Raw genomic sequence first — 55,944 nt, 5'->3', positions numbered from 1 at the left:
CTTATCAAAGTCATGCTTTTCCATGGTCCGGGCTTGGACTGGTGAAGTCTGACTCCGCAGCAGGTGGTCAGCGTCAACGTAGAAAGTAGCCTGCATGTCCCGGGCCGGGTGGTCCTTAGGCAGGTTCAGCATTTCGAAGTTGTAGTGTTCGCTTTCGATTTCCGGGCCTTGGACAACTTGGTAGCCCATGCCGATGAAGAAGCGTTCCAGGTCGTCTTGAATAATTCTGATCGGGTGCTTGGAGCCGACATGCTTTCTGCGCCCTGGCAGGGTCACGTCGATCTTTTCAGCTTCCAGGCGGGCCTCAATGGCCTTTTCGATCAGCTTATCCTTGGCAGAAGCCAGGTTTTCATTAAAGAGGTCGCGGAGTTCGTTGACCTTCTGGCCGACTTCCCGCCGCTTTTCCGGAGCAATGTCCTTCATCTGGTGCAGAATTTGCGTCAGTTCCCCCTTCTTGCCGACCAGCTTGACCCGGACGTCATTCAGGCTCTTTTCGCTTTCTGCTTCCTTGATTTCAGCAAGCCCCTGCTCCCGCAGGTCCTTCAATCGATCAAATAAATCCATTTACTTACTCCTTTCAACAAAAAAAGCTCCGCCCCCCAAAAGGGACGAAGCTTCGCGGTACCACCCTAGTTTAGGCCCAAAAAGGCCTACGCTCTATACCGATAACGGTGGCAGCCGGAATTGATTAGATCCTACTCGCAAGATGAAATTCGCAAGCTGCTCTTTGGTTTCCTTTCAGTTGCCAAGAAACCTCCCTGTCAAAGACCGGACTTGCTACTAGTCTTGTTCTTAGTAATTAATTAAAATCATAGGCTAAAACTTGCTTAAATGCAAGTCGTTTTTACGCCCACTTGTCAGCCCAGATATGAACCTGGTTGAAGACTGGCTTTAATTCGGCCCCTTTTGGCGTCAAAGTGTAAAGGACGATCTTCTTTTCCTCATCCTTGGACCGCTTGACGATCCCGTCAGCTTCCAGCTCCCGCAGGCGTTCGACCAGAACCCGGTCAGAGCAGGCACCGACCGTGTGGGCCAGGTCCCGGAAACGCATGGCCTTGGTGTCGCACAAGGAGCTGATAATCAAACCGTTCCACTTCTTGCCGATGATCTCAAAGGCCTTGACGAAGCGGGCGCACATTTCGTAGTTTTCAGCGTTTTTACAGCATGGTGCGTCCTGTTCGGCTAATTCTGTCATAGAGAAATCCTCCTCAAATTAGTTTCCATGTTATCTATTTAAGCATACTTTACTTACGAAATACAAGCGAAATACTTTTTAGCTGAAGTGGTAGATCATGATCCCGGCGGCAACAGCGGCGTTCAAAGACTCAGCCCGGCCCTTAATCGGGATGTAGAGCTTCTCATCAGCCAAAGCCGCGATTTCCGGGCTTACCCCATGGGCTTCATTGCCGATGATTAGGGCGACCTGGGCTACTGGGGCAAAGTCGCCCAATTGTTTAGCGGCAGGGTCCAAGAGGCTGGCATAAACCGGAATGTCCGCGGCCTTCAAGCTGGCAATGGCTTCGGACAGGTCAGCCTTGATCAAGTTCAAGTGGAACTGGCTCCCCTGCATGGACCGCTGCACCTTTGGGTTGTAGAGGTCAACCGTCTTGTTCGACAGGATCACCCCGTCAAAGCCGGCCGCGTCGGCGGTCCGGATAATGGTACCGACATTGCCCGGGTCAGCCAGGTCGTCTAAGAGGACCCACTTGCCGTAGCTAAAGGCAAAATGCTCTGGCTGGTTGATCTTGACGGTCATGAAGATGTCCTGGGAATTTTTGGTGCTGCTAAGGTGGCTGGCCACGCTTTGGCTAATCTTGATCAGCTTGCCTTCATCATAAACCAGGCCCAGTTGCTCCAAGCGGCTGAACGCTTCTTCAGTCGCCAGGATTTCCCGGTACTTGACTCTTACTTTTAAGGCTTCTTCAACCAGGTGGAAGCCTTCGATCAAGTAATAGCCGCTTTCTTCGCGGTATTTCTTCTGATTCAGCTTGCCGATGGCCTTAATTTGCGGATTATTGACAGATGTTCTTTCTTGCATGATAAAATACTCCTTAGAAATACTATTTTAATGATTTTTTGCAAAAAATAAAGAAGGTAAGCAAAATGCAAACATGGGAACTATTAGCGCATGGGGTCGTGCAAGGCGTGGGCTTCCGCTGGAGCGTGCAGATGCTGGCCCAGAAGATGAAGCTGCCGGGCAGCGTGAGAAACAACCCTGACGGAACGGTCACCATTGTCATTCAAGGAACGCCAACTGACCTGGTCAAGTTTAAAGCTGAGTTGCCAAACGCGGCGCCATATGCCCAAATTTCACGTTTAGACACAAAAGTTCTGCCTGAAATGGAACAAATGCATTCTTTTCATGTATTATATTAGACAGATCCTATAAATTTGGAGAGAAAGTACTCAATGAAAAAAATCAAAAAACGTTTATTACCTGTCAGCCTGCTGGCCCTTTTGCCGCTTTTCCTTACGGCCTGCGCCAGCCAGACCAGCAAAAACGGCAGCTTAAAGGCCCCGACCAGTGGCCCTTACTACTGGATCTATGAATGGATCGGCCTGCCTTTGCAGCACATTACCGTCAACATCGCCCACGCTATCGGCGGGGCCAGCGGGGCCGGCTGGGCTATCGTCATCATCACTTTGGTCGTCAGAGTGATCTTGATGCCGCTCATGCTGAACCAGCAGCACAAGGCCACCCTGCAGCAGGAAAAGATGCACCGCCTGCAGCCGCAAATGCAGCTTTTGCAAAAAGCCATGAAGACACCAGGCATGACTCCTGACCAGCAGCTGGCCTTGAGTGGTCTGCAAAGAGAGATCTATTCCAAGAACAATGTCTCTATGACTGGCGGGATGGGCTGCCTACCCCTCTTGATCCAAATGCCGATCATGATCGGGATCTACCAGGCTGTGGCTTACTCAAACGCCCTGGCTAAGTCCACCTTCTTCGGCATTTCCCTGTCCAGCCAGTCCATGGTCCTGGCCATCATCGCCACTGTTTTTGCCTTGATTCAAAGCTACGTGGCCATGATCGGCATCCCTGAAGAGCAGAAGAAGACCATGCAGGCCACCATGCTGATGAACCCAATCATGACCTTCTTCTTCTCCATATCCTTCTCCGGCGCCCTGGCCCTTTACTGGGCAGTCGGCAACCTGGTCATGGTCATCCAGCAGCTGATCACCACCTTCATCGTACAGCCGCGGGCCAAGAAGCGGGTTTCCAAGGAACTGGAAGACAGCCCGATCGTGGAAGTCGTTACCCAAGCCAAGCTTGACCAGATCTTAAAGCCAGCCCCTGAACAAAAGCCTACCAGCCAGCCGAAGTCCGGTGACCTGCGCAAGCGCAACCAGGGCAAGCAAAAGCGGAAGTAAGCTTCCAAAGAAAAAACACAAAAATAAACAAGACAAAACAAAAAAGTAAAAGCCGCTGGAAAGCGGCTTTTACTTTGCTCTAAATTCTGTTAAATTGTCGGATCTTTCTTAGGACTCTCAGTTCCAGCTTGCTTTTGCTCTTCCCGGCTTTCCAATTCTTTGACTTCTTCTTCAGTCAAGACCGGGAAGGTGATTCTGAACTGGCTCCCCTGGCCTAAGACAGATTCAACGTCAATGGTCCCGTGGTAGGATTCCACCAGCTTCTGGGCAATTGACAGGCCCAGGCCGTTGCCGCCCTTTTCCCGGGTTCTGGCCTTGTCGACCCGGTAGAAGCGGTTGAAGATCTTCTTCTTGTCCTCGTCAGAAATCCCTTCCCCGTAGTCTTGGACAACGATCTGCATTTCCTGGCCGGACTGGCCGGCAGCCACGGCAATTTCCTTGCGGTCGGTTGAGTACTTGATCCCGTTGTCAATCAAGATGATCAAAATCTGTTCCAGGTGGCCCTGGTAGATCTGAATCTTGGTATCCGGGTCCAGGTCCTCAACTTCCAAGGAGATCTTGAAGTCCGGGTGAACCATGCCCATGTCCCCGACTACCCGGGTCAAAACTTCCATCGGCTCAGCAATGGCGTTCGGGTAGTGGACGCTGATCTGCTCAGCCCGGGTCAGGTCCAGCATTTCCTGGATCAAGTGCTTCATCCGCTCAGCCTCTGAAACCGAGGCGTCAATGGATTCTTCCAGGACCTGCGGGTCATCCTTGCCCCAGCGCTTAAGCATGCTCAGATGGCCCTCAATGACCGCTACAGGCGTCCTTAATTCGTGGGAGACGTCAGAGACGAACTGCTTCTGCTGCTCGATGTACTTCTGCATCCGGTCCAGCATCATGTTGAAGGACAGGGCCAGTTCTTCCAGTTCGTCTTTTCTGTGCAGCTCGGGAATTCTGGCCGTACTGTTCGGGTCGGCGTTGACTTCCCTGGCCACCTTAGACATCTTGTTGATCGGTCTGACGACGCTGCGGACAACCAGGTAGGAAATTACAATCGCCAGGCTGACCCCCAGGATTGAAAGCCAGAGCATGGCCTTCAAAGTCCGAGAAATCAAGCGGTTGTAGCCAGTCATCTGGTTCTTGACGACGATATAGCCGGTCAATTTGTGAGTCGTCCGGTTTCTGACCTTCCGGTAGACATAAAGTGAACTTTTCCCCTTCTTGTCTTCCTTGACTACGCTCTTGCTTTCGCTGGTGAACTTGACCAGTTTAGGGGCGCTGTCGCCGTTATGGAAGACGATCTCATTGCGGAGGTTGTAGATCGCCACGGTCACGTCAGGGTTGGTCACGGTACTTAAGACCGTGTCGCCAAAAACGCTGATGTTGTCATTGTTGTTTTCTGACAGAGCCGGCCCGCCCTTCAAGATCCGTCTGGTGTTTGGAGATAATTGCTGGACCACGTTAGTGATTTCCAGCTCATCATCGATGCCGACCAGGCGCTTGCGGAGGACGTTGACGACTTCATTGGAAGTGTCTTTCTGCTGGCTCAAGGCTTCCTGTTTGACCGTATTGTAGACGACAGCTGAGAAAACAAGAAAGGAGACCGTGATCGTCATCGCGACGATGCTGACCCATCTCACGATCAGTGAAACGTGTCTGGTCCCCTTCTTGCCGCTGGCGGCGTTTTGCTTAGGCATTGTCGTCCTCGTCTCTTACCATGTAGCCGGTTCCGCGCACCGTCTTGATGTAAGATGGCTGGCCAGGGATGTCGATCTTGTTGCGGAGGTAACGTACGTAAACTTCGACAACGTTAGTTTCGATGTTTGATTCCGGTCCCCAGATCTTGTTCAAGAGCTGGTCACGGCCAACGACATTGTTCTTATTTTCGATCAAGGTCATGAGCAGGTTGTATTCCCGCTTGGTCAAGTCAACGGTCTTGCCGTCACCCCGGTGAACGATCCGGTTGGCGGTTTCAATGGTCAGGTCTTTGAACTTGACCACCTTTTGCCGCGGCAGCTTGTCCTTTGAAGCATCCTTTTCGATCTTGACCCGGCGCAAGACAGCGCGCAGGCGGGCCAGCAATTCTTCAATGGCAAATGGCTTGACGATGTAGTCGTCTGCCCCGTGGTCCAGGCCTGATACCCGGTCAATCACGGAGTCGCGGGCCGTCATCATGATGATCGGCGTGGTCTTGCTCTGCCGTACACGGCGGGCAATTTCCAAACCGTTCAAGTCTGGCAGCATCAAGTCCAGCAAGATCGCGTCGAAGTCTTCGCTCAAAGCGCGGTCCAAAGCCTTGCGGCCGTTGTTTTCCACTACGGTCTCATAGCCTTCGTGCTGGAGTTCGAGTTCGACGAAACGAGCCAGGTTCTTTTCGTCTTCAACAATTAAAATTTTCGGCATGTTTTTATCCCCTCATATCCTGTCGATTTAATTTGGGTCTGCTGAATCCAAGTATAATCTTAAAGTATATTTTAATAATTCTAGGATAGCCCAAAATTAGCTTTTTAACAAGCCCCATAGAAAAACAAGTGCTATAAGAAATGTGGAAGAATGTGCGCTTGATACCGGCTGGTTCACATTATGGTCAAGATATTCAACTTTGCGACTATCACATCATCGATATCTCTACTTCCAGCACCGACATGCCTGGCTGGAACATACCCAGCACATAACATAGGACTCTGCCGGCTTCCATTTCTCTCACGAGCGTTCACTGCCAAGCTTTCGCATTGACAGCGTGGGCGATCTCTGCACTCGATATGCTCACATCACCTGTACGGCCGAAGCCGCAAGCAATGCCTTTATCCGAAGATGAGCAACCGAACTGTCTCACGAGTTCTGAACTCGCTTCTCGCATGTTCTTCCATTTGAGGAATTGCATGCGTGGTCGCAGAAACCGATTCGCTGCCAAAGCAACTTATCGGCTTCCCGTCCGGTGAGCCATCTGCACCGAAACAGCCACTTACGCAACTGCTCAAGTAACAGATGGCATTCCGGCCATTAGCCTGCCCGTAGGGATCTTTGCGGATCCCTTTTTTTACAATGCTTTATTGTATCTTGGATGATCAATCAAAAAAGCAAGATTCATCATCGCGTTCATGTCCCGATCTACAACCTTGTTGTAGTTCGGACATTTTTTGTTGTAGCACACATAGTCATTGTGCTTGGTGCCATGCTTTTTATTGCCAGAAAGAGTGATCTTTTCGTCATTTTTCTTGATATTGCCACAAACTGCACAGCGCTGGGTGCTTGGATAAAAGCGATTGGCAATCACCAATTTGACCCCGGCTGACTTGCACTTGTATTCGAGATAGCGGCGAAAGCGTCCAAACAGTGCACGGTGCACGCCTTTTGAAGCGACATGGCTCATTAGCATGCCCTTGACGTTCAGATCCTCAATGCAGATTGCATCATATTCTCTGACAAGATGAGTCGTGTACTTGTGCATCGCGTCATCTTGCATTCGGTGAGCACGCTCGTAAAGCTTCTGAAGCTTGATTCTCGCTTTTTGATAGCTTTTTGAGCGCTTCCCGGCAATCTGGCCATTTTCTTCCAGCTTTCTTGCCAGAATCCGCTGCTGGTGCTTGATGTTCTCATAGACTCTCTCAAGATTGACGGCGCCATTGTTTCCTTTGTGCAGAAAATAGTGTTCTCCTTCTGCATCGTTGAAATGACTGACATTGACGTCAATCCCTGTCTTCTTACCCGTATGCTTGTGAATGTATGGTGGCGTCTCATACTTGTAAGGAACCGCCATGTAGTAATGGCCGTGTTCACGGTAAAAGCTTACCGTTCCAAATTCGGCATTTTTGGGGATTTCAGAAAATCTTATGCTATGCCACTCACCCTTATAAGGTGCTGGGACGGGCAAGGTCAGCTTCCCGTGATTGCCTTCCTTTGCGAGCACCACGCCTTGAGTCAACTTAAAGCCTTGGCGTTTGGCTTTCTTGGATTGAAAAACGGGATGTCCGGCACCCCTTTTAACTTTGAGCGCCTTATCTTTGGCAAACTTCTTGAACGCTTTGCCCAAGTCAGCACATGCTTGCTGCAGGATACGAGAAGAGACCTGCTTTTCCCATGACTGTTTGCTTGACGTAAGCTTTTTCTGAATCAGTGCTGCGGTTGGGTAGTATCTAGATATAAATAACTTCTGCTCTTCAGTAAATTGCCGTTCTTCTTTTGGCTTCTTAAATTCCGTCAGAATCTCTGGACTGACTAGCATACGATATTCCGAATAGGTCGCATTCCACAGTTCTAGGGCCTTATTGTAGCAATAACGGCGATAGTCACACCACTGATCCAAGACATGAGCCATAGTAGCATCTGGATATAAACGATATACGTGAGTCCTTTTGATTGCCATTTTTCTTCACCTCTTTTCGACAAGCATATTTTAGCACGTATTTCAGTTTATTTACAAACATACGTTTGAAGAAGAACCAAAAAATGCGTTGCATCTTTTAACTAAAATCATAGGTGCAACACACTTATTTTCTATCTTAAATAGAATTCGTTTTCGTTCACAAGAACATTATGCTATATTTTTCGATATAGTTTTATATTACTTGATACTAATTAGTAGCTCCCCTGCCAGATTAATTTTCTCTGGAAAAAGACTTGTTTTTAAGGGAAGATTATTTTTCTTCGTCTTCGGCTTTATCTTTGTCTTCTTCAGCCTGCATCTTATCCAAAAGACCCTGCAGCTGGGCGAAGGCCGGGTTGACCTGGTCCTTCTTCTGGCCGGCGAAGTCTTGTTCAGACATGACTTCCCAGCCCTGCCCTTCTGGGTACAGATCTTCTTCAGCTTCTTCCTTGGTCAAAACCGTGCTTGGAATATTCAAGAGCATGTTGTCTTCCACGGCCGTCTGCACGTCAATGCGGTCATCGTCCAGCGGAATGATCATCAAGCCCAGTTCCTTTTCTTCCTGGGTCGGTTCATGGTCAGAATAATTTTCCACGAAGCTGAATTTCTGCTTTAATGGCACTGCTTCCAAGCTACGGGAGGACGGAACCAGAAGATCGGCTTCCACTTGGAAATTGCCAGTCACAAATGGTTCGTCATAAAAGAGCTGACCTTCCACGTGGGCGCTTTTCACCTCGTAGACCAGGTCCTTGGCCCGCTGGTAAAAGCCGTCAGCAAAAGTCAAATCAGCTGAGATCTGGGTCAAAGGCTCCCGGCTGTTCTTGATTTGGAAAAATGAAAGTTCTAGCATTAATTTACCTCGAGTGGCCGCCGGCCAAAGTTCTGGTCAGCGCCAACAATCTGTTCAAATAAGCGGTCAACCCTGACCTGTAGGCCCAGGGTCCCTTCTTGGGCATTCTTGCGGTCCACCTTGGAAACGATGTCAACCGCGAATTCTTTCCGCTGCTGCTTTAAATATTTCCGCCCCCGCTTGCTGTAAGCCAGAAGCATGGTGGAAACATGGTCATAGCTTTTTAAGACATCGGCTTCAGTCACGTTCAAAAGAGTATAAAGACTCAGTCTTCTTAACCTTGAATAGGTGTAGCGCTTGGACTTGACCCGGCGGAGGAAGTCAGCAAAGTTTTCAGCCAAGTGAATTTCTGCCTTGAACTTGTATTCCAGGCCCTCACTCATCTGGTAAATCTGCTGCAATTCCTTGATTGAAGCTGATTCCAGCCGATATTTCAGAAATGGAAAGAGCATTTCCCAGTTGGGCAGGACCTTTTCCTGGTCAAAAGCGGCAATTTCCCCTTTTGGCAGCCACTGCTCCAGTTCTGCCCACTCGGCCCCGTTTAAAAGGAGGTTGCGGATAGCGCTGGCGCTTTGGACAGCTGCTTCTCTTTGCAGGATGTCATCATGGCCGGCCCCAACCCGGTTGACCGGGCTGAGCTTTAAAGGCGAGCCTAGATTGGCATTAGCCACGGCATAAGCCAGGCCCAAAATCGCGTTAGGCTCGCTGACTTCATGGCCGACTTCCCGGGCCACCATTTGGTTGTACTGGGTGGAATAAGTCTGGCTGTAGTCAGCAAATTCCTGCCTTTGCCGGGGGATCTTGGAGATCCGGTCGCCGAAATATTCAAAATTCAAGTTAGCGTCTTCAACCCCAAAGACCAGGTTCCTGGCTCCCAAGCGGGTCAAAAGGTCAACCCCACCGGTAGCGAACATGTCGGCAGCTTGGACAGCATAGGAAAAAGGCAGCTCAAAGACCAGGTCAGCCCCGGCCTCAATGGCGCTGCGGGCCCTGGACCACTTGTCCAGGATGGCCATTTCCCCTCTTTGCACGTAATTGCCGGACATGACCGCGATAATGGGATCATCGCCAGCGATCAAGCGGGCCTGGTTCATCAGGAATTCATGGCCACTGTGGAAAGGGTTATATTCAGCTACAATCCCGACAACGCTCATTGCCTAGTCTTCCTCAATTTCCACGCGCTTGCCGTCAGCCCAGAGCTTTTCCAGGTTGTAGAAGGCCCGGGCATCTTCTGAGAAGATGTTGACAACAACGTCGCCCAGGTCAACCAGGAGCCATTCTGAGTCATGGTTGCCTTCAACCCGGTAGTCGTAGAAGCCAGCTTCGTGGCAGGCTTCGATGATGCTGTTGGCAATGGCGTGCAGCTGGCGGCTGGAAGTGGCGCTGGTGGCCACGAAGTAGTCAGCCAGAATGCTGATGCCGCGCATGTCGTAGGCTTCGGTGTCTTCCCCGTGCCGTTCGCTGATTGCGTTTAAAACTAAGTCAAGTAATTCTTCGCTCTTCAAATTTTTCTCCTAATGTTTAGTTACTTTTCAATTAATCTATTTTTACTCAGCTGCCCAGACATTGTAAGCAGCCAAAGTCCTTGGGTAGATCTTGCTTCTCTTTTGGGCTAAAAAGGCCAGAGTGTGGGCCAGTTCATAGCCAACCCCGGAAGCTAAATCCGCGTAGCTGGTCTTTCTGGCCTCTTCAACGCCGGCAAAGGTCCGGCCAGGCTCGATATAGTCAGCCACGAAGACGATCTGATCCAGGGTGGTCATTTCCACGTCCCCAGTGGTGTGCCGGTAGACAGCGGTCAAAATTTCCGGGTCAGTGATGCCGAGGTCGCGCTTGATGAACCAGCTGCCCACGATCCCGTGCCAGATCGCCCGGTTCCAGTTTAAAAGGTCTGGGTCAAATCCTTCTTCCTTAATGACCTTGATGTATTCTTCAACTGGAATCTGCTTGGCATAGTCGTGAACAAAACCGGCTAAAGCCGCCTTGTCTTCATCATAGCCGTTCAATTTGGCCAGAGTCCGGGCAGTTTCACTGACGCGGACGCAGTGGGCAAAGCGCTTTTCATCCATCATGCTCTTTTCCTTGGCCACCAATTCACTGCTGGACAGGGGGGAATATGTTTCCTTAAAAACTGGATCAGTCACGGTAAAGCCCCTTTTCTTCAATATATTCGCGGACCTTGTCCGGTACCAGATAGCGGATTGAGGTCCCAGTTGAAACGGCCCGGCGGATGGCGGTTGAGCTGAGCCGGATATCCGGAGCATCAACCCAGATCATGGAATACTGGGGATCTTGCGGGTAGCCCGGCCGGCGGATACCGACCAAGGTAGCTAATTTGGCCAGTTCGTCAGCGTTCTTCCACTTGTGGAAGCTGTTGACCTGGTCGCTGCCCATGATCAAGTAGTAGGTATTTTCCGGCGCCTTCTTGGTTAAGTAGCGCATGGTATCAATCGTGTAAGAAACGCCGCCTCTGAAGAGTTCCAGCAGCTTGACCCGAAAACGGGGGTTGTCCCGGGTAGCCAAATCCAGCATGGTGGCCCGGTCGCGGGCAGACACGTTTAAGGGAGCGTCCTTATGCGGAGGAATATTGTCCGGAATGAACCAGACTTCATCCAGGTGCAGCTTAGTCATGGCCTGTTCAGCGGCAACCAAATGGGCCATGTGCACCGGGTTGAAGGTGCCGCCCATGATGCCGATCTGCTTGCCTTTCCGCTGGCTCTCAGCCGTCTGCACTTTTACTTGCGTTTCTTTACTGAAATCTACCAATGAATCCATGTTACAACCTCTAAATCAAAGCTCTTCTGGTCCCCAAGCCGATTCCGCCCGGCGTGTAGGCCTTGATCACGCAGCCTTCCGGCACGGTGATAAAGCCCACCCCGGCAAACAATACGTCACTGCGGTACTTGATGGAGTACTCCTGCCCTTTAAGCGGCGGCAGGTCGCTATTTGTCCCGGGCGGAGAGAGCAATTCGCCCACGTGCTTTTGGTAAAATTCGTCAGCCTTCTCCGTCTTGGTCCGGTGGATGTACATGCCCCGGGCAGCGTAGATGGTAAAGCTGGTTGACGGCCCCTTCAGGTAGTCGATTCTGCCCAGGCCGGCCAAGAAGATGGTATTGCCTGGCAAAAGCTGGTAAGTAGCCGGTTTAAGCGGCTTCTTTGGGGAAGCCAGGTCCAAATCTTTCGGGTCCAGCCGGCTGGCCAGCTGCTTGTCAGTCAAAATCCCTGGGGTGTCGACCAAGAAGTGGCCGTTGTCCAAAGGAATTTCGATCTGGTCCAAAGTGGTTCCCGGGAAACGGGAAGTAGTGATCAGGTCCTGGACATCCCCCATTTCATCGATGATGGCGTTAATCAAAGTCGACTTGCCGACATTGGTCGTGCCGACGAAGTAGACGTCCTGGTCCTGGCTATGCTTGTTCAAGTAGTTGATCAAAGTATCCAGGTTCTTCTTCTTGGCCGCGGAGATCAAGAAGATATCCTTAGGGTACAGGCCCATCCGGTTGGCTTCCTGCCGCATCCAGTCCTTGATCTTGCTTTCCTTGGAGTTCTTCGGGAAGAGGTCCAACTTGTTGCCGACCAGGATAAAGTCATTATTGCCGACAAAACGCTTCAAAGAAGAAATCAGCGAGTTGGAGAAGTCAAACAGGTCCACCACGTTGACGATCAAGGCCTTCTTTTCCGCCATGGTGTTCAGAAGTGCCAAAAAGTCATCATTGTCCAAGGAGACCGGCATGATCTCGTTGTAGTGGCGCAAGCGGAAGCAGCGCTGGCAGTAAACTTCTTCTCTTTCACCATTTTCCACCTTGGCCAGGGCACTGGCCGGCAGGTAGCCTGGCAGCTGCTTGTCCTGGCTCTGCAGAGCCGCGCCACAGCCGATGCAGCGAATTTCTTCACTCATGTCTGAGTTTTCCTCCTTAAATTTCATCTTCCTTAATTATATCTGAAAGCCGGCATTTAACAAAGAAAAAGCGCACCTAGCCAAGCTAGATGCGTTTCTTCCAAAGAATTAAGCCAAAGCCTTCTTAGCAGTTTCTGCTAAAGCGGCAAAAGTCTTTTCGTCGTTGTAGGCGATGTCAGCCAACATCTTACGGTTCATGTCAACACCAGCCAGCTTCAAGCCGTGCATCATCTTTGAGTATGACAAGCCGTTTTGACGAGCAGCTGCGTTGATCCGGGCGATCCACAGTCTTCTGAATTCGCTCTTGCGCTTCTTACGGTCGCGGAATGCGTACTTGTATGAAACGAACAATTGGGTGCTTGCAGCCTTAAATTGAACGTGCTTTGAACCACGGTAACCCTTGGCAAGCTTCAAAACCTTCTTACGACGTGCGCGTGTAACGGTACCACCTTTAACTCTTGGCATCTGAAAATCCTCCTAATATCGTTAGTGTATTAAAAAATAGTAAATTAACGCATTTGGGAAAGCATTTGCTTGATGCGCTTCAAGTCGCTGCGTGAAACCATAGCGGCTTTTCTCAAATGACGACGTTGCTTCTTGGTCTTACCGTGGAAACGGTGGCCAGTGAAGGCGTGGTGGCGCTTCAAACCGCCGTTACCAGTTCTCTTAAAACGCTTAGCTGAAGCGCGGTGGGTTTTCATCTTTGGCATGGTAAAATTCCTCCAATTAACTATTTTTTGTTCTTGTCTTTATCGCTCTTAGGACTGAGCATTAAAAACATTTGACGGCCTTCCATCTTTGGCCGGCTGGTTACAACAGCAATATCCGAAGTTTCTTCGGCCATCTTTTCCAGCACTTGTTGTCCTAATTCCTTGTGCGTAATTGCCCGGCCTCTGAAACGAATCGAAACACGAACCTTGGCGCCTTCTTTTTCTAAGAACTTGCGTGCATGCTTCAACTTGGTTTCGAAGTCATTGCCTTCAATCGTCGGACTCAAACGGATTTCCTTAACGCTGACCTGCTTGGAATTCTTGCGTGATTCCTTCAGCTTCTTCTGCTGTTCGAACCGGTACTTACCATAATCAAGAATCTTTGCTACAGGCGGCTTGGCGTTTGGTGAAATCAAAGCCAGATCGAGGCCAGCATCGCTCGCTTGGCGCAGAGCTTCATTTCTTGACACGACCCCAACTTGTTCACCTTCAGCGTTGATCAGCCGAACTTCACGAACGCGGATGCTTTCGTTAAGGATCATGTTGTTTTGTTTCTGTGGTATAACTGTTCACCTCCATGTTAATTTCGAGGACAAGAAAAAAGCGGGCATATTGCACCCGCCTTTAAAATCAACAGAAAATATCGATTTGCCCAGAGGTTAAATAACTTAGGCGAGAAGCGGGGGCTTCTTCTTGTTCTCAACTTCTACTATTGTACTAGGTCTATGATTGCCCGTCAAGGGCTAATTTCACTTTCAGCCTGATTGCTTAAAGCTTAATTTTGCCAATCGCAACAGGAAAGTATTCCTTGTATGCTTGGAGCATTTCTTTAACGACTTTCTCTGCCAAAGACAGGCTCAATCTTTCATACAGCTTCTCTTGGAAGTCGGCAAAACTAATCACTTCATCCTTGAGTGATATCTCTGCAAACAGTTTATCGATCTCATGAGCATCATCAGCGCTGATCTCGTAATAGAGCAAAAATGCTGCACGATTTTTAGGCATGTCAAGCTTGTCAATGCAGTCTGCTAAAACTGATTTGATCAAATACAGTTGATAGTCCAATTCATTTTCTTCTGACATTTTATACCACGAACTCCAATGCTTGTCTAATCCAAAAGGCTAATGTTCTAGCAGTAGGTATATGTTAGATATTATTCCATCAAGCTGATGTATATAAGAATTGCCGTCAAGATAACTCCAGCTGCAAATGTGATCCAATTGATAATCTTTTTGACTCTGTCAGAGACTGAATCACTCCGCAAAAGCTCATAACTGCCTAAGCCTGCCAATGATATCGGAATAATGTTCCAATAGTTGCCATTGTGGTGAGTCAAATGATCAACAACATAAGCCAAAATGAACATAATCAACGTATTCGCAAGAACTTTCACAACAATCTGCTTCATATTTCCTTCTTCCCCCTCTTTTCTCATCTCTTTTAACTTACTTTCTTTTGAAACTATCATATTTAACCATACTAATCAAGGAAACCTTCCATTCGCTTTTGTCAATCTTTCATCTGAAATATTTCCTTGTATACACAAAAACATCCCGCCTCGGAGTTGAGACGAGATGTTTTTTATGTCAGAAAGGGTTCAATTTTATAGGGAAGGAATTAGTCTTCGCGGGAGTAGTTGGCCACGTCCTTGCTCAGCTTGTCCATGAATTCAGCCAAGCTTTCGGAGTTTTGTTCTTCAGTCCCGTAAGGACGAACGTTAACCGTGCCGGCGTTCATTTCTTCATCCCCAAGAACCAAAGTATAAGGTACCTTTTGGGTTTGTGATTCACGGATCTTGTAGCCCAGTTTTTCATTTCTGAAGTCGATTTCAGCTCTGAAGCCCTTGGCTACCAGTTCGTCGCGAACCTTCTTAGCGTAGTCTGAGTGAGCGTCCAGGTTAACTGGAATGATTTCAGCTTGAACAGGAGCCAGCCAAGTTGGGAAGGCACCCTTGTAGATTTCAGTCAGGTAAGCGATGAAGCGTTCCATAGTGCCGACGATCCCGCGGTGGATCATAACTGGACGGTGTTCTTCGCCGTCAGCACCGATGTATGACAGTTCAAAGCGTTCTGGCAGCATGAAGTCCAGTTGGATAGTTGACATGGTTTCGTCGTTGCCCAAAGCAGTCTTGGTTTGGATGTCCAGCTTTGGACCGTAGAAGGCAGCTTCACCTTCAGCTTCAACGTAGTCCAGGCCCATGTCGTCCATGGCCGCCTTCAGCATGCTTTGGCTTCTTTCCCACATTTCATCGTTGGCAAAGTACTTGTCAGTGTTCTTTGGATCCCGGTATGAAAGACGGAAGTAGTAGTCATTGATGTCGAAGTCGTGGTAAACGTCCATGATGATTTGCAAAGTTCTGGCAAATTCTTCTTGAACTTGGTCCAGAGCTACAAAAGTGTGACCGTCGTTCAGAGTCATTTCCCGGACACGTTGCAGACCTGACAAGGCACCAGACTTTTCGTAGCGGTGCATCATCCCCAGTTCAGCAATCCGGATTGGCAGTTCCCGGTAGGACCGGATGTGGTGCTTGTAGATTTGGATGTGGGATGGGCAGTTCATTGGCCGCAATTCCAGCATTTCGCCTTCACCCATGTCCATTGGCGGGAACATGTCTTCCCGGTAGTGAGCCCAGTGGCCAGAAGTCTTGTAGGCATCCAGGTTCATCAAAACTGGAGTGTAAACGTGTTGGTAGCCGGCGGCAACTTCCTTGTCCACGATGTAGCGTTCAATGATCCGGCGGATAGTGGCACCCTTTGGCATCCAGTATGGCAAACCCGCCCCAACCTTAGGGTCAACGAAGAAGAGGTCCAGGTCCCGGCCAATAGTCCGGTGGTCTCTTTCCTTGATTTCTTCCCGCCGCTTAAGGTCAGCTTCCAGGTCAGCTTCCTTGAAGAAGGCCGTCCCGAAGATTCTTTGCAGCATTGGGTTTGAGCTCTTGCCCTTCCAGTAGGCACCAGCTACTGACAAAAGCTTGAACTTCTTGATCTTGCCAGTGTTTGGCAAAAGGGCGCTAAAGCCAAAGTCAACGAAGTCACCCAGCTTGTAGGCGTCAACTACGTCGCCTTCCTTAGCCAAAAGTTCGCTCTTGTATGGGTCGTCCTTGAAGGCTTCAGCCAGTTCGCTCTTAGCTACTTGTACATGTTCAATGGCTTCGCCGTTCTTGATAGCCTTTTGCAGGGCCTTTTCCAGGTCCGGCAATTCAGTAACCTTGATTTGGTCTTCCTTGTCAGTTTCGATGAAGAAGCCGTCTTCTGAAACTTCAGCCTGGCCCAGCTTGATTTCCGGGTACTTGTCCTTAACCAAGGCTTCCAAAACGAAGGCAACAGTTGCCCGTAAGACGCTCAAGCCTTCAGCATCCTTGTTGGTCAAAATGGCTACTTCATGGTCAGCGTCCAGCTGGAAGTCAAGGGGCTTGATTTCCCCGTCAACCTTGCCGGCAACGGCGTTCTTAGCCAGGGAAGTTGAGATGCTGGAAGCAAGGTCAGCAACGGAAACAGCTGCGTCAAATTCTTTCTTTGAGCCATCTGGCAGAGTCAAAGCAAAACTCATTGGTTTAAATCCTCCAAAAACAAAAAAGTCCCGAGCACAAATACACGTGCTCGGGACGATTAATCATCGTGGTTCCACCCAAAATTCAAGCCTAAAAGGCCTCTCTTATTGGACTGATAACGGCGTCCAACCTTGTCATTTATCTTTTGGGGTCATAGAAGGTGGGGTTCCTCCCAAATGGGAGCTTTCAGAACTGGGCCCCTCTCTCTGAAGCGGAAGGAATCATGTCTTCTATTTACTTTTCGATTATACCCCCTTGTCCAAATAAGACAAGGCTTTTTTGCCACTTTTTTATTTTTATTTGCAATCAGTCATTTTAAAACTAAGTTTCATTTTTACAATTCCTATTGTATCAAGTTTCTTTGGTTTCTTATGATGTTTTATAAACTAACTTTTCCATCTGAAAATCACTTGATCTTTTAGAAATTGTATCTCAGATAATGCTTAATAATCTTTCTTGCTAAAAATTTCCATCTTAACCACCCACTATTGTGTTATCAGCAAGTTAAACTGATAAAAAGATTTACAAAGATCAATACCGTTTATACTAAAAATAAACATAATTATTCGACCTTCTAATATGTGTACCTATCCCACATCACATAAATAATGATCATTACTATAGAGGACGTCATACTATGCATGTTTTTTCTATAAATTATAGTAAAACCATTCTGGTTCTTGTTCTTTGAATCCCATTCTAGTGAACATCTTTCTACTCTGAATATTAAAGCTGTAAATGTGAGCTTTCACCTGCATCATTTTCTGTTCTCTTGCGAGTTGCAGCAATTTGTCGACACATTCTCCACCAAGATGTAGGTTTTGATAATCTTTGCAAATCACGATTGATATTTCACCGTCTTTTAACAAAGTACAATCACCAATTAGTTTCCTCTGATATTGAATGTAGTAGCACCATCCATGTACTGACAAATATTCGTACATTCGACGTAATTTAGCTAAATCATAAACGGTATCAACATTATCTACCTGTTTACAAATTTTAGGATCTTGGTACCATTTAAGAGCCTGTTCTTCATTTGGAAAATATGGTATTAGTAAAAGTCCATCAGAATTTTTGCTCATCTAAATAATCCTCTTTTTCTAAGTGTTTGATGTCCAAAATCTAACATGTAATATTGAATGTTACCAGAGACAGCAAACTTGATTTAAAATTGTAACCTTATATCTCACTAAATATCAAGACTGCAATTTAAAACATTTTGTGGAGCTGCTGGATCGATTCGAGAACATCTCCGTGTCCTACTCTAAAGTCTATGGCCTGCTTAAAGCACAAGACATTCTATCTCCCAAGCCATGGAAGAAAAACAAGCGTTCTTTAGCTAAAAAGAAGTGGCATCTATCCCACCCTAAGCAAAGCAAGAAAGACATTGAAGCTCCGCTAGCCACCAGCTGGCCTTAGAAGACGCTCATCCTCGCCATGAAAGATGCAAGTACTTCTCAAATAGATGCTTCAGATATCGTCTGGTTTGGAAGCAAAAAGGCTTGGCAATCGACAACGCTACCGGCCTAATCGTTGGCGCCTACTTTGACTGGCAGGAAACGCTCAATGGCTATTATCACGTTTTTGAACAGATTCTCAAGCACTACGGCATTCCCTTGTGCTTTAGAACGGACAATCGGACGGTATTCAATTATGAAACAGCCAAGACCAAAGCTGAACACAAAGACGTCTTGACTCAATTCGGCTATGCCTGCAGGATTCTAGGCGTAGGGCTTAAAACTACCAGCGTCTCTCAAGCCAAGGGCATGGTTGACGGAGCCAATCAAACGGTTCAAAGCAGGCTTAAGCCCGAATTGAAACTGGCAGGAATCGACACCATTGAAGAGGCCAATCAATATCTGCGAGAGACGTTCGTGCCCGATTTCAACCGGAAATTTGGGCAGGAGCCGCGCAAGGCCTGGTCTGCCTTTGAAAAGGTACCGAGTGACCGCGAAATCAATTATACTTTAGCCTTTTTGTCTAGCCGAGTATTCGACAGCGGCTCGGCCATTTCGTTTAAGAACCAGCTCTATCAGGCTGCAGATGAATATGGCAGGCTAGTCTGCTTTATGAAAGGCACTAAATGTCTAGTAATCGAAGCTTTGGATAGGCAGCTATTAGTCACCGTAGACGAGCGCGTCTATCAGCTCAAAGAAATCCATAAGCATGCCCCAACGTCGCCAGAGCTAGATAAGCAGCCTAAGAAGAAAAGGGCTAAAAAGAAATACATTCCACCGATGTCGCATCCATGGAAGCGCGAATCGTTCTTGAAACAACAAGAAAGAAGACACAAATATCATCAATATGCATAAAAATAGCGGAGCGAAATCTCCGCTAATAATTAACAAATTTTAGGACATTATCCTAAGTTATTGACAGGCTTTTTTGCCACTTTTTTCAAAAAATCTAAGGCAGGCGGCGGTTGTTCCCGTAAACCACAACTTCTTTAGCCAAATAGCGGACTCTTTGCATCAGCCGGGCCGCCTTAACCGGGTCATCCGCGTTCTTGGTCGCGCTGAAGTGGCTCTCCAGTGTCTTCATGTCAAAGTTGGAACTGAAGAAGGTCGGCAGGTCATTGTCCATCCGGGCCTGGAGAATTACGCCTAAAACGTCGTCTCTTGACCAGGGACTGAGGGTCTCAGCCCCGATATCGTCCAAAATCAAGACATCGCAAGCTGCCAGGCGCTGGATTTCCGCCTGCAGGCTGTTGTCGCCAAAATGACTGGACAACCCCGCGATAAAGGTGGGCATATGCAAAAAGATCACCCTGCCGCCCATTTCCGCTACCCGGTTGGCCAGGCCTGCCAAAATGTAGGTCTTCCCAACCCCAAAGTCACCGCTTAAATAGAGGCCCTTGGCATGTGGATTGCTCTGGTAAGCCTGCAAAAAGGCCCCCACTTCAAACAGGGCCTGCTTGCGGTCATCGGCCATGTCCAAGTCATCCAGCTTAACCCGGCGCAATTTCTCCGGCAGGTCAATCAACTCAATCCGCCGCTTGGCTGCTGCTTCTTTGTCCCGGCGCTGCTTGTCCTGGCTAGCCTGGTAACGGATCCCGATTAAAGGGCCCTCTATGAAAAGCTGGGGCAAGTAGCCGCTGATCACCTTGTCATGGCCATCTTTTTGCTGGTAGTATTCATAGAGGCTGGCAAAACTGGCGTCCACGCTCTCCTTGGTCAGATGGTCCTGGTGGGCCGTCAGAAAGGCCTGGACGTCAGGGTCAGCGAAAACCTGCTTTTTTATCTTTTCAAATGATTCCGCTGAAAAATCCTGCCTGTTCTTGGCTGCCGCGGCCTTAGCCGCGTCACTCAACATGTCGCCAATTGCTCTCATCTAATCACCCTTACTTGTCTTTCTTGTCCGGCCCCTGCAGCATCTTCCGCAGGTCCTCATCAGAAATGTTGACCGGCTGGACAAACTGCTTCTTGTTCCAGTCAGTCCCCTTTTCAAGCCGCCGGCTGCCTGAATATGCCGGATAGTTCTTCTTTTGCCCTGACTGGGCCTGCTTCTTCCCGTCGCGCAGGTGCTTGATGGCAGCTTCCGGGGTCGTGATCCCCTTTTGCAGCCAGTCGTTGGCGATCCGGTAGGCCAAATCCTGGGTCAAAACCGGCTGGTAGTTGAGGCAGGTGTAGACCAGAACATTGATCAAGTCCATTTCCAGGCCAACATTTTCCCGCAAATCGTAGACGATCTGCCGCTCTCTGGCCGTGGTAAAGCCACCCTTTTCCCGCTTCATGTCATCCAGGAAGTTGACCGGGGACTTGCTCTTCACCAGGTCTAAAAGCTGCTGGTCTTGCTGGTCCACGCTCGGCCGGTCCTGCTTTTCTTCCTGGCGCTTGATTACCTGCTTGCGGCGGTGGTCAGCCTTATAGTTATAGTTGAGGCTCTTTCTAATTGCCGCGGCGTCCAGCTGGTAGCTGCCATGCAGGGTTGGCAGGGTTTCGTTGATAAACTCTTCCTCGCTTAAGCCGTAAAGCTCCATGATGGACCGGATTTCGTCTTTTTGCCGGTCGATCTCGCTTTCCGGGATCTGGTAAGTTGCGAAGCGGTCTTTCAAATACTGCCAGTCGATCTGCTTTAAGTTGACCTGGGCTTCTTCCGTCTTCTGGCTGGCATTTTCTTCAGCCGCCTTTTGGACGTCTTCCGAAGGATTGATGGCCTCATTTTCCGGCAGGCGGAAGACTTCAAAAAAGGAAGCGGAAACTTCTTCTAAGTTGTCCAGCTGCCGCTCCTTGACCTGGGCCTGCTTGGAAAATTCCCGGGAAAGCTGGCTAAAGCGGACCCCGCCAACTTTTTCTTTTAAGAGGCTGGCCAGAAGCGAAGTGTTAAAAAATTCACTGGCATCTGGCACAGCATGCAGTTTAAAAGCCAAGATATCTCCCAAGCGGAGATTGTGACTGACATAGGTCTTGAGCAGCCCCACGGCTTCCAGTTTATGCAAGGCCTGCCAGAGCTGGCGGAGGCTGCAGTCCAGGTCCTCTTGCAGGCTGTACAGGGCACTTGAAGCCGACAAAGACCGGTAAGGATCAAAGTCCTGGACCAGGGTCTGGTAGAGGGCAACCCCTAAAGCCCCGATCAAGGGCTGGTAAAGCTTGATCAAGACCTGCCCTTGCCCTGACTGGTCGGTCAGCTCATTTAAAACGACGTACCTGAGGCGGGGATTGGAATTTTCGTACATGGACTACTTGGCCTTGCTGTGCCGGTCCATCATGTCCTCCATGGTCTTCATGAAGCTGGACATGTCAGTGAACTGGCGGTAGATGGACGCAAAGCGGATGTAGGCCACGTCGTCGATGTCGGCTAATTGGTCCATGACCAGTTCCCCGATTTCCTTGGAGTAGATTTCGCTGACTCCCTTAGCCCGGATCCGGTTTTCAACATTGTCGACCAGCTTGTTGAGCTGTTCACTGGTAACCGGCCGCTTCTGGCAGGCAGCCGCCACCCCGTTCAAGATCTTTTCCCGGCTGAAGGCCTCTCTGGTGCCGTCGTTCTTGATCACCAAAAGGGGTGACTGTTCCACCCGTTCAAAAGTCGTAAAGCGGTAGCCGCAGTTTTCGCATTCCCGCCGCCGGCGAATGGTCCGCCCTTCGTCAGTCGGCCGAGAGTCAATAACCCGGGAGGCGTTTTGATGGCAATTTGGACAAAGCATTGTAGGTCTCCTTTCACGCGATAGTTTTCAGCAGATTGCTCAATTTGTCTCTTAGTTCTTCTATTGTACCAGTATTTTCAAGGACATAGCTAGCCAACAGGCGTTTTTCCCCTAAGGGCAGCTGGGCCTGTATCCGCCTTTTTGCTTCTGCTTGGCTTAAATCGTCTCGTGCCATCAAGCGGGCCAGTTCCACTTCTTCCGGGGCCGCGATCAAGAGGACAGCGTCAAAGTAGTCCTGCCATCCAGCCTCAAAAAGCAAGGGAACATCGATGACGCAAACAGAAGCCTGGCTGGCCTGCATCTGATTTTGAACTTCTTTTAAGACCTCGCCCTGGGTAATTTCCGACAATTTGCTTAAGGCCTCAGGATTGGCAAAGACATACTGGCCCAGCTTTTTCCGGTTAAGACTCTTATCTTCATTGAAGAAGTCCAGCCCGAATTCTTCTAAGATCCTTTGCCAGGAAATCTGGCCCACTTCGGCTTGCTGGTGGGCGATCAAGTCGCTGTCAATGACCTGGCAGCCCATTTCTTTTAATATCCGGCTGGCGGTCGACTTGCCCGTGGCAATTCCGCCGGTTAGGCCTAAAAAAAGCGTCATGACTTGAGCCTCTGGCAGTTTGGACAATAAGTGGTCCCCCGCCCATTGACCTTGATCTTGACTAATTTTCCCCCGCATCTTAAGCAGTCTTCTCCGGCCCGGCCGTAGACTTCCAGCCGGTCTTGGTAACCACCCGCCTGCCCTTCAGCGTTTAAAAAGGAGTGGACGGTTGTCCCGCCTAATTTGATAGCTTCTTTGATGGTCGAATTAATTGCCTCATACAGGTTCTGAACCTGCTGTTTAGTCAAATCCTTGGGCTCAGCTACCGGGTTGATCTTGGCCTGCCACAAGACCTCGTCAACGTAGATGTTGCCAAGGCCAGCCACCACCGTCTGGTCTAAAAGCAGGTTCTTGATCTTTTTGGTCTTATTTTTCAAGGATTTGGCAAAATAGTCCTCGGTAAATTCCGGACTTAAGGCTTCTGGGCCCAGGTGCTTGATCCCGGTGACAATCCGCTCAGTTCCCGTTTCCACCAGCTGCAGGCGGCCGAACTTGCGGACATCGTCATAGCGCAAGGCACTGCCATCGGTAAAGACGAACTGCAGGTGCTCGTGCTTTTCTCTTGACGCATCCGCCGTAGTCAGCCGATACTTGCCCTCCATGCGCAGGTGGGACACGATGGTCAAGTCGTCCAGGCGAAAGAGGAGGTACTTGCCATAGCGGTCGATTTTTTCAATGGTCTTCCCCTTCAGCTGCTGTTGAAAAGACTTCACATCTCCGACAATGATCTTGTCATACCAAACGTCAACGCGCTTGATCGTTTTGCCAGCCGCTAAAGGCGTCAGGGTCCGCCTGACCGTTTCTACTTCCGGCATTTCTGGCATTTGCTTCACCTTCCTTTTTGTCAGTTATTTACTACTTAGCGTCATACCAGTCATGGCCGTAGCCGCTGTCCGCGATTAGCGGCACATCCAGCTGAACGGCTGACTGCATGACATCTGGCACAATCTTCTTAACAGTTTCCAGTTCGTCTTTTGGAACGTCAAAAATGAGTTCGTCGTGCACTTGCACGACCATTTTAGTCTTCAAACCCAGTTCATCCAGCTTCTTTTGCATGTTGATCATGGCGATCTTCATGATGTCGGCAGCAGAGCCTTGGATTGGGGAGTTGATGGCAGTCCGCTCAGCAAAGGAGCGGACGTTAAAGTTCTTGGCGTGGATGTCTGGCAGGTAGCGGCGGCGGTGCATGATGGTTTCGGCATAGCCTTTTTCTCTAGCATCCTTAACAGCCTGGTCCATGTAGGCCTTGATGCCTGGATATTGGTCAAAGTATTCAGTGATGAATTCCTTAGCCTGCTTTCTGGAGATACCCAGATTTTTAGACAAGCCGTAATCGGAAATCCCGTAGACGATCCCGAAGTTGACCGCCTTGGCCCGCCGTCTTTCAAGCGGCGTTACTTCATCAATTGAGTTCAAGTGAAAGATCCGCATGGCCGTGTGGGCGTGGATGTCGTAGCCGGTCTTAAAGGCCTCTTGCATATTGGCGTCGCCTGACACGTGGGCCAAAACACGGAGCTCAACTTGGGAGTAGTCGCAAGAGTAGATATAGCCGTCTGGCGTTGACGGAACAAAGGCCTTTCTAATCTGCTTGCCTTCTTCGGTCCGGGTTGGGATGTTTTGTAGATTAGGGTCAACTGAAGACAGGCGGCCTGTCGCCGTCAAGGTTTGTAAGTAGCGCGTATGGATCTTGCCGTCTTCCGGATTAATCACGTCTAACAGGCCCTTAACGTAAGTAGACTGAATCTTGGCAATCTGCCGGTATTCAAGGATGTCGCTAACGACTGGACTCTTTTCCTTGAGCTGGTCCAAAACTTCGACAGAAGTGGAATAACCGGTCTTGGTCTTTTTAATAACTGGCAAGCCTAATTTTTCAAAGAGGATCACGCCTAATTGCTTTGGAGAGTTGATGTTGAACTCTTCACCAGCTTCTTGGTAGATTTTCTCTTCAAGAGCCTTCAAGCGTTCTCCAAAGTCATCTTCCAGTTCCTTGAGCTTAGCTGGTTCGGCCTTGATCCCGTTCATTTCCATCTTGGCCAGGACTCTGGCCGTTGGCATTTCGATGGTGTCAAAGAGGTCGTCTTGCTCGTGGTCTTTTAATTTTACCAAAAGCGGCGCCTTCAAGGCCTTGATGGCCGCAATCTTGCCGGCCAGGTGGTTGAAGAAGACCTCGTCTTCTTCTGGAATCTTGGCACTCTTGCCCTTGCCGTAAACTTCCAAATCAGACTTTAAATCGAAATAGTCATAGCCCTTGACCAGTTCGCCTAAGTCGTTAGAATTTTTCTCATTGTCGACTAGGTAAGAAGCTAGGAGCAAGTCAAAAGTCATGCCGGCAGCCTGGATATCAAGACGGGAAAGACCGTAGGTTACCCGCTTTAAGTCAAAGACATCTTTTTCGACCTTTTTGTCTTCAAGTAGAGTCTTCAGCTTTTCTTCTTTGAGCAAAGCCACGTCCCGGCTGACAAAAGTCTTATCGCCCATTTCCAAAGCAAAGCCGGCAAATGGTGCTTTGTGGTAGTTGTCGCCCAGCATAGCCAGGTAAAAGACAGCGTGGTCAGAATCTGGAATTTCGCCTAAGTTGTTGGCCGTTAAGACCGTGTATTCTTGCTTTTTAACCTCTGTGGTTTCTTCTGTTAATTCGCCCGCCTTAGCCAAGTCCGCCAAGAAGCGGCGAAATTTCATTTTTTCATAAAAGCGGCGGAGGTCGTCGACGTTAGGACCAGAGTAAGTCAAATCATCTAAAGTCACTTCGACCGGCGAATCGCAGTTGATCGTGGCCAGCTTTTTACCCAAAAGGGCATTGTCCTTGCCAGCAATCAAGTTCTCCTTTAACTTGGACTTCTTCATCTCGCCAACGTGCTCATAAAGGTTTTCCACACTGTGGTACTGCTGGATGAGCTTAGAAGCGGTCTTTGGCCCTACCTTGGCCACGCCTGGGTAGTTGTCGGATGGGTCGCCCATCAGGGCCTTCATGTCGATGAATTCAGTCGGTGTAACGCCGTTAACCTCCTTCATGTGCTCTGGGGTAAAAGCCTCCAGCTTAGTGACGCCGGACTTAGTCACGTAAACCGTGACATGGTCGCTAGCCAGCTGAGTCAAGTCCTTGTCACCGGACACGACGGCGACTTCCATTCCGGCTTCTGCACCCTTTTTAGCCAGGGTCCCGATGATGTCGTCGGCTTCATAGTTGACCAGTTCGTAGCTCTTAATGCCCAGATCCTTCAGCATTTCCCGGATGTAAGGCAGCTGCTCAGATAGTTCGACCGGAGTCTTGTCGCGTCCGCCCTTATACTCCTTGTACATGCCGGTTCTAAAGGTGACCTTGCCCGCGTCAAAAGCTACTAGCACCTTGGTTGGAGCTTCTTGCTTTAAAACGACATCCAGCATGTTTTTAAAAGCGTAAATAGCATTGGTGTGCAAGCCTTCAGCGTTTTTAAACTTGTCCAGCTGCTGGTACATGGCAAAAAAGGCCCGGAAGGCGACGGAATTGCCATCGATTAAGAGAAGTTTATCTTTAGTCATGTTTTTGCTCATCCTTCAAAATATAAAACTGTCAAAATACCTACTAGACATTCTAACAGTTTTTGGACTATTCTTAAGCTATTTCGCCTAGTCGCTGGGCTTAATTGCCTTGTAAAAAAGCACAAAAAGGTAAACGACCAAAACGCCCAAGAAGATAAAGGCATGCTAGGTACCAGCAGCGGTGTTGACACTAGTGGCATGGCCGCCTTGGCTGAGAGCGACGATCGCGGAAGTAAGCAACGTCCCGATGGCGCCGGCAAATTGCCAAACGGTGTTCATGAAAGCTTTGCCTAAGGAGCAAAACTGGACCAGCAAGAAGCCTAACAGGTGGGCCGAGAAGGCCTGATCTTTTAGCAAGGCAAAATTCAAGATTGACTGCTTTAAGTGGCTGGGCCGCTTGAACAAGAGAATAATTGCGATGATAGTGAGCAGGATCGAAATGATGGTTTCGGCGTCAAATTCGCTCAGCTTGCTGAAGTCGGAGATCATGCCGGGAAAGAAGATGGCAATGAGGACGATGCTGAGGGCATCGGGCGTGATCTTGACGATCTTGGACTTTTGCTGGATGCCGGAGATGCCAAGGAAAAGGGAGACCAGAATCAAGGGAATCAGGAAGTAAAAGACGTAACACCAGCCCAGACTGTTGATGATCCCACCAAAAGTAGGCCCAAGGACCGGCGCCCTGGATGGCCCGGCCGAGCAGCAGCAGGCTAAATGAGAAGACCGGCTAAGAAGAGCAAGTTGGCCATGATGAACAGCTTTTTAATCTTAAAAGTAGACCTTCCCTGGTATTTTCGATATTTTGTGTAACATTTTACCCTTCTTTTTTTTGATATACATTAAAACTTTGCGAGTAGCTGCTAATTCGTCATCGGTAAACTGGTGCCCAAGCTGCAGATCATCGTCGATGATGACTTCTTTCAGCTTGGGCACCAGGTCCTTGCCAGCTGGCGTCAAAGCGACCAGCTTCTGCCTTTTGTCAGCGGGATTAGGCAGGTCACCAGGACCTTTTCTCCAGGCGCTGCAGCATAACGGTGATGGTCGAGCGCTGGACACCCATTTCCTGTTCAAACTGGCGTTAGTTGACTTGGCAATCAGGCTGCTTGGACAGGAAGTCGATAGCGTGGACCGGCACCCGGGTCAAGGGAAGGTTGGCGGCGACTTGCTTAGGCTGGCCGATGCTCTTGGTCGTTTCTTTGATGATCTTGCGGCTGAGTTCAATTTTTTCCAAGTTGGTGCTCCTTTCGTTAGTAGTCTAACGAATATTAGAGGACAGGATTTGTTAGATATCTAACGTTTGTTTGAGGGGGACTGCTGGCGGCTAGGCTGGGGAGTTTTTATATAAAAATTGCACAGGAAGTTACTCAACTGACGGAATGACGGCTCATGATCTTACTCAAGTAGACAAATTACTGCTCAATAACTTACTCAAGTAGACAAAATACTGCTCAATATCTTATTCAACTGGGCAAAATGCTGCTCACGATCTTACTCAACTGGGCAAAATGCTGCTCACGATCTTACTCAAGTAGACAAAATACTGCTCAATATCTTACTCAACTGGCCAAAATGCTGCACAAAAATAACTCAACCGCTGGCTTGCTAGTAGTAGTTGAGTCATTTTTGGGATGGGGGGTATTGTACTTGAGTATGTTTGTGTGCAGCTTTTTTCTAAAAGCTGCTTAGTTGAGTAATCTTTGGGCTACAGAACCATGTACTTGGGTATGTTTGTGTGCAGCTTTTTGCTAAAAGTCACTTTGAGCTAACTGAAAAAGTTCTTCTCAAAAATTTCCTTGGCTAGCTTCTTTTCTTGCGGCGACAGCGCTGAATTGGTCGAAATATTGTGCAAGTAAGTCTTTTTGCCTTCAAAGGCCAGCAATTCTTCTGGGTTTGCCTTATCAAAGAAGAAAGTAATCCCAACAATTTCATTCGATCGGCCTCGCTCAAGCTCGTAGGTTAGATGACCAAAAAAAGGCGCCAAATGCAAAATAGCTATATCGATCTGCTTTACCACAAAGTGGTTTCGGTAAGATTCGGTAACCCCCAGCAGCTGGCGCAGGTCCTTAAGGGAAACTTGATAGCTTCCCTCTCCTGCAAGCTGAACAAACTTCCGAAACAGGGTTTTGGCATAGCTATGCTTAATTTGGCTAAAAAGCTGATAATTCCAAGAAGTAAAAGCACTGGAATACTGGTTGAATTGCGGCAAAAACTGATTGCAAATCGTTACGGTCAATTTGCCAGAGTTACAATCCACCTGCTGAAAAAGCGGCATTCTCGTCATCAACTCAGCCAGTTCATGAAGCGATTTGGCTAGAAAAACACTATTCCGGCTGCGGTAGTTGGCAGCTTTTTTCAAGTCCTTAACAGACACGCTGATTTGCGTCTGTCCTTGGGCAAAAAGGCGTCCCATAATTAACCAGAAAAAATTCTGCTGGCTGCAACTTAGACCACGCATCGAAAGTTCATTCAGCGCCGAATTATAGGTAACATTCTGCTCAAGAGGAACATGCCATTGCACAGCTTGCTCCAGCTGAATCAGTTTATCCAGTTTTGGCTGGGTTAGGCAAAAGCGAACATTGTTAGGATAAGTGCGCCTGCTAACAATTCGGCTGCCGCTGATAATTTCCTCGATCCGGCTGATCTGCCAAGTAGGCAGGGAGCATTGATCAAAACCTTTGCTGATCTGCATGCTTAGATGGCCAAGATCCGTAACACAAGCCCCGTAACCTAACAGGTCTGCCTGGTTATTGATTCTAAATTCCTGCTCACCACTTCGGGCAACGATCACGATAATATTTTTGACCAAGTTAGGCTGAACCGAAAAGCCAGCTCCTTCCAAAGCCGTGATCACTGCCTTTTTATGATAGGTAATTTGATCGTAAATGTTTGGCGCAAGATTTTTAAAATCAAAGGTACCGCGGGAAAGGCTTCTGGTCTTAACTTCAATGCAGTAAACGCCGGTGCTGGTGACGATCAAATTGTCGATTTGATTGTCAAAAAATGAATGCTGTTGGCCATACTCATAAGGCAGAACCACGTCGCGGAAGACCGCATTTGACGAATTAACTACTTTGCGCACCAGCTGGTCGACTAACCGCTCACCTGCATCCCCAGCTAACAAGTTTTCGGTATTAGCCAGCTGTGCTTCCGACAGGATTAGACCTGCTGTACTGTACAGCTTGTTGCAGTTAGCCTGTACTTCATTTACCTGGCGAATCTTGCTAATATTTCGTGGTGACAGCTGGATCTGTAAGTTATAGTCGGCATTAAAGTGCCGCTCGATGGCTAGCGCAGACGTAACGACGTCATCATTACTAATCCTTTCTTGATCAGTGGTTACGAACCAGTTTTGAAGTTCTGATTTCATTTCTTACCTCCTTTTCTCGGTAATATTTGGCGTAAAGAATTTGCCCCTCACTTATTAGTACGCCAAAAATCGAAAAATTACCGAAAAAAGTACAATAATTTTTTCTGTAAGAACTGATGGTTGATTTTCGGTTTTTATTTTGACAAAAAGCCTACTGTGGCAGCACGGCGGTTTGGGTAATGTGGGGGACTAAACTGGTTTAGTCGCTACTTATGATCTTACTCAAGTAGACGAATTGCTGCTCAATAACTTACTCAAGTAGACGAAAGCATGCTCACGATCTTACTCAGCTAGCTACGCCTGACAAGTAGTTGAGTAAGTTTCGAGCTACAAGTCTGCTTACTTGAGTAAGATCGTGTGCAGATTTTTTCAAAAATCAATTTAGTTGAGTAAAATTTTGTGCAATCGCGCCCGTACCAACATCGAACCAATAAAAAACGGCCGAGACATAAGTCTCGGTCGTCTAAAAATTATTTTTCCAGCATCTTCTCAAATGCTACTTCGTATTTAGGAATGTCGCCAGCACCCATGAAGACGATACAGTCGCCCTTGTAAACCAAAAGGTCCCGCAAGTTGTCAAAGTCGATGACTTCCGCGCCTGGAATCTGACTGGTAATGTCTTCACTCTTAATATCACCGGCCTTTTCTCTGGCTGACCCGTAAATCGGCGTCAAGAAGGCCTTGTCGACCCCCTTCAGAATCTCCACGTATTCTTCTTCGAATTCCTTGGTTCTGGAGTAAGTGTGCGGCTGGAAAATGGTAACCAGCTTCCGATCCGGGAACTTCTGCCGGGCTGCTTGAATCGTAGCCCGCAGTTCAGTTGGGTGGTGGGCGTAGTCATCGATGACCACCGTGTCACCGAAGTCCTTTTCGCTGAAGCGGCGCTTAGCCCCGGTGTACTTAACCAGGCCCTTTCTGACTACATCAAGGTCGATGCCTTCAGTGAAGGCAATAGCAATAACAGCCGTAGCGTTCATCACATTGTGGTCACCAAAGAGGTGGATGGTAAATTCACCCAAGTCTTCCCCGTGGGCCCGGACATGGAACTTGGCCCCTTCAGTGGTCTTGACCACGTCAAAGGCCTGGAAGTCATCGCTGTCTTTTAAGCCGTAAGTGTACTTCTTGGCCGTCTTTGGCTGGATCTTCTGCAGGCGTTCATCATCCCCCCAGACAAAAAGCCCCTTCTTGGTCTGATCAGCCGCCGTCTGGAAGGCTGAGGCATAGTCGTCTCTGTCCTTGAAGTAGTCAGGGTGGTCAAAGTCGACATTGGTCATGATCTGGTAGTCCGGGTGGTAAGCCAGGAAGTGCCGCCGGTATTCGTCAGCTTCGTAGACGAAGAAGCGGGAGTCCTTGACCCCCTTCCCCATCCCGTCACCGATCAGGAAAGAAGTCGGAGCGGCTTCGCCCAAAACCGTTGCCAAAAGGCCGGTGGTTGAAGTCTTGCCGTGGGAACCTGCAACCCCGATACTGGTGTACTGCTGGACGATTTCTTCAACCGTGTCCGGGTAGCTTTGCCACGCCACGCCCTTTTCCTCGCAAGCAGCAACCTCGATATTGTCACTCTTAAAGGCGTTACCCTTGACGATCACCTGGCCGCTTTCCTTGATGTTGTCCTTGGAGAAGGAAGCAACTTCAATCCCAGCAGCTTCCAGCGGATCCTGGGTGAAGGTGTACTTGTCAATGTCGCTGCCGGCAACGTTATAGCCTAAGTCGTGCAAGATTAGGGCCAGGGATGCCATCCCGGTCCCCTTGATACCAATAAACCAAATTTGTTTTGTCTTATCTAACATTTTTTTGCTCCATTTGTTTCAAACGTTCGACCCTTATTTTATCATTCTTGGGCCAAGAAAAAAGAGCTCCGGGCCATAATCAGCCGAAAGCTCTTTGTTTTTTGCCGTTTTTAACAATTACAGGGTGATAACGCCGCTAGCCAGCAGTTCGTCACACTTGGTCGGTTCAAATTCGTCACCGATCTTGAAGCTGTCCGGAACAACCATGATCCCCCGCTTTTGCGGAGCGTGGGCCAAGCCCAGTTCTCTGGCTGAGCAGATCATCCCGTCTGATTCAACCCCGCGCAAGGCGCCTGGCCAAATCTGTGCCCCAGTTGGCATCAAAGTGCCAGGCAGTGCCACAACGACCTTTTGCCCTTGGGCGATGTTTGGTGCCCCGCAGACAATTTGGTGGTCCTGACCATCGCCAACGTCAATTTGCGTTACGTGCAAGTGGTCAGAGTCCGGGTGGGCAGTGCATTCCTTAACGTAGCCGTAAACCAAAGTTGGCTTGGACACAGTCAGCTTGTCGGAAAAACCAACGTTTGCCAGCTTTTCATTTAAAGCTGCGACTTGGTCTTCATCCAGCTTGACTTCGCCGTTTGGCAGCTTGTCGTAGTCCAGTACCTGGTCAACGTTAAAGAAGTTGAAGCCGGTCAATTCGCCCTTGCCGTCCGTAACCCGGGTCACGTCGGCATTTTCTTCGAAATTGCTTTCGCCATCGCCTTGCGCCAAGATGACGATCAAAGTGTTGGGATAGCTTACTTTGTTAATACTAGTGATCATTTGATCTTAAGTCCCCTCTTATCTAGTCAAGCGACCGCAAAAATGCTTCTACTTCCTGCTTGGTCTTGCGGTCTCCATTAACTAGTCTACCAATTTCTCGCCCATCTTGGTAGACAACAAATGAAGGAATTCCCATAATGTTCATTTCCTTGCACAAGTCGATGGAGCCGTCCCGGTCAATCTTGATGAACTTGCTGTCTGCAAAATCAGCTTCGATTGCTGGCATGGCTGGTTCCAAAAAGCGGCAGTCTGAGCACCAGTCAGCGGAAAATTCGACTACCGTCCGCCCACTCTTGACTAAGTCAGCTAACTTTGCCTGGTCAACTACTTTATATTCTTCCATGTTTGCCTCCTGCTTACTTTTAATAAGAGAATCGTTTACTAGCTATTTTAACCGATTTTCCCGGCAAAGGGAATTTTTTTACTTGGCCGGAAAGCCCGCGTGCAGGCAGTAGATCGGCTGCCCCTTGCTGGCAAACTTGTGCTCATATTCAGTTTCCACGTTCTTTTCCACGATTTCTTCTTTTTCATGGTGGAGGTCAACTGAAACGAAGTCAAAGTGCATCCCGTAATTGTTCATGCTCTTGACGCTGTAGGCAAACAAGCCGGAGTTGTCAGTCTTGAATTCGATCACCCCGTCGGCGGTCAAGACTGCTTGGTACTTGGCCAAAAAGTCCTTGTAGGTCAAGCGTCGCTTTTCATGTCGGCTCTTTGGCCAGGGATCGCTGAAGTTGAGGTAGATCTTGCTGGTGGAATTTTCCCCGAAGTAGGCCACCAGATTGGCCGCGTCGGCGCAGAGGATCTGCAGGTTGTCTAGCCCTTCATCCAGCTTCTTTTTCAAGATAATGCCGGCTGCCGTTTTCTGGATTTCCATAGCCACGAAGTTGCGGTCAGGGTTTTGCTTAGCCAAAGTGGTGATAAACTGCCCCTTGCCTGAGCCAACTTCGATTTCAATCGGCTTGTCGTTACCAAAGCGGGCTGCCCAGTCGATCTTTTCAGCTGGATCCGGCCGGTCCAAGGCGCTTTCCGGGTGCTCTTCTACCAGTTCGTTTGCCCAAGGCTTGTTCTTTAAACGCATGTCTTTCTCTCTGTTCTTTCTAATTTGTAGTTTTATCTATATCTGATTTTACTGTTTGCTTTTTTACTCTTCTACCCTATTTTTTCCGCTTCTTGTAGTGGGCTTTTTTCGCCAGCTGCTGGGTCTTGTAAGGCAGGTAGCCCTTGGCCAAAAGGCCGCACCAGACCAAAAGCAAGAGGCTGCAGGCAAACTGGCCCGGCATAATGGCCAGCCAGAAAATTATAATTAGCCCCGTCTGCAAAAGCAAGGCCCAGGCTAAGACCCGGCTGACTTCCTGCCCCCGCTCTTTCTGGGCAATCGGGTAAACCCGGTACATGACGTTCTGGTCATATTTTTGCCCTAAAGGCAGGAGCTGCCAGACAGTCAAGTACATGACCAAGGCAGACAGGAGCAGTGACCAGACCGGATCCTGGATCATGGCTGTTAACAAAACAGCAAAGGCCGTCATCCGGGCCAATAAGTTCAAGTATTCCGGGTCCCGCAAAAGACTCCGCCGGTACAAGAAGCTGTTCGGGCTTTCCTTGCCAAAAGGTGGCAATAAAAAGTCCAGGTACTTCCGCCGCTTGATGTTGACCTGTCTTTCCTTGACGTCAGTAAACATGGCAAAGCCGGCGTAAACCGTCTCTTTCCGTCTTGCTTCATAGTCAATGGCGTACTGCCAGTCAAAGGCGGAATTTTTCCAGGCCCGTAAGGCTAAGACGGAAATAACAGAAGCAGCCAAAAGCAGGTACAAGGCATTTGGCAAGAAATACAAACTCGCCAAAAGCAGGGCTAAAAGGACTAATCTGATCAGCCAGGTCACCTGCTTGACCTTGTGGTCAAAAGTCAAGCTGCGGCTGACCGCCCCTTGCTCAAAGACCTTGGCAAAAAAGAGGGCCAAGAGCAAGGAAAAGTAGTTGAGATTGCTGAGGCCCATTTTTAAACTGGCGAAAGGATACATGATCCCGCCAGCCAAGGTCAAAAGCAAGGCCGGCAGGACTAAGCTGTAGCGGTGCATGGGAGCCAGATAATCATCCAGCCGGTCGTCAGTAGCCAGCAAAAACTGCCGGTCAGCCGTCTGCAATAAAGTCACCAGTTTGCCTGGCAAGTAGGCCAGCCAGAGCAGGACGGATAATACCAGGGGATAATACCAGGCCTTGACCGGCAGGACCTTCATCACCTGGGCATACCAGAACATGACTGCCCCAAAGATGAAGATCAGAGCCAGGACAAAGAAATCATTGAAAACCAGGGCCAAATACTTGGCTGACTGCTGGAAGTTGCTTTGCAGTCTCTTCTTCGCCAGCTCACGCATTTTTCTGCTCCTGGTACAAGAGCTGGTAGAGCTTGTCAAAGGAGTCGCTGGCCTTTAAGCCATAGTGGTCCCTGATTTCATCCAGGCTGCCGGTAAACTCGATCGTGCCCTGGTTTAAGATCGCGTAGGTCTTGATGGCCTGCTGGGCATCGGCTAAGACGTGGGTGGTCATCAGAATTTCCTTGCCAGACTCTTGCGCTTCTTTGATGAGGCCGATGAAGTTGGCAACAGCCAGAGGATCCAGGCCGGTAAATGGCTCATCGATCACTAAAAGCTGGGCGTCAGTCAAGAAGGCAGCCACGATCATCACCTTCTGCTGCATCCCTTTTGAAAAGTGTACCGGCAGCCAGTCCAATTTGTCTTCCAGGCGGAACATAGTCAAAAGCTCTTGAGCTTTTTCCCAGGCTTTATCCGGATCCAGCTGGTAGGCCAGGATGGTCAGTTCCAGGTGCTCTTTCAAGGTCAGTTCCGGGTAGATGACTGGCGTTTCCGGAATGTAGCCCACCAGCTTCTTAAATTCAGCTGGCTTCTCAGTCAGGTTGATCCCGTTTAAAGTAATTTTGCCGGCTTGCGGGTGGAGTAGCCCCAGCAGGTGCTTGATGGTGGTGGACTTGCCGGCCCCGTTCAAGCCAATCAAGCCGATCGCCTCACCGGAAGCGATGGTCAGATTGACGTCTTTGATTACCGGGATGCCGCTGTAGCCCCCGGTCAAATGCGATATTTCTAGAGTCATATTTTCCTATTCTTTCTTAATGTTTTTGTCTGTCTCTTATGATAGCATGGAGACATAAAGAAACTGAAAAAATAACTCATGAAAATTCGATAAAGAGGTATCGCAATGACTAAGGCTGAATTAATTGACGATTGTTTATTCTGTAAGATTATCCGTGGGGAAATTCCCAGCTACACCGTTTTTGAAAATGACGACGTTAAGGCCTTTTTGGACATTTCCCAGGTTAATGAAGGGCACGTTCTGATGGTGCCAAAGAAGCACTTGACCAACTTCTTTGACTACAGCGCTGAAGACGCCAGACGCTTTATGCAATACGTGCCGGAAATCGCCAAGGCCATCAAGGCTTCTGACCCGCGGATCCAGGCCATGAACATTACCAGCAACAACGGCGAAATTGCCGGCCAGGTGGTCATGCACTCTCATATCCACTTCATCCCCCGCTGGGAAGGCGACGGCATCAAGTTCTTTACCAGAAACAATGCCGACCAGTACGACGAAAAGAAGTACCAGGAAGTCTGCGACCGGATCAAGGACCAGTTTTAACTAAGAGGGTAGAATAATGCGGAACTTTAAACACTTTGGCTTGGGCTTTTTACTCGGGGCAGCAGCAGGGGCAGTCTTTGCCTTTTTGCCAGATGAAAGCGGCAAGAGTACCAGGGACTACCTCAAAGAAGACGCTGAAGACTTCAAGGAAGGCTATAAAGAGTTGCAAGACGGCCTCTCCCGGGCCCAGGAAGCCGGCAGCCGCTTAGCCAGTGAACTGCCAGCCGCTGAACAAATGGTCAGCGATCTCAACAGCGATGTCGACCGCTTCAAACAAGAAGCCGACGAGGAAATCGCCCGCCTGCAGGCCAAGATTGACCGCTTGAACAGCAGGCTCAACCAGGACCTGAACGAGAGCGAAAATTAATCGGAACATAAAAAAGTGTTGAATGATTACTCTTACCATGAAGTAATTACTCAACACTTTTTTCTTGCTCTAAATTTTTCTATTTTTTATTTGACTGCCACTGGCCAACCAGGCTGGTAACGTCACTTGCACCCATGTCAGCCAAAACTGCTTGCAGACCATCAATTACGTGCTTGATGGCCAATTTGTCATGGAAGGCCATGCTGCCGATCTGAACAGCGCTGGCCCCGGCCAAAATGAATTCAGCCACGTCTTCCGGGCTGTTGATCCCGCCGACCCCGATAATTGGCAAACTGGTTGCCTGCTTGACCTGGGCCACCATCCGCACAGCCACCGGCTTAACCGCTTGACCGGACAAGCCGCCAAAGTCATTGCCTAAAACCGGCCGGCGGGTCTTTAAATCAAGGTGCAGACCCAGCAAGGTGTTGATCAAGGTTAAGCCATCAGCCCCGCCTCTTTCCGCTGCCTGGGCAATTTCCACAATGCTGGTGACGTTTGGCGTCAATTTCACGTAAACGGGCAGGTCCACTCTTTCCTTAACCAGGCGGGTGATCTTTTCCACCATTTCCGGCACGATGCCAAAAGTCATCCCGCCTTCAGACACGTTCGGGCAGGACAAGTTGAGCTCTAGAGCATTCGGCTTGGCCGCGGCCAGGATTTCCGCGACTTCCACGTAGTCTTCCGCGCTTTCCCCGCCCACGCTGGCCAAGATTGGCAGGTCTGGGTGCTTTTCTCTTAAAACAGGGATCTTTTCACTAGCCACGACTTCAGCGCCTGGGTTGGTCAAGCCTACGGCATTCATGACCCCGTCGCTAAGCAAGGCAATCTGCGGCTGAGGGTTGCCGGTCCGGGCATGGCGGGTGGCAGTCTTTAGGACGATTGCCCCCATCTCGTCCCAGTTGAAATTCTCTGGCAAGTCGCCAAAGGCAAAGGTCCCACTCGCCGGCATTACCGGATTCTTCAGCTTCAAGCCTGGCAGTTCAACAGCCAAATTAACTTCTGCGGTCATTTTCCCTCCCGTGTGACTTTATGTGACTTCTTTAGCTTTTCAATTCGCCAAAATTATCCTACAAAAAAATAAAAAAGGCAAGCTGGCCGGGCCCTTGATTTTTCAGAAAGTTCGTGATAGTCTTTTGTTAACTGAGCTTTAATTGGTACAGAGAGACCACAAGCAGCACAATCTTTTTGATATGCACGCATTCTGCCCGTCTGGGGTCTCTGTAGACTCTGGCGGGCTTTTCTTATGCGGTCATACGCGCTTTGTAAATTTAAGGAGTCGCAATGAACAAACCGTTATTTATCGCTTTGGACTATGATGATCAGGAAAAAATGTGGCTGTTCCTCAACCAGCTGAAGGACAAGCAGGATCTGCACGTCAAGCTGGGGATGGAAATGTTCTACCAGTACGGGCCGGAAATTGTCCGTGATTTGTCCGCTAAGGGTTACCAGATCTTCCTTGACCTCAAGCTGCACGACATTCCCAACACTGTCAAGCGGACTGCCCACCAGCTGGCTGCTTTGGGCGTTTACTGCACGACTGTCCACGCCCTGGGCGGCAAGCAGATGATTCAAGCAGCCAAGGAAGGCCTGATCGAAGGCACCCCGGCCGGCAAGCCGGTTCCAAAGCTTTTGGCCGTGACTGAACTGACTTCCATCTCAGAAGAAGTCTTGAAGAATGAACAGCACTGCTCACTCAGCCTGGCTGACGAAGTAAAGAGCCTGGCCCACCAGGCCCAGGAAGCCGGGGCTGACGGGATCATCTGCTCACCTTTGGAAGTCAAGGCGATGAAGAGCGAATTCAGCGGCGACTTTATGTTTGTTACGCCAGGCATCCGGCCAAAGAGCTACCAAAAAGACGACCAGGCCCGCGTGGCCACCCCAGGTCAAGCTAGAGAAAACGGGTCAACCGCCATCGTTGTCGGCCGACCAATCACCCGGGCCGCTGACCCGCAAAAAGCATATGAAGAGATTTTAAAGGATTGGAGCAAGAACGATGCAAAATAACGAAATTATCCGCCAGCTGATCGACAAAAAGATTGTGACTATTTCACCAGACAAGGACTTTGTCTACGCCAGCGGGATGCACTCCCCGATCTACACTGACCTGCGCCAAACCATTTCCTTTCCGGAACTGCGGCAAGCAATCGCTGAAAACCTGGCTGCCTTGATCAAGAAGGAATTCCCGGAAGTTACGGTTATCGGCGGTGTCGCTACTGCCGGCATCCCACACGCAGCATGGGTTGCCCAAGTCTTGAACCTGCCAATGGTTTACGTCCGTTCCAAGCCAAAGGACCACGGCCAGGGCCGGCAAATCGAAGGCCGTCTGTCCATGGACGACCACATCGTTTTGATCGACGACCTCATTTCAACTGGTGGCAGCGTTTTGTCTGCCGTGCACGCAGTCAAGGACACCGGTGCCCACGTTGACGGGGTCAGCTCAATCTTTACCTACCTTTTGCCAGACGCTGACGAAAACTTCAAGAAGGCCGACACCAAGTTTACCTCGCTTTTGAACTACCGGGAATTGATTGAACAGGAAATTGCCGAAACGGTCAGCGAAGAACAATATAAGGAATTGTTGGCTTGGCACCAGGATCCTTGGAACTGGAAGCGGTAAGAGCAGGTAAAGAAATTCCTAAGAAAGGCGGATTTTTTCATGAACTTTGCCTCCAGGAACTCTATAGCTGGAAAAATATGTTATATTAGTAACCAGTACGTATGAAGGATGTGGAGATTTAATTTTATGAAAAAGCATTTGAAGAAAATCGCCGTTTTGGCAGGTGCCGCAGCTATCGGTCTGTCCACTGCCGCTTGCTCAAGCAGCTCAGCTACTGTAGTTAACTACAAGGGTGGCAAGATCACTCAGGACGAATACTACGAAGCTATGAAGGACACTTCAGCCGGCCAATCAACTTTGGTCAGCCTGATCATCTACCGCACGCTGAAGGCCCAATACGGTGACAAGGTATCTTCAAAGAAGATCAACGCCGAATACAACAAGTACAAGAAGCAATACGGCTCAAGCTTCAGCACTGTTTTGAGCTACAGCGGTTTGACTACTAAGTCATTCAAGCAAAACCTGGCTACCAACTTGTACTCAGTTGCCGCTTTGAAGGACTTGAAGAAGCCAACCACCACGCAAGAAAAGAACTGGTGGAAGAGCTACCACACCAAGACCACTGTTCAACACATCGTAGTTGCCAAGAAGTCAACTGCTGAAACTGTCATCAAGAAGCTGAAGAGCGGCACCAGCTTTGCTACTCTGGCTAAGAAGTACTCAACTGACACTGCTACCAAGAAGAAGGCCGGCAAGCTTGCAGCCTTCGACTCAACTGACACCAACTTGAGCAGCACTTTCAAGTCAGCTGTTTGGAAGCTTAAGGAAGGCAAATACACTACCACGCCAGTTAAGACTTCATCCGGCTACGAAGTCATCAAGGTTTTGAAGACCACTGAAAAGGGCTCATACACTAAGAACAAGAGCTTCATCGACAAGCAGCTCTACGCTAAGTGGGCAGCTGACTCCAACACTATGACCAAGACCATCAGCAAGGTTTTGAAGAAGGCCAACGTCAACATCAAGGACAAGGACCTGAAGGACAAGAACCTGCTGGCTAACTACTTGAACTCATCATCATCATCAGCAGCATCATCATCTAGCGCAAACTAATGCGGGCTGACGATTAGACGATAAAAAGACGCGATTCACTGAATCGCGTCTTTTTTTGTTGCAGGACCCCGTCGATTTCTTCTCTGATTTCCAGGATCTGCAGGTTGACGATGCTGATTCCAGCTTCTGCCGGCAAGCCTAAAAAATAAAAACCACCTGATTTGGAAGACGTCTCCAATCCAGATGGTTGCAATTTCTATAAAGAGTGGGCCCTTACCCTCAGCCATGCTAGATTGAATTTGTATCTAGCAGGCACATCAAACATGGCTAGCTGAGATACGAACGTCTTGCGTCCGTATCCGCGGACGCTTTAGTCGAAATAAGCATAGCCATAAAAGAAACTAGTCATGTTTGATTTAAGCAAGTTCATTGTTAGATCCTCTCTTTTAAATAATTTTTTGATTAAAAAAATGAAACATCTCTCATTGATTCTGTCAAGCTTTTAACCAAAAAATCAAACAAGAAACAGGAAAAATAGAAAATTTGCTACCTTTCCTGTCTTGGCCGGTAATAGCGGCGCCCGTCCTGCGACATCAGCGGCGGGGTGAATTCCCCTGGCTTGGTCGTGGACAGTTCTGTCGTGATTGCGTTAACCGCCGCGTCCAGGTCATCGATCCGGTGCAAAAGCTCTGCTTCTAAAAGAGCCGGCAGTTTTGGTGACCCGTACTCATAGCGGCCATGGTGGGACAAGACCATATGCCGCAGCAAAAGCAAGTCCTCACTGGCCAGGTCGATTTTCAGTTCCTGGGCGGCCAACATCAGCTGCTCATCAATCAAAACCAGGTGACCAACCAAGTTGCCTTCTGCCGTGTACTGGGTCGCGACTGGGCCGGACAATTCCAGCACCTTGCCCATATCGTGCAGAATGCAGCCGGCATAAAGAAGTGACCGGTTGACGGCAGGGTAGTTGTCAGCTAAGCCCCTGGCGTCTTTCAACATGGTCAAAGTGTGGAAGGCTAGACCGCCTTTGTAGGCATGGTGGTTGGACTTGCCAGCTGGATAAGCGAAAAAGCGGCTGGACCACTTTTTCAAAAGGAAGTCCACCAGGTCATGCCAGTTCTTATTATCGATCTGGGCCACAAAGGCCTTGATTTCCTGCTCCATTTCAGCCGGCTTTTCCGGAGCAGAGGCCACCAATTGGCTCAAGTCCACCTGGTCGTCCGGGCTGACCGGATGAATGCTGAAGAGCTTGATCTGGTCATGGTTGTGGTAGTCCTCAATCATTCCCGAAGCCTCAACCACCGTGCCGGCGTTGAAGCGGCTGGCGTCCTCAGCCTTGGCCTGCCAGTAATTGGCCCGGATGCTGCCGGAAGAGTCAGCCAGCTGCATGAGCAGGTAGTGCTTGCCCCTCTTATCTTGGCGCAGCTGGGAATTCTTGACCATCAAGACCAGGTCAAATTCTTCCCCTTCATTGTAATCCAGCAAACGTTTAAGCATCCTGCTCCTTCTTTCTGTATCTGATTGGCGCGGCACTGACGGCTTCAGCCAAGTCTTCTCTGGCCGTAAAGACCAGGATCTGCTTGTCTTCGCTCATCTTCTTGAGCATGTCCACAATGTAGCCGGTCCGCGGGCCGTCGAAGTTGACGAATGAATCATCGATCAAGACCGGCAGGTCGATCTTGTCCTTGATCTGCATGACAAAAGCCAGTTTCAAGGCAAAATAGAGTTGCTCCTGAGTCCCCCGGGACAGGTAGGCCAGGGGGATCTTCTTTTTGTCTTTTCTGACCACCTTAAGCGGGGTCTTCTTGGACAATTTGGCCGGCAAAAGGATTTCCAGGTAGCGGCCGCCAGTTAGTATTTCCAGGTATTCCTGGGCTAATTTCAGCATCTTCGGGAAGCGGTCGTTTGAAGCCAGATCCAGGGTCCGGCCAATGACTTCCCCGGCCAAAAGGCTGGCCAGGTAGTCCTGGCTGTCTCTTCTGAAGCTGTCGGCGATTTCGGCCAGCATCTGCTTGTCTTCGGCCACCTGGCTGGAAGAAGCGTAACGCTTTTCTTCTGCCAAAAGGTTGGCTATTTCCTGCTGGCGGACTGAGACGGCTCTTTGCTTGTCAGCCAGCTCTTTTTCCAGCTCTTGCTTTTGCCCCAGCAATTTTGCAGAATCTAAGCCATTTTCTTCAAAAGCAGCTAATTGCTCACCCAAGTTGTTCTTCAAAGCGTTGATCTGGGCAGCCAGGGCCTTTTGTTGCTGCTGCTTTTGGGCCAATGCCTGGTAGGCTGCCAGGTTTTCTACCCCGGCAGTCTGGTAAATGGCCAAAAGCCGCTCAGTTAAATTACTGATCTGCTTTTGGTAGTTCAAGTTGGCCGCCTTGACTTCCTGGCTGGCCCGAAGAGCGGCGCTCTCAGCTTCCACCTGCTCTTCTAAGCGGCTCAGCTGCTGGTTGATAGCCGCAATATCACTGCTATCCAGACCCAATTGCCGGGCCAGGTCAGCGGCCTGTTTTTCTTTCTGAGCGAGTTCTGCCTGGGCATTTGCCAAGTCCCGCCGGCTGATGGCCAGGTCCCGGTAAGGGGCAAGCAGGGAGTCGACCTTGACGCTTGCGTCAATGCCGTACTTTTCCTTAAAGAATCCAGCCTTGTCCGGTCCCTTAGCGGGCTTTTTGAAGTAGGCATAAGCCGCTAAAGCCGCACCAGCAAGGATTAACAATATTGCCAAAATCCGGTTTTGCCCGATCAAAGCCAGACCAATTACGGCTACGATCAAGCCGACATAAGGCGGCAGGGTCTTGGGCGTTTCTTCAGTTTTTTGACTTTCTTCCCAGTCAGCCTGCATCTGCTGGAACTGGTCCATAGACAGATCAGCCACCTGGTCTAAATGCGGGGTCAATTCTAAGAGGCTGGCCTGCTTGTCTTTCAGCTGCCCCACCTGCTGCCTGTGCATTTCCAGGCTCTGGCTGATTTGCCCTACTTCCTGCCGCCAGGCGCGGACCTGGTCCTTTCTCTTGGCCAAAAGAGCCGAGTCGATTTGCTCTTTTTCTTCCTTGATGGCGGCCTTGAGGGCCTTGATCTGAGCATTAAGGTCCAGGGCCTTCTGGTAGAGTTCCTGGTCAAAAGCTACCGGGCTGACCTGCTTTTTCAAGTCCAGATAAGTCTGGTAGTTCTGCACCTGCTCCAGCTGCTTTTCCAGCTTACTTAGCTGGCCATTTACTTCCTCGACTTCTTTTTCCAGCTTTTTAGCTTCTTTTTCTTCAGCCAGCCGCTGGCCTTCCAGCTGCTGGTAAGCATCAAATTCCTGGCCGTCAGCGGCCACCTTGTCTCTTTGCTCAGCCAATTTGAGCAAGTCCTGGTTGACCGGGGCCTTCTTCCCGCTTGGCTTGAAGAGGTCCTTGGCCTCCTTGTCAAAGTCAGCCCGGATGGCCAAAAGCTGGCTGCTCTGGGCCGCTCCCAGATAGTAGATGTTCTCCAGGATCTCGCCTTCAGACAGGGAGTTGACCTGGCGGAGGAGGTCTTCGTTAAAGATAAAGCTTTCCGCGTAAAAGCCTCCGTCGATATTTTGAATCTGCTCGTAAAAGAGGCTGGCCGGGACTTCCTGGCCGTTTAAGAGGACCTTGACTTCCCCGATCTTGCTCTTGTCCCCCTTGCTCCAGGTCCGCTCTAAGACATATTCCCCTGCATCGCTAGTAAAGACCAGCTGCCCGCCCATCGGGTAGCTCTTGGTCAGGGGTTCGTAGTCTTCAAAAAAGACTGAGCTGGTATTTTTTAAATTGAAGCCAAAAAGGATCTGCTTGATGAAAGCCACGGTCGTGCTCTTGCCGGCCTCATTACCCCCGAAGAAAGCGGCTAAGTTGCCCTCTGGCAGGTCAAAAGTCTCCTGGCTGAACTGACCGAAATTGTAGATTTGAATCTGCTTGAGTTTCATTCTTCTCCCCCAGTCATTGCCTGCAGGCGGCTGGCCAGCTTAACAGCGACCAAGTCCCGGACCTGGCCGCGGAATTCCCCGTCCTCTAAAAGCCGGCGGGCATATGGGTCCTTCTTGGCCCAGGAAGCGGCCAGCTGCTGGATCTTCTCGTCAGTCAAAACTTCTGCTTCAGCAGCAGCCAGGGCTGCCCGGTCGCTGTTGTTGAGGCTGACCAGACCCCGGACGGATAAACGGACGTCAACCAATTGTGATGGCGCTAAAGCTGCTGACAGACCGGCCCAGGCCTCCTGGTCCCGCCAAAGATCTATTTCTTCGCTAGTCAAGTATTCTGAGCCCGAAATCTTCAAGCTGAAATAGGTCTTGCCTTGGATATTTTCTTGCAAAAATTCCAGGGCTTTGGCATGCAGGCTGCTCTTATCAATTGCCTGGTCCAGCTCTAAAGTCAGCTGTTTCCAGGTAATCGGCGCCGTTTGGACAAAAGTCAAGCTGGTCTGCCCGCTGGTCTCGTCGACTTCAGCCAGGTAGCAGCCCTTCTCCCCCAGTTCACCGACATCCCGGCCTTGGATGTTGCCGGGGTAAACAATTAGCGGCTTCTCACTCAAGATTTGCCGGGCATGGATGTGGCCGAGAGCAAAGTAGTCATAGCCCAGCTCCTTCATCTTGCTTAAGTCAAAGGGAGCATAGATATTGCCGCTGGCCGCCCTTTGGGCCGCGTGCATCAAGCCGATGGTATAGTCCTCTTTTTCCGGGAACTGCTCCAAGAGGTCGGCTTCAATATGGTTCTGGCTATAGGAAAAGCCGGTCACGTTATAGGTAAAGCCGGTCTTGGTCTTGAAAAATTCCCGGGAAACTTTTTCCTGGTCGCCCAAGAGGCAGAAGTAAGGGCTGTTTTCAATCAGCAAGTCCTGCCGGGTCATGTAGTCGTGGTTGCCGAAAATCATGACCACTTGGATCTGGGCGTCAGTCAGCCGCTTCACCTGCCGGGCTAAAAAAAGCTGGCTGGCCGGAGACGGCTTGTTTGAGTCAAAGCTATCGCCGGCGATTAAAACCAGGTCGACCTGCTCTTTTAAGGCCAGGTCCACGATCCTAGTCAAAGACTGGGCAGCTGACTGGCGGATTTCAGCATATTCCCTGTTTGGCAAAAAAGATAGTCCACGAAAGGGGCTATCTAAGTGCGCGTCAGCTAAATGAATGAATTTCATGATTAGGCTTTTCTCAAATCCTCGTATGCTTCAGACAAAGGCTGGCCAATATTCTTTTGTACATCATTGAGCAGGGTGTAAACTGCTTGTTCTGCCAGGAGCATGTTTTGCAGGGTGGTGTTTTGGCCGACCCGTTCGTTCAAGCTCTTGAAGTGGTCTTGCTGCTCCTCAGTCAGTTCCTTGCCAGTTTGCTGGACTTCCATGATTTCCATTTGGGCCGAGTCCAGTTCCTTGAACAAAGCCAGGCTGTCAGCATCTGCCTTAACAGCGTCCATGGCTTGCTTCAAAGCTAAAAATTGCTGGGTTTCCCGCAAGTCGTTAGCTAATTGGTTGGCAGTATCGTAAATGTTGACCATTTTTCTTTTCTCCTTTTTTATTCCATAAAAAATCCTGTTTGCTTACTTTCCAGTAATCTTATTGTACCATGACTTAATCGTTGATTCGGCATTCTTTACCCCATCGCTGATCGATTCTTTCAGCTTCTGGCTCCAGTTTGAAGAACTTGAAGAAGAGCTGCTTGTCCCATTGCTTTGGGCCATGGAATCAGCTGATTGGACGGTAAAGCTGGTCTGCTTGCTGTAAGGGAGGATCCGGGTCATTTCGTCCTTATACAGGGTGGTAATCCCGGTTTCTGAAATCCCCTGCATGTAGTTGTTCTTGTCAGTCTTGTCAAAGCCGACCCAGGTGGCCACGACCACGTCCGGGGTGTAGCCGACGATCCACTGGTCCTTGGTCCCGTAAGCAAAAGATACTTCAGTTGACCCGGTCTTGCCGGCTACTGAGTAGCCAGATGGCTTAGCGTTAACGGCTGTCCCGGAAGTGAAGACGCTGAGCAGCATCTGGGTCATTTCCTTGGCCGTGTCAGCAGAAATAATCTGATTGGTCCCGGTATTGTTGTTTTCCGCGATCACATTGCCGCTGGCGTCAGTAATCTTGGTGATCAAGTATGAGCCGTCCGGCAGCTTGCCGCTGTTAGCAAAAGCCGAGTAGGCCCGGGCCATCTGCAAAGGACTGACCCCGGTAGAAACCCCGCCCAGGGCCAGGGCCAGGTTCTGGTCGCTTTTTGAGACAGTAATGCCGAACTTCTTCAGGTAGCTGACCCCGGTAGAAACCCCGATCTTGTTTAGAAGCCAGACGGCCGGGACGTTTTTGGACTGGGCCAGGGCCTGGTACATCGGGATCGTGGTCGAGTACTGGTTGTCGACGTTGACCGGCTCATAGCCGTTCTTGCCAAACTTCTGCCGCTTGTTGGAGAGGTCAGAGTCATAGTGGTAGCCGTTCTCCAGAGCTGGCGCGTAGACAGCCAGGGGCTTGATAGCACTGCCGGGCTGGCGCTGCATTTGCGTGGCCCGATTATATCCTCTGAAGACGTGCTTGCCGTGTCCTCCGACCAGGGCCTTGACTGCCCCGGTCTTAGGATCCATGGCCACGCTGGCCCCTTGGGCCCGGGAAGTGCCCGCCGGGTTGACCGGGAAGTTGTACTTGTTCTTGAAGCTGTCCTGCATGGACTGCTGGTAGTTCTGGTCCAGGGTCGTGTAGATCTTCAGCCCCTTGCTCATGATCTCATTTTCACTGAGGCCGTACTTGCTGATGGCTTCAGAGATGACGGCGTCAAAGTAGTATGGGTACTTGTAGCCGCTGGTCGCCTTGTAGCTATCTACCAGGTTCATCCCCTCTTTTTTGGCCGCGTCAGCCGTCTTTTGGCTGATCGACTTAGTGTCAACCATCAGTTGCAGAATCAAGTTTCTTCTGGAAACCGAGTGCGAGAGGGAATCGATCGGGTTGTAGTAGGAAGGGTTCCGCAAAATGCCGGCCAAGGTTGCCCCTTCAGCCACTGTCAATTGGCTGGCGTCCTTGCCGAAGTACTTGCGGCTGGCGTCCTGGACCCCGTAGACCCCGTTGCCAAAGTAGGAATTGTTGAGGTACATGGCCATGATCTGCTTTTTAGAATAAACCTTGGTTACCTGGATGGCATAGAACATTTCCTCCACCTTCCGCGACAGGGTCTGCTGCTGGGTCAAAATGGAGTTCTTAACCAGCTGCTGGGTGATGGTCGACCCGCCCCCGGCGATATTGCCGCCGTGGATGACATAGCTGACTGCCGCCCGGAGGATGCCTTTAGGGCTGACCCCCATGTTGGTCCAGAAGGTCCGGTCTTCGGTCGCAACTACAGCTTTTTGGACATTGGGGGAAATCTTGCTCAAGCTGACATAGGTCCCCTTGCCGGAAGACACGGACCCGGCCTTTTTGCCATTTTGGTCATAGATGACCGTGGTCTTGGCCAGGGAAGCTTCTAGGTTGGACAGGTTGGCTGTTTTGACTTTAAAGGTATAATAAGAAGATACAGCTAAAAAAAGGCTCAAAACGATCAAAATCAGCCATCTTAGCAGTTGGAAGCGGTAGTTGATCCTTTTCAGCCAGCCCCACAAGCCCTTTTTCGGCTGGGAGTTGTTCATTTGTTTACGCGCTTTGCGCCTGTTTTCCATTAATATCTGCTCCTTCGTTAGAACATAGTCTAAACAGTTTGATTTTAACATAAAAGCTGGCCGCAGCTATCTTCCAAGGAGCAAGTTATTCATTTCTTAATCGCGCTAACAAGGTTTTTAGAAAGAAAATAAATCCAGCCATGATCTATCATTTCAGCTTAATCTATCCCGCAGACCGTCCCCCAGTTTCCGTCAGCGATCTGCTCAAGCAACTCTTGATCCCCCGTAAATGGCGGCACTATCTTCGTATTGAGCAGCAGGTTTTAATCAACGGTCAATACTGCAGCTTCAACCAACTGGTCAAGGGCAATGAAAAAATCGACCTCTACTTAGACCAGGTCGAATCCCTGCAAGGAGACTACCCGGCCAGCGGTAAAATGCCAAAAATTGTCTACGAAGACGAAAATGTTTTAGTAATCGACAAGCCCAAGGGACAAAAGACCCACCCCAACCAAGGAGAAAACGGAACAGCCCTTAACGACTGCGCCAGCTACTTAGGCTACAGCCCCTACATCGTCCACCGCCTGGACATGCTGACGGGCGGGCTCTTGCTGGTGGCCAAAAATCCAGCTGTCGTCCCCATTTTGAACCGGCAACTGACCAGCAAGACTTTGAAAAGAGACTACCTGGCCACGGTTGATTTAAACAAGGCAATACCTGATCAAGGCACGATTGATCTGCCAATTGGGCAGGATCCGGAAGACCAAAGAAAGAGGCAGGTCAGAGCTGACGGCTTAAGAGCGGTCAGCCACTTTCAAGTTTTGGAAAAAAATGAAGGCAAAAAAAGAGCCAAATTATTGGTAACTTTGGAAACTGGCCGGACCCACCAGATCCGGGTCCACTTGTCGGCCTTAGGCTGGCCGATCGTAGGCGATCCCCTCTACAACCCTAATTTTGCCGGCGAAGACTTAGCTTTAACCGGCTGGCAGTTGACCTTTGTCAAACCCTACAGCTTTGATCAGGTTACGGTTAGGTTGGACAAAAAATAAGAATAAAATTGAATAAGAGCAAAAGAAAAAGGCCCTGTAGCAGCAAATGCTGTTACAGGGCCTTTTCTCATGAAGAAAATTCTGAAGATTCAGATTATTCTTCGTTAAGTGAGCTTCTGTCGAATGAAGCGTCAGCTTCCTTGTCGTCGATTGATGGAGTACCCATCCAGCTGATCATTTCCTTCATTGAGTCAGTGATAGCTTCAGTACCTGGCAAGAGCAGCTTACGTGGGTCGTAACCCTTCTTGCTCTTGTCTTGGTCCTTGCCTTCTTCGATGTACTTGCGAGTAGCTTCTTGGAATGCAAGTTGGAATTCAGTGTTGATGTTGATCTTTGAGATACCCAAAGAAATTGCCTTTTCGATTTGGTCTTGAGGAATACCTGAACCACCGTGCAATACAAGTGGAGTTTCAGGAACAGCTTCAGCGATTTCCTTAAGACGGTCGAAGTTCAAGCCGCTCCAGCCTTCTGGGTAAACACCGTGGATGTTACCGATACCGCAGGCAAGCTTGTCAACGCCAGCAGCTACGAAGGCCTTAGCGTCTTCTACTGAAGCAAGTTCGCCGGCACCTTGGTTTTCACCGATTCTGCCGATTTCAGCTTCAACAGAAATGCCGCGTTCATGAGCCAGCTTGATGATTTCCTTGGTCTTGGCCAAGTTTTCTTCAGTTGGCAATGCGTGGCCGTCGAACATAACGCTTGAGTAGCCAAGCTTGATACATTCAACAGCTGAGTCGTAGTCACCGTGGTCCAAGTTCAAGATAACTGGAACTGAGATGTTCATTGAGTCCATTGAGTCTTCTACCAAGTCCTTAACGAGCTTGTAGCCACCCATGTACTTAGCAGCACCAGTTGAAACTTGAATCAACAATGGAGTTCTGGTTTCTTCAGCACCACGAAGAAGAGCGCGGGTCCATTCCAAGTTGTTAGTGTTGTAGGCACCAACAGCGTAGTGTTCCTTACGAGCCTTCTTAAAAATGTCATTACCGTTAACGAAATAAGCCATAAAAATACCTCCTAAGCTTCTTACGACTCTATTGTACCCAATAATGAATATTTGAGCAAACAAATTCTCTCTTGTAAGCGCTTTATACCAAAAATATTTATGTTCGCTTTCTCTATGCGGATTTCCTAACGCATTTTGAGGACAACCTTGCTGCCAACTGGCAGGCCCCCGTTCAATCTTTGCTCATAGATCCACTTGGCATCGCTGACTGATAGACGCACGCAGCCATGGCTGTCCGGCTTCTTGCCCAGGGTGGTCAGGTGGGCTCCGCCCTTGTAGCCGTAGTGGTAGTTGCCGGCCTTGACCCCGGAATTGAAGTTGTTGATCGGGACTGAGTGAAAAAGGTAGACCCCATGCTGGTGGTAAGAAACATAGTAGCGGGCCCCTACCCCATCATTATTGTAGAAGACCTCACCAGCTTCTTCCTGGATCCGGTAGTTGCCGACCGGGGTCCGGCTTTCGCCGTTCTTCTTGATCGCGCCCGGGGAAGCATACATGGTATAGATGACTTTCTTGTCGGACATAACATAGGCCCGGGCTCCGAGGATTGACACCCGGATCCAGACATTCTTGTACTTACGCAGGTCTGGGTACTTGCGCTTGGTTTCGCTGGAGTACAGGTAATAGCGATCAGTCATCGGACGCATGTCTTTAGGATCGGCATAGGGTCTGACTTTTTCTTTCTTGGCGACCCGCTCCTTCTTAGGAGGATGCTCCTGGACCTTGCTTTTGCCGCCGACTTCCGGCAGGGGCTCAAAGACTGGAATGATCATCAAGCACGCGATTATGGCAATCAGCAGCATTCCGATACGTTTATGGGCCTTGTTCATCAATTACACTCTTTTCCTAATCTTCTTTATAACTCTGCAACCGCCAGCAAAGCGGTTTCACAAAGAGCTAAGCTTATTATCTTACAAATCGCATGAAAAACCTAGTCAAACCACTTCAGTTTGCCCGAATTTTAAAGAAAAAGCAATCCAAAAAGGATTGCTCTTGAAAATCTTATTTGATTTGTAATAAATGACATCTGACTGTAAAACGGGTCGTGCCGTCATAAGTACAAGTAAACAGGCTGAGATCGTACTTACTGCGGACCATCTTGCTGATGGCTGTCGGCTGCAGGACTTCCATCTTCTGGACCTAGTAGACATAGCGCTGACCGGTTGCGGCTTCAAAGTAAATCTTGTCGCCGACTTTCAGCTGGTTCAAGCGGCCGAAATGGTTCACGAAATTGTGCCCGGCCACAGTCCAGTTCCGGTCCTTTGCCGTCCCTGTATAACTCGCCGGCGATACTTCCAGCTGGCTGAAGCGCCACTTGCTGGCTACCGGCAAAGACAAGCCGAGGCTTGGAAAAGACAGGTAGCCGCTATAGGCGGTTCCATTTACCTTGGCCGTTTTCTTTAAGCTAGGCTTGGCAACCTTGGTCCCGGTCGACGCTTTCAAGGAAGTGACGACCTTTTTGGCAGATGAGCCTGCTAGGTGGTCTTCAATCAGGTTGTGGCCGAGTAACAGTCCAGCCATCACGATCAAAATGACCCCCAGCAGCATCCTGATTCTGCCTTTTTTCCTCATCTCTCGCTGCTCTCCTGGGCAGCCCAGCCCCAAGTAAAGAAGGTTAAGCCAAGCAGTGCCAATAGCGGGATTGGCCAGTTGAGCTGCCCCGTCTGCGGCAGGCGCGGACTTTGCGGCAGGCTCTTGACTACGCGGTTAGTGGCAGATGGTGTCTTCTTGTTTTCCTTAATAGTTGGAACAGAAGGGAGTCGGGGATTGGACTTCACTTTTTTTACTGGTGCTTGGCGTCGACGGCGTCTTGTTGCTGCCTGGAGTTGTCGGCGTCGTCGGGTGCTTTGGCAAGGAAGTGATCTTCTTCCGCATCTTGGGCTGAGCAATGATGTTGCTCATGGATTTGCCATCAACGGTGTACGGTAAAACGACGCAGAAGGGATTCATCTTCTCATAGCCAGAGGCTGCCGTGTCCTGGGTGACCTGGTAAACGGCATCCCCTTCCACATTGGCGCTGGCTTCACCAGAATCAGAGATTTGCGCGCTGACCCCAGACAGCTTGCCCTGGTTGGCTGTCACGTACGAAGACAAAGTATTGGCAAAGTCGGCGGTCATGATTTGGTCCTGACTCAAAGAGGAGATGGAGTTAGTCACGGAGCTGAACTGGCTGGTATATTGGAACTTGCCGGCACTGTCTTTCTTAGCGACTTGGTAAACCACCAGGCTGCCGCTCTTAATTGCAACGCCGGTCTGCAGGTCGTGCATCTGAATGGTGATGTTGCTAGCATCGGCCGCGTCAACCCCGTCTGCTTTTTGAGAAACAGGTAAAAACAAGCATATGATTAATAAAATGATTACTTTTTAATTATTTTGGCGATTAAAGTCAATGATCATAGGCAATATTAGGTAATAAAAAAGGCTTTCTCTGAAAACAGAGAAAGTCTTTCTTAGATATTTCTTATCAACAACTCTTAATTATTTATCACTAAAGTTTAGGAACTACTTATACTTGATAACGACTTTCGTGCCAACTTTCAGCTTGCCTGAAGTTCGTTGACCGTACAGCCAGCGGGCATCGCTCAAGGTCAGCCGGATGCAGCCGTGAGAGTCAGGCTTGGTCCCTTGCACAGTCAAGTGGGCATTGCTGCCGACACCACCGTATCCATAGTGGTAGCCCTTGTAGTAGACGCCAGAGCCGTAGTTATTGATCGGCACGCTGTGGAACAAGTAGTCGCTGCCGTAGTAGGTTATGTAATAGCGGGCCCCTACGCCGTCTGAGGAGACAAAGGACGGGCCATAGGCGGCCTTGATAGAGAAGGTGCCACGCGGCGTGTCGCTTTGGTACTTGCCGTTAGTCATTTCAAAACGGCCGGCTGAAGAGTACATAGTGTAGACAACCTTCTTGCCGCTCATGATGTAAACCCGGTTACCCAGGATTGAAACCCGGATCCAGACATTCTTGTACTTGGCCAGGTTCGGGTAAGCCCGCTTCTCGCTTGACTTGAAGTAGTAGTCCCCGGTCTTGGCCCGCATGTCAGCCGGGTCATAGTAAGGGGCGTTGGCCGGCTTGTGGAGGACCCGCTTGTAGCGGACCTTGACCGTAACATTCTTGGTCTTGCTGGTCACTTTCTTAGCCTTAACCTTAGTCGTGCTGCGCTTGTAGCCGCTTATAGCAGGAACCTTATAACTCTTCCAGGTCCCTTTTGACCACTTGCCGTAGCTCTTCTTTGAGCTCTTGGAAGTCTTGGTCAATTTGCCATCAGTATAGGTTTTAGTTGTCGTGGTGGTGGTCGTTACCGTTCTGGACAGCTTAACCTTCTGGGTGATGGTCTTGTTCTTGCCCGGCCGGTCCAAGATGATCTTCCGGGTCTTGGTAGTGTACTGCTTCTTCTTGCTCTTCTTGACCGACTTCTTGGTCGTCACGACTGAAGACACTTTAACCATGACATCTACCGTGTCGGTCGACTTATCAGTGTAGGTTACTAAAACAGTCCCCTTGACCGTGCCGGCCTTGGCCGTGCTTGGTGCCTGTTTCCAGGTCACGCTGGCCACGTTCTTCAGATTGGAAAGGTTGCTGACGGCTGAGCTGGCCGTCAGTCTCTTGCCCACCTTGACCGTCAAGCCGGTCTTAGCTACAGGTCTGTTCTGGCTGGCATAACTGGTTACTTTCAGGTCAACTTCAACTTCGCTGGTCGTCCCGTCAGTATAAGTGATGACTACCGTTGCCTTTTGGCTGCCGGCAGCTGTCACGTCTGGCGTGGTCTTCCAGCTGTAACCCTGAACGCTCTTTAAATCAGCCTTGTTGCTGATGGCGTCAGAAGCATCCGGCAGAGTGCCCACAGATGTGGTCAGCTTCTGTCCTTTGGCTTCCTGCTGGTTTAAAGCAGTTGACGCATTCGACGTATCCGTTGTCGTGTTGGTTGACGTATTGGTCGTCGTGTCCGTGTCAGCCAAGACTGCTTGGCTGCCCAGGCCGCTGGTCAGCAGGGTCAAAGCGGCTACTGAAAGCAGGGTTATATACTTTGACTTCTTCATAATTCCCTCCGATATCTAACAGGTGCTCAGGCGTTTCATCAAGCGCGGCATATAAGCAGAAATTCGCGTTGGCCGCACCAGGTAGGAGGACTGGTAAAGGTCGTCTCCTGCCCTTGAGTGGCAGTAAACTGCTGCTAAAACGCTGGTCAGCTGCGGGCCAAACTGGCCAATAAAAGCGGCAATAATTCCAGCTAAAGTATCGCCCATTCCGCCCGTAGCCATCCCTGGGTTGCCGGCTGAATTGCGGTAGATTTCACCTGTAAAACCATATACTCGCGTTCGATGTGCCTTCAAGACTAGTATAACATTTTTCATTTTGCCCGAAAACAAACTCGAAAGAGCCGCTTGATTAGCCTGGTCTTCCTGGTCAGCAATCTTGATTCCGCTCAATCTCTGCCATTCCATCTGGTGGGGAGTCAAAATTACCAATCCGGCCTGGAGATTTTTCAGCAGGTCAGGTTTTTGGCTAAGCAAGTCCAAGGCACTGGCGTCAAAAACAATAGTCTGGTCAGAACCCGCGTGCTCGCAGACCGCTGCTAATATTTCCCAGGCCTTTTCATCCAGGCCCAGGCCAGGCCCGCACAAAATTACGTCAGACCGGGAAATCTGCCCGGCCAGATCTGAATTATAGTCAAGCACCGCGGCTTCCGGAAGGCGGGCGTGGAGGGAAGCAAAATTGACCAGGTCAGTCGCTACCGTCGTCAGACCTGCTCCCGAGCAAACCGCGGCTTCAGCGGCCATGCTAATGGCTCCACCGTACTGGCGATTTCCGCCAATTAGCAGGACCCGGCCGTAATTGCCCTTGTGGCTTTCCGCCGGCCGGGGGCGGACCACTTGCCGGGCTAAATCTTCATCAATACTTTTCATCTTACTTGCCGCCAAAAATGCTCCGCCATAAACGGACGAAGAAGTTGGCCTCCTGGTTGTCCTGAGTTGCCACAGCTGGCGCGGTTACCGTCTTGCCACTAAGGGATGGCAATTTACCGCTAGTTGCTGAGAACTTGTAGCTGGCTACCTTGCTCCCCTTCTTTACAGGTGCAGAAACGGCAGTCTTGGACAAAGAGGTCTGCAGTTTGCTGCCCTGCTTGGCCCAGATGGTCACTGTCTTGCCCAAAACAACCTTGCTGCTGGTTTCCTTGCCTTCTGGCACCTTGACCGTGTTAGCCCCGCTAATGCTGGACCCCTTCTTTAAGGTAACGGCGCTGTAGTTTTGGTAGACATAGTGCATCAGCTTGGCCGTCTGCACGAAGCGGGACGGGTCCTGGCTGTTTGCATGCTTGGCGCCCAAAACCACAGTGATAATCCGGTGGCCGTTTTTCTTCACAGTCCCGGCAAAGCAGGCCCCCGCCTTGTCAGTCGTCCCGGTCTTCAAACCGTCAACTGGCAGGTCAGAGTAGTAGCTGTTCAGCCCCTTCAGCATCCAGTTCCAGTTGGTCATCTGGCTTTGCGTTGAGCCGGATGAAAAAGTAGCGCTGGTAATTGAAGTCGTCTGCAAGACTTCCGGGAAGTCCTTTAAAAGCTTCTGGCAGACGATGGCCATGTCAGTGGCGGACATTTCGTTTTCAACGTCCTTGCCCACGCCCGGGTAGGCCGCTGAGCCAAGATTGCCATTGGCCAAGCCGCAGGCGTTATATATCTTGGCGTCCTTAATCCCCCAGCTGGTCAAAAGCTCGCGCATCTTTTTAACAAAAGTTACCTGGTCGCCGCTGACAGCTTGGGCCAGGGTCATGGCGGCCCCATTAGCGGATTCGATCAAAGTAGCCCGGTAGAGCTCCTTGATCGTATAGGCATGGCCGCTAGTTAAAGGCACGTTGGAATACTCAGTGTTCTGGCTGATCTTGGCAATCGCGGCCGTCGGCTTAGCCGTGCTGGTCCAGGACAGCTTACCTTGCTTAATGGCCTGCAGGGTCAGGTAGACCGTCACCAGCTTGGTCATGGAAGCAATCTGCCGCGGAGTCGTGGCATTCTTGGCATAAAGGATCTGCCCGCTGTCAGCATCAACGGCAATCGCGGCCTTGACGTCCAGGTTCAGGTCCTGCTGCTGGTAGTTGGTGGTTGCCGCCGCAACCGGTGCGGCCTGCCAAGTACTTATTCCGGTCAGTAATAGTCCACTGGCTGCCAGACTCAGCAGCGCTTTTTTTATCTTTTTTAACAAAATCGCTCCTCTTTTCAAAAAAATTACGAAAAATTTTGAATTAGCACTTCCATTTTACCAAATTTTTGCTATTATTAAATATGTGCTGAGGCACGAGATGCCCACTTGGCGGAATTGGCAGACGCGCAGCGTTCAGGTCGCTGTTCTGGCAACAGAGTGAAGGTTCGACTCCTTTAGTGGGCATGAATGAATAGCTGGGACGTCCAGTATGGGAGTTCTAAGAGCTGACCTAAGGGTCGGCTCTTTTTTTGCTTCTACTGCCTTTTTAGTCTAGCAAAGTAATAGAAAACTGCTCCTAAGAAAAAGTAAATTTTTTCTAAATATACAAAAAAGATCTCCTTTTTAGGGAGATCTTCTTTTAATGTTACTAGTTATGCCGGCAATTAGTGAGAAGCACCTGAAGTAGTGTCAGGAGCGTTTTCTGGAACTGAAGCACTTGAAGTTGCTTGAACGTTCAAAGCTTCTGCCTTGTCTTCTGAGTGGCCGGATGCACCTGAAGCCGCGTCAATTTCCAAACCAAACTTTTCAGCAAAGTATGAGAATGGGTGCAGAGCTTCTGCGTGGTAGTACTTCACGAATTCTGGGTCATCCAGAGTGTTAAGTTCAGTTGAGT

At 49.6% G+C, this 55,944-nt stretch carries 58 protein-coding genes, 1 tRNA gene, 2 pseudogenes and 2 other annotated features (1 of these 63 only partly in view); of the genes and pseudogenes, 10 read left to right on the top strand and 51 right to left on the bottom strand.

The window, feature by feature from the left end; all coding sequences use genetic code 11:
- The 3 genes from pheS to Q0J41_RS01880 all read right to left on the bottom strand — a co-directional run.
- Positions 1-564, bottom strand: partial view of a phenylalanine--tRNA ligase subunit alpha gene (gene pheS, locus Q0J41_RS01890; protein WP_296225431.1) — the 5' portion only. 486 nt of this gene lie to the left of the window's left edge; only the first 564 of its 1,050 coding nucleotides appear in the window; its start codon is at positions 562-564; the stop codon falls past the left edge of the window.
- A 37-nt stretch (positions 565-601) separates the two neighbouring features.
- Positions 602-803, bottom strand: a binding site (T-box leader).
- Between the two features lie 41 nt (positions 804-844).
- On the bottom strand, positions 845-1,195 hold the full coding sequence (locus tag Q0J41_RS01885; protein WP_296225429.1) for a helix-turn-helix domain-containing protein: 351 nt from the start codon (positions 1,193-1,195) through the stop codon (positions 845-847).
- 78 nt (positions 1,196-1,273) lie between these two features.
- A complete protein-coding gene (locus Q0J41_RS01880; protein ID WP_296225427.1) occupies positions 1,274-2,038 on the bottom strand; it encodes an RNA methyltransferase in 765 nt (254 codons plus the stop codon).
- A 65-nt stretch (positions 2,039-2,103) separates the two neighbouring features.
- Between Q0J41_RS01880 and Q0J41_RS01875 the strand changes: the two genes are divergently transcribed.
- Positions 2,104-2,376 (top strand): acylphosphatase, encoded by a 273-nt coding sequence (locus Q0J41_RS01875; RefSeq protein WP_002879250.1) that lies wholly within the window; start codon positions 2,104-2,106, stop codon positions 2,374-2,376.
- A 33-nt stretch (positions 2,377-2,409) separates the two neighbouring features.
- Positions 2,410-3,372: a membrane protein insertase YidC gene (gene yidC / locus Q0J41_RS01870; RefSeq protein WP_296225423.1), complete on the top strand. Its 963-nt coding sequence runs from the start codon at positions 2,410-2,412 to the stop codon at positions 3,370-3,372.
- A gap of 89 nt (positions 3,373-3,461) precedes the next feature.
- Here yidC and Q0J41_RS01865 read toward each other — a convergent pair whose 3' ends face one another.
- From Q0J41_RS01865 to Q0J41_RS01790, 16 genes are all read right to left on the bottom strand, one after another.
- On the bottom strand, positions 3,462-5,054 hold the full coding sequence (locus Q0J41_RS01865) for a HAMP domain-containing histidine kinase (RefSeq protein WP_296225422.1): 1,593 nt from the start codon (positions 5,052-5,054) through the stop codon (positions 3,462-3,464).
- Positions 5,047-5,760, bottom strand: coding sequence for a response regulator transcription factor (locus Q0J41_RS01860; protein WP_050952641.1), 714 nt, complete (start codon positions 5,758-5,760; stop codon positions 5,047-5,049). Before Q0J41_RS01860 ends, Q0J41_RS01865 begins: the two co-directional genes overlap by 8 nt.
- 637 nt (positions 5,761-6,397) lie before the next feature.
- On the bottom strand, positions 6,398-7,723 hold the full coding sequence (locus Q0J41_RS01855) for a transposase (protein ID WP_296225417.1): 1,326 nt from the start codon (positions 7,721-7,723) through the stop codon (positions 6,398-6,400).
- A gap of 271 nt (positions 7,724-7,994) precedes the next feature.
- The gene (locus Q0J41_RS01850; RefSeq protein ID WP_270447639.1) at positions 7,995-8,573 is read right to left on the bottom strand and encodes a DUF177 domain-containing protein; all 579 of its coding nucleotides are present in this window, start codon (positions 8,571-8,573) and stop codon (positions 7,995-7,997) included.
- Positions 8,573-9,727: a nucleotidyltransferase gene (locus Q0J41_RS01845; protein ID WP_296225414.1), complete on the bottom strand. Its 1,155-nt coding sequence runs from the start codon at positions 9,725-9,727 to the stop codon at positions 8,573-8,575. The genes Q0J41_RS01850 and Q0J41_RS01845 overlap by 1 nt, the downstream gene beginning before the upstream one ends.
- A 3-nt stretch (positions 9,728-9,730) precedes the next feature.
- Positions 9,731-10,078, bottom strand: a complete 348-nt coding sequence (gene rsfS, locus Q0J41_RS01840; RefSeq protein WP_270447637.1) for a ribosome silencing factor — start codon at positions 10,076-10,078, stop codon at positions 9,731-9,733.
- A 42-nt stretch (positions 10,079-10,120) separates the two neighbouring features.
- Complete coding sequence (yqeK, locus tag Q0J41_RS01835; RefSeq protein ID WP_296225408.1) at positions 10,121-10,714, bottom strand: bis(5'-nucleosyl)-tetraphosphatase (symmetrical) YqeK; 594 nt, start codon at positions 10,712-10,714, stop codon at positions 10,121-10,123.
- Positions 10,707-11,345, bottom strand: a complete 639-nt coding sequence (locus tag Q0J41_RS01830; protein ID WP_296225406.1) for a nicotinate-nucleotide adenylyltransferase — start codon at positions 11,343-11,345, stop codon at positions 10,707-10,709. The genes yqeK and Q0J41_RS01830 overlap by 8 nt, the downstream gene beginning before the upstream one ends.
- Before the next feature lie 10 nt (positions 11,346-11,355).
- Positions 11,356-12,465 carry a ribosome biogenesis GTPase YqeH gene (gene yqeH / locus Q0J41_RS01825; protein ID WP_296225404.1) on the bottom strand — a complete coding sequence of 370 codons (1,110 nt, stop codon included), beginning with the start codon at positions 12,463-12,465 and terminating at the stop codon, positions 11,356-11,358.
- 108 nt (positions 12,466-12,573) lie between these two features.
- Positions 12,574-12,930, bottom strand: coding sequence for a 50S ribosomal protein L20 (gene rplT / locus Q0J41_RS01820; protein ID WP_002879237.1), 357 nt, complete (start codon positions 12,928-12,930; stop codon positions 12,574-12,576).
- 44 nt (positions 12,931-12,974) lie between these two features.
- Positions 12,975-13,175, bottom strand: coding sequence for a 50S ribosomal protein L35 (gene rpmI, locus Q0J41_RS01815; protein WP_002879235.1), 201 nt, complete (start codon positions 13,173-13,175; stop codon positions 12,975-12,977).
- 20 nt (positions 13,176-13,195) lie between these two features.
- Positions 13,196-13,717: a translation initiation factor IF-3 gene (gene infC / locus Q0J41_RS01810; RefSeq protein WP_296225390.1), complete on the bottom strand. Its 522-nt coding sequence runs from the start codon at positions 13,715-13,717 to the stop codon at positions 13,196-13,198.
- A 47-nt stretch (positions 13,718-13,764) separates the two neighbouring features.
- Positions 13,765-13,876 (bottom strand) — a sequence feature (ribosomal protein L20 leader region).
- A gap of 67 nt (positions 13,877-13,943) precedes the next feature.
- Entirely contained in the window at positions 13,944-14,258 is a 315-nt protein-coding gene (locus tag Q0J41_RS01805; RefSeq protein ID WP_296225388.1) for a hypothetical protein, read from the bottom strand.
- A gap of 71 nt (positions 14,259-14,329) precedes the next feature.
- Positions 14,330-14,644 (bottom strand): hypothetical protein, encoded by a 315-nt coding sequence (locus Q0J41_RS01800; RefSeq protein WP_296225386.1) that lies wholly within the window; start codon positions 14,642-14,644, stop codon positions 14,330-14,332.
- 149 nt (positions 14,645-14,793) lie between these two features.
- Positions 14,794-16,725, bottom strand: coding sequence for a threonine--tRNA ligase (gene thrS / locus Q0J41_RS01795; protein ID WP_296225383.1), 1,932 nt, complete (start codon positions 16,723-16,725; stop codon positions 14,794-14,796).
- Between the two features lie 651 nt (positions 16,726-17,376).
- Positions 17,377-17,811 carry a GNAT family N-acetyltransferase gene (locus Q0J41_RS01790; protein WP_296225381.1) on the bottom strand — a complete coding sequence of 145 codons (435 nt, stop codon included), beginning with the start codon at positions 17,809-17,811 and terminating at the stop codon, positions 17,377-17,379.
- 672 nt (positions 17,812-18,483) lie between these two features.
- Between Q0J41_RS01790 and Q0J41_RS01785 the strand changes: the two are divergent.
- Positions 18,484-18,642 (top strand): annotated as a pseudogene (locus Q0J41_RS01785) (transposase); the annotation flags it as partial.
- Between the two features lie 493 nt (positions 18,643-19,135).
- On the opposite strand, the gene dnaI reads toward Q0J41_RS01785, so the two are convergent.
- From dnaI to Q0J41_RS01705, 16 genes are all read right to left on the bottom strand, one after another.
- Positions 19,136-20,059 carry a primosomal protein DnaI gene (gene dnaI / locus Q0J41_RS01780; RefSeq protein WP_296225378.1) on the bottom strand — a complete coding sequence of 308 codons (924 nt, stop codon included), beginning with the start codon at positions 20,057-20,059 and terminating at the stop codon, positions 19,136-19,138.
- Positions 20,060-20,069: 10 nt separating this feature from the next.
- Complete coding sequence (locus tag Q0J41_RS01775) at positions 20,070-21,404, bottom strand: DnaD domain protein (RefSeq protein WP_296225376.1); 1,335 nt, start codon at positions 21,402-21,404, stop codon at positions 20,070-20,072.
- Between the two features lie 3 nt (positions 21,405-21,407).
- The gene (gene nrdR / locus Q0J41_RS01770; protein ID WP_002879222.1) at positions 21,408-21,875 is read right to left on the bottom strand and encodes a transcriptional regulator NrdR; all 468 of its coding nucleotides are present in this window, start codon (positions 21,873-21,875) and stop codon (positions 21,408-21,410) included.
- A 13-nt stretch (positions 21,876-21,888) separates the two neighbouring features.
- On the bottom strand, positions 21,889-22,473 hold the full coding sequence (coaE, locus tag Q0J41_RS01765) for a dephospho-CoA kinase (protein WP_296225355.1): 585 nt from the start codon (positions 22,471-22,473) through the stop codon (positions 21,889-21,891).
- Positions 22,470-23,297: a DNA-formamidopyrimidine glycosylase gene (gene mutM / locus Q0J41_RS01760; protein WP_296225543.1), complete on the bottom strand. Its 828-nt coding sequence runs from the start codon at positions 23,295-23,297 to the stop codon at positions 22,470-22,472. The genes coaE and mutM overlap by 4 nt, the downstream gene beginning before the upstream one ends.
- Positions 23,298-23,328: 31 nt before the next feature.
- A complete protein-coding gene (polA, locus tag Q0J41_RS01755; RefSeq protein ID WP_296225353.1) occupies positions 23,329-25,992 on the bottom strand; it encodes a DNA polymerase I in 2,664 nt (887 codons plus the stop codon).
- A gap of 165 nt (positions 25,993-26,157) precedes the next feature.
- A complete protein-coding gene (locus Q0J41_RS01750) occupies positions 26,158-26,595 on the bottom strand; it encodes an MFS transporter (RefSeq protein ID WP_296225351.1) in 438 nt (145 codons plus the stop codon).
- Between the two features lie 165 nt (positions 26,596-26,760).
- Positions 26,761-27,063: a hypothetical protein gene (locus Q0J41_RS01745; RefSeq protein ID WP_296225348.1), complete on the bottom strand. Its 303-nt coding sequence runs from the start codon at positions 27,061-27,063 to the stop codon at positions 26,761-26,763.
- A 7-nt stretch (positions 27,064-27,070) separates the two neighbouring features.
- The gene (locus Q0J41_RS01740) at positions 27,071-27,223 is read right to left on the bottom strand and encodes a hypothetical protein (RefSeq protein ID WP_296225346.1); all 153 of its coding nucleotides are present in this window, start codon (positions 27,221-27,223) and stop codon (positions 27,071-27,073) included.
- A gap of 531 nt (positions 27,224-27,754) precedes the next feature.
- Positions 27,755-29,359 (bottom strand): RepB family plasmid replication initiator protein, encoded by a 1,605-nt coding sequence (locus Q0J41_RS01735; RefSeq protein ID WP_296225344.1) that lies wholly within the window; start codon positions 29,357-29,359, stop codon positions 27,755-27,757.
- Positions 29,360-29,829: 470 nt separating this feature from the next.
- Positions 29,830-31,149, bottom strand: coding sequence for a UDP-N-acetylmuramate--L-alanine ligase (gene murC / locus Q0J41_RS01730; protein ID WP_296225342.1), 1,320 nt, complete (start codon positions 31,147-31,149; stop codon positions 29,830-29,832).
- A gap of 117 nt (positions 31,150-31,266) precedes the next feature.
- Positions 31,267-31,914 (bottom strand): YtpR family tRNA-binding protein, encoded by a 648-nt coding sequence (gene ytpR / locus Q0J41_RS01725; RefSeq protein ID WP_296225340.1) that lies wholly within the window; start codon positions 31,912-31,914, stop codon positions 31,267-31,269.
- A gap of 22 nt (positions 31,915-31,936) precedes the next feature.
- Entirely contained in the window at positions 31,937-32,257 is a 321-nt protein-coding gene (locus Q0J41_RS01720; protein ID WP_296225338.1) for a thioredoxin family protein, read from the bottom strand.
- A gap of 78 nt (positions 32,258-32,335) precedes the next feature.
- Positions 32,336-32,992, bottom strand: a complete 657-nt coding sequence (trmB, locus tag Q0J41_RS01715) for a tRNA (guanosine(46)-N7)-methyltransferase TrmB (RefSeq protein WP_296225336.1) — start codon at positions 32,990-32,992, stop codon at positions 32,336-32,338.
- A gap of 76 nt (positions 32,993-33,068) precedes the next feature.
- Positions 33,069-34,286: an ABC transporter permease gene (locus tag Q0J41_RS01710; protein WP_296225334.1), complete on the bottom strand. Its 1,218-nt coding sequence runs from the start codon at positions 34,284-34,286 to the stop codon at positions 33,069-33,071.
- Positions 34,279-35,019 (bottom strand): ABC transporter ATP-binding protein, encoded by a 741-nt coding sequence (locus Q0J41_RS01705; protein WP_296225331.1) that lies wholly within the window; start codon positions 35,017-35,019, stop codon positions 34,279-34,281. The genes Q0J41_RS01710 and Q0J41_RS01705 overlap by 8 nt, the downstream gene beginning before the upstream one ends.
- 105 nt (positions 35,020-35,124) lie before the next feature.
- On the opposite strand from Q0J41_RS01705, the gene Q0J41_RS01700 reads away from it, so the two are divergent.
- Together Q0J41_RS01700 and Q0J41_RS01695 are read left to right on the top strand one after the other, a co-directional pair.
- A complete protein-coding gene (locus Q0J41_RS01700) occupies positions 35,125-35,562 on the top strand; it encodes an HIT family protein (RefSeq protein ID WP_296225330.1) in 438 nt (145 codons plus the stop codon).
- A gap of 16 nt (positions 35,563-35,578) precedes the next feature.
- The gene (locus Q0J41_RS01695) at positions 35,579-35,929 is read left to right on the top strand and encodes a YtxH domain-containing protein (protein ID WP_296225328.1); all 351 of its coding nucleotides are present in this window, start codon (positions 35,579-35,581) and stop codon (positions 35,927-35,929) included.
- 79 nt (positions 35,930-36,008) lie between these two features.
- On the opposite strand, the gene Q0J41_RS01690 is transcribed toward Q0J41_RS01695, so the two are convergent.
- On the bottom strand, positions 36,009-36,938 hold the full coding sequence (locus Q0J41_RS01690) for a dihydroorotate dehydrogenase (protein ID WP_296225326.1): 930 nt from the start codon (positions 36,936-36,938) through the stop codon (positions 36,009-36,011).
- A 272-nt stretch (positions 36,939-37,210) separates the two neighbouring features.
- Here Q0J41_RS01690 and pyrF point away from each other — a divergent pair, with 272 nt between their 5' ends.
- From pyrF to Q0J41_RS01675, 3 genes are all read left to right on the top strand, one after another.
- Complete coding sequence (gene pyrF, locus Q0J41_RS01685; protein WP_296225324.1) at positions 37,211-37,933, top strand: orotidine-5'-phosphate decarboxylase; 723 nt, start codon at positions 37,211-37,213, stop codon at positions 37,931-37,933.
- On the top strand, positions 37,923-38,546 hold the full coding sequence (gene pyrE / locus Q0J41_RS01680) for an orotate phosphoribosyltransferase (protein ID WP_296225322.1): 624 nt from the start codon (positions 37,923-37,925) through the stop codon (positions 38,544-38,546). Before pyrF ends, pyrE begins: the two co-directional genes overlap by 11 nt.
- 126 nt (positions 38,547-38,672) lie before the next feature.
- On the top strand, positions 38,673-39,599 hold the full coding sequence (locus Q0J41_RS01675; protein WP_296225319.1) for a peptidylprolyl isomerase PrsA: 927 nt from the start codon (positions 38,673-38,675) through the stop codon (positions 39,597-39,599).
- 13 nt (positions 39,600-39,612) lie between these two features.
- Here Q0J41_RS01675 and Q0J41_RS01670 read toward each other — a convergent pair whose 3' ends face one another.
- The 6 genes from Q0J41_RS01670 to Q0J41_RS01645 form a co-directional block, all read right to left on the bottom strand.
- Complete coding sequence (locus Q0J41_RS01670) at positions 39,613-39,735, bottom strand: hypothetical protein (RefSeq protein WP_296225317.1); 123 nt, start codon at positions 39,733-39,735, stop codon at positions 39,613-39,615.
- 350 nt (positions 39,736-40,085) lie between these two features.
- Positions 40,086-41,036: an HD domain-containing protein gene (locus Q0J41_RS01665; protein WP_296225315.1), complete on the bottom strand. Its 951-nt coding sequence runs from the start codon at positions 41,034-41,036 to the stop codon at positions 40,086-40,088.
- Positions 41,029-43,455: an AAA family ATPase gene (locus Q0J41_RS01660; RefSeq protein ID WP_296225313.1), complete on the bottom strand. Its 2,427-nt coding sequence runs from the start codon at positions 43,453-43,455 to the stop codon at positions 41,029-41,031. The genes Q0J41_RS01665 and Q0J41_RS01660 overlap by 8 nt, the downstream gene beginning before the upstream one ends.
- Complete coding sequence (locus tag Q0J41_RS01655; protein WP_296225310.1) at positions 43,452-44,657, bottom strand: DNA repair exonuclease; 1,206 nt, start codon at positions 44,655-44,657, stop codon at positions 43,452-43,454. The genes Q0J41_RS01660 and Q0J41_RS01655 overlap by 4 nt, the downstream gene beginning before the upstream one ends.
- 2 nt (positions 44,658-44,659) lie before the next feature.
- On the bottom strand, positions 44,660-45,013 hold the full coding sequence (locus Q0J41_RS01650; RefSeq protein ID WP_296225308.1) for a YlbF family regulator: 354 nt from the start codon (positions 45,011-45,013) through the stop codon (positions 44,660-44,662).
- A 42-nt stretch (positions 45,014-45,055) separates the two neighbouring features.
- Positions 45,056-47,113: a transglycosylase domain-containing protein gene (locus Q0J41_RS01645; RefSeq protein ID WP_296225541.1), complete on the bottom strand. Its 2,058-nt coding sequence runs from the start codon at positions 47,111-47,113 to the stop codon at positions 45,056-45,058.
- A gap of 170 nt (positions 47,114-47,283) precedes the next feature.
- Here Q0J41_RS01645 and Q0J41_RS01640 point away from each other — a divergent pair, with 170 nt between their 5' ends.
- Positions 47,284-48,132: an RluA family pseudouridine synthase gene (locus tag Q0J41_RS01640; protein WP_296225306.1), complete on the top strand. Its 849-nt coding sequence runs from the start codon at positions 47,284-47,286 to the stop codon at positions 48,130-48,132.
- A gap of 94 nt (positions 48,133-48,226) precedes the next feature.
- Here Q0J41_RS01640 and Q0J41_RS01635 read toward each other — a convergent pair whose 3' ends face one another.
- From Q0J41_RS01635 to Q0J41_RS01600, 8 genes are all read right to left on the bottom strand, one after another.
- Positions 48,227-49,138, bottom strand: a complete 912-nt coding sequence (locus Q0J41_RS01635; RefSeq protein WP_296225304.1) for a ketose-bisphosphate aldolase — start codon at positions 49,136-49,138, stop codon at positions 48,227-48,229.
- A 125-nt stretch (positions 49,139-49,263) separates the two neighbouring features.
- Positions 49,264-49,968, bottom strand: coding sequence for a L,D-transpeptidase (locus Q0J41_RS01630; RefSeq protein ID WP_296225302.1), 705 nt, complete (start codon positions 49,966-49,968; stop codon positions 49,264-49,266).
- A 310-nt stretch (positions 49,969-50,278) separates the two neighbouring features.
- Positions 50,279-50,710, bottom strand: coding sequence for a sortase (locus Q0J41_RS01625; protein WP_296225300.1), 432 nt, complete (start codon positions 50,708-50,710; stop codon positions 50,279-50,281).
- Positions 50,707-50,916, bottom strand: coding sequence for a hypothetical protein (locus Q0J41_RS01620; RefSeq protein WP_296225298.1), 210 nt, complete (start codon positions 50,914-50,916; stop codon positions 50,707-50,709). Before Q0J41_RS01620 ends, Q0J41_RS01625 begins: the two co-directional genes overlap by 4 nt.
- Positions 50,876-51,475, bottom strand: coding sequence for a hypothetical protein (locus tag Q0J41_RS01615; protein WP_296225296.1), 600 nt, complete (start codon positions 51,473-51,475; stop codon positions 50,876-50,878). Before Q0J41_RS01615 ends, Q0J41_RS01620 begins: the two co-directional genes overlap by 41 nt.
- 165 nt (positions 51,476-51,640) lie before the next feature.
- Positions 51,641-53,176, bottom strand: coding sequence for a Rib/alpha-like domain-containing protein (locus tag Q0J41_RS01610; RefSeq protein ID WP_296225294.1), 1,536 nt, complete (start codon positions 53,174-53,176; stop codon positions 51,641-51,643).
- 15 nt (positions 53,177-53,191) lie between these two features.
- On the bottom strand, positions 53,192-54,043 hold the full coding sequence (locus Q0J41_RS01605; RefSeq protein WP_296225291.1) for an NAD(P)H-hydrate dehydratase: 852 nt from the start codon (positions 54,041-54,043) through the stop codon (positions 53,192-53,194).
- Between the two features lies 1 nt (position 54,044).
- A complete protein-coding gene (locus tag Q0J41_RS01600) occupies positions 54,045-55,331 on the bottom strand; it encodes a serine hydrolase (RefSeq protein ID WP_296225289.1) in 1,287 nt (428 codons plus the stop codon).
- Positions 55,332-55,430: 99 nt separating this feature from the next.
- Here Q0J41_RS01600 and Q0J41_RS01595 point away from each other — a divergent pair.
- A tRNA-Leu gene (locus Q0J41_RS01595) sits at positions 55,431-55,514 on the top strand.
- Between the two features lie 200 nt (positions 55,515-55,714).
- Here the strand turns inward: Q0J41_RS01595 and Q0J41_RS01590 are convergent.
- Positions 55,715-55,944, bottom strand: a pseudogene (locus tag Q0J41_RS01590) (pyruvate oxidase); the annotation flags it as partial.

It is taken from the genome of uncultured Lactobacillus sp. (genome assembly GCF_944327175.1).
Lineage (GTDB): Bacteria > Bacillota > Bacilli > Lactobacillales > Lactobacillaceae > Lactobacillus.
Note: the sequence above shows the minus strand (reverse complement) of the source record. Positions and strands in the feature narration are given on the sequence as shown.

Coding starts and splice junctions, on each gene's coding strand:
- Q0J41_RS01885 (WP_296225429.1), bottom strand. CDS start 1,195: ATGACAGAATTAGCCGAACAGGACGCACCATGCTGTAAAAACGCTGAA.
- Q0J41_RS01880 (WP_296225427.1), bottom strand. CDS start 2,038: ATGCAAGAAAGAACATCTGTCAATAATCCGCAAATTAAGGCCATCGGC.
- Q0J41_RS01875 (WP_002879250.1), top strand. CDS start 2,104: ATGCAAACATGGGAACTATTAGCGCATGGGGTCGTGCAAGGCGTGGGC.
- yidC (WP_296225423.1), top strand. CDS start 2,410: ATGAAAAAAATCAAAAAACGTTTATTACCTGTCAGCCTGCTGGCCCTT.
- Q0J41_RS01865 (WP_296225422.1), bottom strand. CDS start 5,054: ATGCCTAAGCAAAACGCCGCCAGCGGCAAGAAGGGGACCAGACACGTT.
- Q0J41_RS01860 (WP_050952641.1), bottom strand. CDS start 5,760: ATGCCGAAAATTTTAATTGTTGAAGACGAAAAGAACCTGGCTCGTTTC.
- Q0J41_RS01855 (WP_296225417.1), bottom strand. CDS start 7,723: ATGGCAATCAAAAGGACTCACGTATATCGTTTATATCCAGATGCTACT.
- Q0J41_RS01850 (WP_270447639.1), bottom strand. CDS start 8,573: ATGCTAGAACTTTCATTTTTCCAAATCAAGAACAGCCGGGAGCCTTTG.
- Q0J41_RS01845 (WP_296225414.1), bottom strand. CDS start 9,727: ATGAGCGTTGTCGGGATTGTAGCTGAATATAACCCTTTCCACAGTGGC.
- Q0J41_RS01830 (WP_296225406.1), bottom strand. CDS start 11,345: ATGGATTCATTGGTAGATTTCAGTAAAGAAACGCAAGTAAAAGTGCAG.
- yqeH (WP_296225404.1), bottom strand. CDS start 12,465: ATGAGTGAAGAAATTCGCTGCATCGGCTGTGGCGCGGCTCTGCAGAGC.
- rplT (WP_002879237.1), bottom strand. CDS start 12,930: ATGCCAAGAGTTAAAGGTGGTACCGTTACACGCGCACGTCGTAAGAAG.
- rpmI (WP_002879235.1), bottom strand. CDS start 13,175: ATGCCAAAGATGAAAACCCACCGCGCTTCAGCTAAGCGTTTTAAGAGA.
- infC (WP_296225390.1), bottom strand. CDS start 13,717: ATGATCCTTAACGAAAGCATCCGCGTTCGTGAAGTTCGGCTGATCAAC.
- Q0J41_RS01805 (WP_296225388.1), bottom strand. CDS start 14,258: ATGTCAGAAGAAAATGAATTGGACTATCAACTGTATTTGATCAAATCA.
- Q0J41_RS01800 (WP_296225386.1), bottom strand. CDS start 14,644: ATGATAGTTTCAAAAGAAAGTAAGTTAAAAGAGATGAGAAAAGAGGGG.
- thrS (WP_296225383.1), bottom strand. CDS start 16,725: ATGAGTTTTGCTTTGACTCTGCCAGATGGCTCAAAGAAAGAATTTGAC.
- Q0J41_RS01790 (WP_296225381.1), bottom strand. CDS start 17,811: ATGAGCAAAAATTCTGATGGACTTTTACTAATACCATATTTTCCAAAT.
- dnaI (WP_296225378.1), bottom strand. CDS start 20,059: ATGAGAGCAATTGGCGACATGTTGAGTGACGCGGCTAAGGCCGCGGCA.
- Q0J41_RS01775 (WP_296225376.1), bottom strand. CDS start 21,404: ATGTACGAAAATTCCAATCCCCGCCTCAGGTACGTCGTTTTAAATGAG.
- nrdR (WP_002879222.1), bottom strand. CDS start 21,875: ATGCTTTGTCCAAATTGCCATCAAAACGCCTCCCGGGTTATTGACTCT.
- coaE (WP_296225355.1), bottom strand. CDS start 22,473: ATGACGCTTTTTTTAGGCCTAACCGGCGGAATTGCCACGGGCAAGTCG.
- mutM (WP_296225543.1), bottom strand. CDS start 23,297: ATGCCAGAAATGCCGGAAGTAGAAACGGTCAGGCGGACCCTGACGCCT.
- polA (WP_296225353.1), bottom strand. CDS start 25,992: ATGACTAAAGATAAACTTCTCTTAATCGATGGCAATTCCGTCGCCTTC.
- Q0J41_RS01735 (WP_296225344.1), bottom strand. CDS start 29,359: ATGAAATCAGAACTTCAAAACTGGTTCGTAACCACTGATCAAGAAAGG.
- murC (WP_296225342.1), bottom strand. CDS start 31,149: ATGTTAGATAAGACAAAACAAATTTGGTTTATTGGTATCAAGGGGACC.
- ytpR (WP_296225340.1), bottom strand. CDS start 31,914: ATGATCACTAGTATTAACAAAGTAAGCTATCCCAACACTTTGATCGTC.
- Q0J41_RS01720 (WP_296225338.1), bottom strand. CDS start 32,257: ATGGAAGAATATAAAGTAGTTGACCAGGCAAAGTTAGCTGACTTAGTC.
- trmB (WP_296225336.1), bottom strand. CDS start 32,992: ATGCGTTTAAAGAACAAGCCTTGGGCAAACGAACTGGTAGAAGAGCAC.
- Q0J41_RS01710 (WP_296225334.1), bottom strand. CDS start 34,286: ATGCGTGAGCTGGCGAAGAAGAGACTGCAAAGCAACTTCCAGCAGTCA.
- Q0J41_RS01705 (WP_296225331.1), bottom strand. CDS start 35,019: ATGACTCTAGAAATATCGCATTTGACCGGGGGCTACAGCGGCATCCCG.
- Q0J41_RS01700 (WP_296225330.1), top strand. CDS start 35,125: ATGACTAAGGCTGAATTAATTGACGATTGTTTATTCTGTAAGATTATC.
- Q0J41_RS01695 (WP_296225328.1), top strand. CDS start 35,579: ATGCGGAACTTTAAACACTTTGGCTTGGGCTTTTTACTCGGGGCAGCA.
- Q0J41_RS01690 (WP_296225326.1), bottom strand. CDS start 36,938: ATGACCGCAGAAGTTAATTTGGCTGTTGAACTGCCAGGCTTGAAGCTG.
- pyrF (WP_296225324.1), top strand. CDS start 37,211: ATGAACAAACCGTTATTTATCGCTTTGGACTATGATGATCAGGAAAAA.
- pyrE (WP_296225322.1), top strand. CDS start 37,923: ATGCAAAATAACGAAATTATCCGCCAGCTGATCGACAAAAAGATTGTG.
- Q0J41_RS01675 (WP_296225319.1), top strand. CDS start 38,673: ATGAAAAAGCATTTGAAGAAAATCGCCGTTTTGGCAGGTGCCGCAGCT.
- Q0J41_RS01665 (WP_296225315.1), bottom strand. CDS start 41,036: ATGCTTAAACGTTTGCTGGATTACAATGAAGGGGAAGAATTTGACCTG.
- Q0J41_RS01660 (WP_296225313.1), bottom strand. CDS start 43,455: ATGAAACTCAAGCAGATTCAAATCTACAATTTCGGTCAGTTCAGCCAG.
- Q0J41_RS01655 (WP_296225310.1), bottom strand. CDS start 44,657: ATGAAATTCATTCATTTAGCTGACGCGCACTTAGATAGCCCCTTTCGT.
- Q0J41_RS01650 (WP_296225308.1), bottom strand. CDS start 45,013: ATGGTCAACATTTACGATACTGCCAACCAATTAGCTAACGACTTGCGG.
- Q0J41_RS01645 (WP_296225541.1), bottom strand. CDS start 47,113: ATGAACAACTCCCAGCCGAAAAAGGGCTTGTGGGGCTGGCTGAAAAGG.
- Q0J41_RS01640 (WP_296225306.1), top strand. CDS start 47,284: ATGATCTATCATTTCAGCTTAATCTATCCCGCAGACCGTCCCCCAGTT.
- Q0J41_RS01635 (WP_296225304.1), bottom strand. CDS start 49,138: ATGGCTTATTTCGTTAACGGTAATGACATTTTTAAGAAGGCTCGTAAG.
- Q0J41_RS01630 (WP_296225302.1), bottom strand. CDS start 49,968: ATGAACAAGGCCCATAAACGTATCGGAATGCTGCTGATTGCCATAATC.
- Q0J41_RS01625 (WP_296225300.1), bottom strand. CDS start 50,710: ATGAGGAAAAAAGGCAGAATCAGGATGCTGCTGGGGGTCATTTTGATC.
- Q0J41_RS01610 (WP_296225294.1), bottom strand. CDS start 53,176: ATGAAGAAGTCAAAGTATATAACCCTGCTTTCAGTAGCCGCTTTGACC.
- Q0J41_RS01605 (WP_296225291.1), bottom strand. CDS start 54,043: ATGAAAAGTATTGATGAAGATTTAGCCCGGCAAGTGGTCCGCCCCCGG.